The sequence below is a fragment of the Collinsella sp. AM17-1 genome (assembly GCF_003470665.1).
Lineage (GTDB): Bacteria > Actinomycetota > Coriobacteriia > Coriobacteriales > Coriobacteriaceae > Collinsella.
Genome location: NZ_QRJZ01000014.1, coordinates 1 through 53,602 on the forward strand (window position 1 = coordinate 1; position 53,602 = coordinate 53,602).

The 53,602-nt window shown below is 54.4% G+C and carries 47 protein-coding genes and 3 tRNA genes; 17 read left to right on the forward strand and 33 right to left on the reverse strand.

The window, feature by feature from the left end; translation table 11 throughout:
• Positions 1 to 75 precede the first annotated feature (75 nt).
• The 4 genes from rfbB to rfbA all read right to left on the reverse strand — a co-directional run bounded on the left by rfbB (position 76) and on the right by rfbA (position 3,220).
• Positions 76 to 1,095 (reverse strand): dTDP-glucose 4,6-dehydratase, encoded by a 1,020-nt coding sequence (gene rfbB, locus DW195_RS07145; protein WP_118206309.1) that lies wholly within the window; start codon positions 1,093 to 1,095, stop codon positions 76 to 78.
• Between the two features lie 185 nt (positions 1,096 to 1,280).
• Positions 1,281 to 1,778, reverse strand: coding sequence for a hypothetical protein (locus tag DW195_RS07150; protein ID WP_199576338.1), 498 nt, complete (start codon positions 1,776 to 1,778; stop codon positions 1,281 to 1,283).
• Positions 1,779 to 1,787: 9 nt separating this feature from the next.
• On the reverse strand, positions 1,788 to 2,225 hold the full coding sequence (locus DW195_RS07155; protein ID WP_117638162.1) for a DUF4869 domain-containing protein: 438 nt from the start codon (positions 2,223 to 2,225) through the stop codon (positions 1,788 to 1,790).
• A gap of 95 nt (positions 2,226 to 2,320) precedes the next feature.
• The gene (gene rfbA, locus DW195_RS07160) at positions 2,321 to 3,220 is read right to left on the reverse strand and encodes a glucose-1-phosphate thymidylyltransferase RfbA (RefSeq protein ID WP_118206310.1); all 900 of its coding nucleotides are present in this window, start codon (positions 3,218 to 3,220) and stop codon (positions 2,321 to 2,323) included.
• A 139-nt stretch (positions 3,221 to 3,359) separates the two neighbouring features.
• Here rfbA and DW195_RS07165 point away from each other — a divergent pair, with 139 nt between their 5' ends.
• Together DW195_RS07165 and DW195_RS07170 are read left to right on the forward strand one after the other, a co-directional pair.
• The gene (locus DW195_RS07165; protein ID WP_158559596.1) at positions 3,360 to 4,553 is read left to right on the forward strand and encodes a DUF4422 domain-containing protein; all 1,194 of its coding nucleotides are present in this window, start codon (positions 3,360 to 3,362) and stop codon (positions 4,551 to 4,553) included.
• A gap of 75 nt (positions 4,554 to 4,628) precedes the next feature.
• A complete protein-coding gene (locus tag DW195_RS07170) occupies positions 4,629 to 7,028 on the forward strand; it encodes a glycosyltransferase (RefSeq protein WP_117563880.1) in 2,400 nt (799 codons plus the stop codon).
• A gap of 76 nt (positions 7,029 to 7,104) precedes the next feature.
• Here the strand turns inward: DW195_RS07170 and DW195_RS07175 are convergent, their stop codons facing one another.
• The 15 genes from DW195_RS07175 to DW195_RS07240 all read right to left on the reverse strand — a co-directional run bounded on the left by DW195_RS07175 (position 7,105) and on the right by DW195_RS07240 (position 24,122).
• Positions 7,105 to 9,288 carry a hypothetical protein gene (locus tag DW195_RS07175; protein ID WP_118206311.1) on the reverse strand — a complete coding sequence of 728 codons (2,184 nt, stop codon included), beginning with the start codon at positions 9,286 to 9,288 and terminating at the stop codon, positions 7,105 to 7,107.
• 26 nt (positions 9,289 to 9,314) lie between these two features.
• Complete coding sequence (locus DW195_RS10765) at positions 9,315 to 9,671, reverse strand: DUF2304 domain-containing protein (protein ID WP_117563882.1); 357 nt, start codon at positions 9,669 to 9,671, stop codon at positions 9,315 to 9,317.
• Positions 9,671 to 10,381, reverse strand: coding sequence for a glycosyltransferase family 2 protein (locus DW195_RS07185; protein ID WP_233540837.1), 711 nt, complete (start codon positions 10,379 to 10,381; stop codon positions 9,671 to 9,673). The genes DW195_RS10765 and DW195_RS07185 overlap by 1 nt, the downstream gene beginning before the upstream one ends.
• Positions 10,382 to 10,407: 26 nt before the next feature.
• Positions 10,408 to 11,667, reverse strand: coding sequence for a glycosyltransferase family 4 protein (locus DW195_RS07190; protein ID WP_147324133.1), 1,260 nt, complete (start codon positions 11,665 to 11,667; stop codon positions 10,408 to 10,410).
• Positions 11,649 to 12,824 (reverse strand): non-hydrolyzing UDP-N-acetylglucosamine 2-epimerase, encoded by a 1,176-nt coding sequence (wecB, locus tag DW195_RS07195; protein ID WP_117563884.1) that lies wholly within the window; start codon positions 12,822 to 12,824, stop codon positions 11,649 to 11,651. The genes DW195_RS07190 and wecB overlap by 19 nt, the downstream gene beginning before the upstream one ends.
• Before the next feature lie 21 nt (positions 12,825 to 12,845).
• Entirely contained in the window at positions 12,846 to 13,910 is a 1,065-nt protein-coding gene (locus DW195_RS07200) for a glycosyltransferase (protein ID WP_118206312.1), read from the reverse strand.
• Between the two features lie 59 nt (positions 13,911 to 13,969).
• The gene (locus tag DW195_RS07205) at positions 13,970 to 15,187 is read right to left on the reverse strand and encodes an NAD-dependent epimerase/dehydratase family protein (RefSeq protein WP_118206313.1); all 1,218 of its coding nucleotides are present in this window, start codon (positions 15,185 to 15,187) and stop codon (positions 13,970 to 13,972) included.
• A gap of 1 nt (position 15,188) precedes the next feature.
• Positions 15,189 to 16,244 (reverse strand): polysaccharide biosynthesis protein, encoded by a 1,056-nt coding sequence (locus DW195_RS07210; protein WP_118206314.1) that lies wholly within the window; start codon positions 16,242 to 16,244, stop codon positions 15,189 to 15,191.
• Between the two features lie 248 nt (positions 16,245 to 16,492).
• Positions 16,493 to 17,695, reverse strand: a complete 1,203-nt coding sequence (locus tag DW195_RS07215) for a lipopolysaccharide biosynthesis protein (protein ID WP_147356497.1) — start codon at positions 17,693 to 17,695, stop codon at positions 16,493 to 16,495.
• Positions 17,696 to 17,730: 35 nt separating this feature from the next.
• The gene (locus tag DW195_RS07220; protein ID WP_118206316.1) at positions 17,731 to 20,511 is read right to left on the reverse strand and encodes an N-acetylmuramoyl-L-alanine amidase; all 2,781 of its coding nucleotides are present in this window, start codon (positions 20,509 to 20,511) and stop codon (positions 17,731 to 17,733) included.
• A gap of 174 nt (positions 20,512 to 20,685) precedes the next feature.
• A complete protein-coding gene (locus DW195_RS10340) occupies positions 20,686 to 20,907 on the reverse strand; it encodes a hypothetical protein (protein WP_147324135.1) in 222 nt (73 codons plus the stop codon).
• A gap of 83 nt (positions 20,908 to 20,990) precedes the next feature.
• Positions 20,991 to 21,377, reverse strand: a complete 387-nt coding sequence (locus tag DW195_RS07225) for a glycosyltransferase family 2 protein (protein ID WP_118206317.1) — start codon at positions 21,375 to 21,377, stop codon at positions 20,991 to 20,993.
• 102 nt (positions 21,378 to 21,479) lie between these two features.
• On the reverse strand, positions 21,480 to 21,671 hold the full coding sequence (locus DW195_RS07230) for a hypothetical protein (RefSeq protein ID WP_118206318.1): 192 nt from the start codon (positions 21,669 to 21,671) through the stop codon (positions 21,480 to 21,482).
• A gap of 370 nt (positions 21,672 to 22,041) precedes the next feature.
• Positions 22,042 to 22,917 carry an acyltransferase family protein gene (locus tag DW195_RS07235; RefSeq protein ID WP_118206319.1) on the reverse strand — a complete coding sequence of 292 codons (876 nt, stop codon included), beginning with the start codon at positions 22,915 to 22,917 and terminating at the stop codon, positions 22,042 to 22,044.
• Between the two features lie 452 nt (positions 22,918 to 23,369).
• Positions 23,370 to 24,122, reverse strand: coding sequence for a hypothetical protein (locus DW195_RS07240; RefSeq protein WP_147356498.1), 753 nt, complete (start codon positions 24,120 to 24,122; stop codon positions 23,370 to 23,372).
• Between the two features lie 410 nt (positions 24,123 to 24,532).
• Between DW195_RS07240 and DW195_RS07245 the strand changes: the two genes are divergently transcribed.
• Both DW195_RS07245 and DW195_RS07250 read left to right on the forward strand, forming a co-directional pair.
• Positions 24,533 to 24,985: a DUF4869 domain-containing protein gene (locus DW195_RS07245; protein WP_118206321.1), complete on the forward strand. Its 453-nt coding sequence runs from the start codon at positions 24,533 to 24,535 to the stop codon at positions 24,983 to 24,985.
• Positions 24,982 to 25,959 carry a translation initiation factor 2 gene (locus DW195_RS07250; RefSeq protein ID WP_118206322.1) on the forward strand — a complete coding sequence of 326 codons (978 nt, stop codon included), beginning with the start codon at positions 24,982 to 24,984 and terminating at the stop codon, positions 25,957 to 25,959. The genes DW195_RS07245 and DW195_RS07250 overlap by 4 nt, the downstream gene beginning before the upstream one ends.
• On the opposite strand, the gene DW195_RS07255 is transcribed toward DW195_RS07250, so the two are convergent.
• The 5 genes from DW195_RS07255 to DW195_RS07275 form a co-directional block, all read right to left on the reverse strand.
• On the reverse strand, positions 25,956 to 28,442 hold the full coding sequence (locus DW195_RS07255) for a glycosyltransferase family 2 protein (protein ID WP_118206323.1): 2,487 nt from the start codon (positions 28,440 to 28,442) through the stop codon (positions 25,956 to 25,958). The two genes, DW195_RS07250 and DW195_RS07255, sit on opposite strands and share 4 nt — an antisense overlap.
• Positions 28,443 to 29,510 carry a glycosyltransferase gene (locus tag DW195_RS07260; protein ID WP_118206324.1) on the reverse strand — a complete coding sequence of 356 codons (1,068 nt, stop codon included), beginning with the start codon at positions 29,508 to 29,510 and terminating at the stop codon, positions 28,443 to 28,445.
• Between the two features lie 12 nt (positions 29,511 to 29,522).
• Positions 29,523 to 30,641: a glycosyltransferase family 2 protein gene (locus DW195_RS07265; protein ID WP_158567918.1), complete on the reverse strand. Its 1,119-nt coding sequence runs from the start codon at positions 30,639 to 30,641 to the stop codon at positions 29,523 to 29,525.
• A gap of 74 nt (positions 30,642 to 30,715) precedes the next feature.
• Positions 30,716 to 31,756: a glycosyltransferase gene (locus DW195_RS07270; protein WP_117638105.1), complete on the reverse strand. Its 1,041-nt coding sequence runs from the start codon at positions 31,754 to 31,756 to the stop codon at positions 30,716 to 30,718.
• 6 nt (positions 31,757 to 31,762) lie between these two features.
• Complete coding sequence (locus DW195_RS07275; RefSeq protein ID WP_118206326.1) at positions 31,763 to 32,866, reverse strand: glycosyltransferase; 1,104 nt, start codon at positions 32,864 to 32,866, stop codon at positions 31,763 to 31,765.
• Positions 32,867 to 32,978: 112 nt separating this feature from the next.
• Here DW195_RS07275 and DW195_RS10415 point away from each other — a divergent pair, with 112 nt between their 5' ends.
• The 3 genes from DW195_RS10415 to DW195_RS07285 all read left to right on the forward strand — a co-directional run bounded on the left by DW195_RS10415 (position 32,979) and on the right by DW195_RS07285 (position 35,300).
• Complete coding sequence (locus DW195_RS10415; RefSeq protein WP_158567919.1) at positions 32,979 to 33,152, forward strand: hypothetical protein; 174 nt, start codon at positions 32,979 to 32,981, stop codon at positions 33,150 to 33,152.
• Positions 33,112 to 33,945, forward strand: a complete 834-nt coding sequence (locus DW195_RS07280) for an acyltransferase family protein (protein ID WP_158567920.1) — start codon at positions 33,112 to 33,114, stop codon at positions 33,943 to 33,945. The genes DW195_RS10415 and DW195_RS07280 overlap by 41 nt, the downstream gene beginning before the upstream one ends.
• 335 nt (positions 33,946 to 34,280) lie before the next feature.
• A complete protein-coding gene (locus DW195_RS07285) occupies positions 34,281 to 35,300 on the forward strand; it encodes a glycosyltransferase (protein WP_118206328.1) in 1,020 nt (339 codons plus the stop codon).
• A gap of 20 nt (positions 35,301 to 35,320) precedes the next feature.
• On the opposite strand, the gene DW195_RS07290 is transcribed toward DW195_RS07285, so the two are convergent.
• From DW195_RS07290 to DW195_RS07310, 5 genes are all read right to left on the reverse strand, one after another.
• Positions 35,321 to 37,120, reverse strand: coding sequence for an AAA family ATPase (locus tag DW195_RS07290; RefSeq protein WP_158567049.1), 1,800 nt, complete (start codon positions 37,118 to 37,120; stop codon positions 35,321 to 35,323).
• Between the two features lie 200 nt (positions 37,121 to 37,320).
• A complete protein-coding gene (locus DW195_RS07295) occupies positions 37,321 to 39,093 on the reverse strand; it encodes a hypothetical protein (RefSeq protein WP_117638110.1) in 1,773 nt (590 codons plus the stop codon).
• Between the two features lie 137 nt (positions 39,094 to 39,230).
• Positions 39,231 to 39,650, reverse strand: coding sequence for an HI0074 family nucleotidyltransferase substrate-binding subunit (locus tag DW195_RS07300; RefSeq protein WP_117638111.1), 420 nt, complete (start codon positions 39,648 to 39,650; stop codon positions 39,231 to 39,233).
• A complete protein-coding gene (locus DW195_RS07305; protein ID WP_006235563.1) occupies positions 39,637 to 39,924 on the reverse strand; it encodes a nucleotidyltransferase family protein in 288 nt (95 codons plus the stop codon). The genes DW195_RS07300 and DW195_RS07305 overlap by 14 nt, the downstream gene beginning before the upstream one ends.
• An 8-nt stretch (positions 39,925 to 39,932) precedes the next feature.
• The gene (locus DW195_RS07310) at positions 39,933 to 40,364 is read right to left on the reverse strand and encodes an Rrf2 family transcriptional regulator (RefSeq protein WP_055310594.1); all 432 of its coding nucleotides are present in this window, start codon (positions 40,362 to 40,364) and stop codon (positions 39,933 to 39,935) included.
• Positions 40,365 to 40,584: 220 nt separating this feature from the next.
• Here DW195_RS07310 and sufC point away from each other — a divergent pair, with 220 nt between their 5' ends.
• The 5 genes from sufC to sufU are packed head-to-tail and all read left to right on the forward strand — an operon-like array spanning position 40,585 to position 45,830.
• Entirely contained in the window at positions 40,585 to 41,385 is an 801-nt protein-coding gene (sufC, locus tag DW195_RS07315; RefSeq protein WP_118206329.1) for a Fe-S cluster assembly ATPase SufC, read from the forward strand.
• 12 nt (positions 41,386 to 41,397) lie between these two features.
• A complete protein-coding gene (gene sufB / locus DW195_RS07320; RefSeq protein WP_118206330.1) occupies positions 41,398 to 42,810 on the forward strand; it encodes a Fe-S cluster assembly protein SufB in 1,413 nt (470 codons plus the stop codon).
• Positions 42,810 to 44,081, forward strand: coding sequence for a SufD family Fe-S cluster assembly protein (locus DW195_RS07325; RefSeq protein WP_118206331.1), 1,272 nt, complete (start codon positions 42,810 to 42,812; stop codon positions 44,079 to 44,081). The genes sufB and DW195_RS07325 overlap by 1 nt, the downstream gene beginning before the upstream one ends.
• On the forward strand, positions 44,078 to 45,403 hold the full coding sequence (locus DW195_RS07330) for an aminotransferase class V-fold PLP-dependent enzyme (RefSeq protein WP_199576340.1): 1,326 nt from the start codon (positions 44,078 to 44,080) through the stop codon (positions 45,401 to 45,403). Before DW195_RS07325 ends, DW195_RS07330 begins: the two co-directional genes overlap by 4 nt.
• On the forward strand, positions 45,396 to 45,830 hold the full coding sequence (sufU, locus tag DW195_RS07335) for a Fe-S cluster assembly sulfur transfer protein SufU (RefSeq protein WP_117821356.1): 435 nt from the start codon (positions 45,396 to 45,398) through the stop codon (positions 45,828 to 45,830). Before DW195_RS07330 ends, sufU begins: the two co-directional genes overlap by 8 nt.
• Before the next feature lie 65 nt (positions 45,831 to 45,895).
• Here the strand turns inward: sufU and DW195_RS07340 are convergent, their stop codons facing one another.
• Positions 45,896 to 46,705 carry a transposase gene (locus tag DW195_RS07340; RefSeq protein WP_118206332.1) on the reverse strand — a complete coding sequence of 270 codons (810 nt, stop codon included), beginning with the start codon at positions 46,703 to 46,705 and terminating at the stop codon, positions 45,896 to 45,898.
• A gap of 403 nt (positions 46,706 to 47,108) precedes the next feature.
• Here DW195_RS07340 and DW195_RS07345 point away from each other — a divergent pair, with 403 nt between their 5' ends.
• From DW195_RS07345 to dinD, 4 genes are all read left to right on the forward strand, one after another.
• Positions 47,109 to 47,843: an iron-sulfur cluster assembly scaffold protein gene (locus DW195_RS07345; RefSeq protein WP_006235554.1), complete on the forward strand. Its 735-nt coding sequence runs from the start codon at positions 47,109 to 47,111 to the stop codon at positions 47,841 to 47,843.
• 18 nt (positions 47,844 to 47,861) lie between these two features.
• Positions 47,862 to 48,866, forward strand: coding sequence for a GGGtGRT protein (locus tag DW195_RS07350; RefSeq protein WP_117640944.1), 1,005 nt, complete (start codon positions 47,862 to 47,864; stop codon positions 48,864 to 48,866).
• A gap of 254 nt (positions 48,867 to 49,120) precedes the next feature.
• On the forward strand, positions 49,121 to 50,647 hold the full coding sequence (locus DW195_RS07355) for an FAD-binding protein (protein WP_118206333.1): 1,527 nt from the start codon (positions 49,121 to 49,123) through the stop codon (positions 50,645 to 50,647).
• A gap of 161 nt (positions 50,648 to 50,808) precedes the next feature.
• Positions 50,809 to 51,669 (forward strand): DNA damage-inducible protein D, encoded by an 861-nt coding sequence (gene dinD, locus DW195_RS07360; protein ID WP_117778426.1) that lies wholly within the window; start codon positions 50,809 to 50,811, stop codon positions 51,667 to 51,669.
• 194 nt (positions 51,670 to 51,863) lie between these two features.
• Here dinD and DW195_RS07365 read toward each other — a convergent pair.
• The 3 genes from DW195_RS07365 to DW195_RS07375 all read right to left on the reverse strand — a co-directional run bounded on the left by DW195_RS07365 (position 51,864) and on the right by DW195_RS07375 (position 52,157).
• Positions 51,864 to 51,939, reverse strand: a tRNA-Lys gene (locus DW195_RS07365).
• 43 nt (positions 51,940 to 51,982) lie between these two features.
• Positions 51,983 to 52,058 (reverse strand) — tRNA-Lys (locus tag DW195_RS07370).
• Between the two features lie 22 nt (positions 52,059 to 52,080).
• Positions 52,081 to 52,157 (reverse strand) — tRNA-His (locus tag DW195_RS07375).
• Positions 52,158 to 52,323: 166 nt separating this feature from the next.
• Here DW195_RS07375 and DW195_RS07380 point away from each other — a divergent pair.
• Positions 52,324 to 53,505: a pyridoxal phosphate-dependent aminotransferase gene (locus tag DW195_RS07380; RefSeq protein ID WP_118206334.1), complete on the forward strand. Its 1,182-nt coding sequence runs from the start codon at positions 52,324 to 52,326 to the stop codon at positions 53,503 to 53,505.
• The last annotated feature ends 97 nt before the right edge of the window (positions 53,506 to 53,602 follow it).

Consider the following 53,602-nt stretch of genomic DNA (forward strand, 5'->3'; position numbering starts at 1 on the left):
GCGGGGACGCAGGATCATCCCCATGCCCTGCGGCCCCGCGCGGGCGCCCCGCGGTGCGGTTCGCCGGGGTTCGGCCTACTGCCCCTGTGCGCGGTAGCGGGCCTCGGTGGCCTCCTTGGCCGGGCGCCACCAGGACTCGTTGGCCACGTACCAGTCGATGGTGGCCTTGAGCCCCTCGGCGAAGTCGGTGTGGGCCGGCCTCCAGCCCAGCTCGCGCTGGAGCTTCGTGCTGTCGATGGCGTAGCGGCGGTCGTGGCCGGGGCGGTCGGCGACCCAGTCGAAGTCCTCGGGGTCGCGGCCCATGGCCGTAAGGATCATGCGCAGGACCGTGATGTTGTTCCTCTCGCCGTCGGCGCCGATAAGGTAGGTCTCCCCCATGCGGCCCTTGGTGAGGATGTCCCAGACGGCGCTGGAGTGGTCCTCGGTGTGGATCCAGTCGCGGACGTTCTCGCCCTTCCCGTAGAGCTTGGGGCGGACGCCGTCGATGATGTTCGTGATCTGCCTGGGGATGAACTTCTCCACGTGCTGGTAGGGTCCGTAGTTGTTGGAGCAGTTGGAGATCGTGGCGCGAAGGCCGTAGGTACGGGTCCATGCGCGCACGAGCATGTCGGAGGAAGCCTTGGTCGAGCTGTACGGCGAGCTCGGGTGGTACGGCGTCTCCTCGGTGAACTTCGCGGGGTCGTCGAGCGCCAGGTCGCCGTAGACCTCGTCGGTGGAGACGTGGTGGTAGCGGACGCCGTATTTGCGGACGGCCTCCAGCAGGCGGAAGGTGCCCTCCACGTTGGTGCGTAGGAACGGCTCCGGGTCGGCGATGGAGTTGTCGTTGTGGCTCTCGGCGGCGTAGTGCACGATCGCGTCGTGGCCGGGGACCAGCCTGTCCAGCAGCCCGGCGTCGCAGATGTCGCCGACGACGAGCTCGACCCTATCCTCGGGCAGCCCGGCGATGTTCTCGGGGTTGCCGGCGTAGGTCAGCTTGTCCAGGACGGTGACGTGGACGCCCGGGTGGCTGTTCACGACATAGTGGACAAAGTTGCTGCCGATGAAGCCGCAGCCGCCCGTGACGATGATGTTCTTCGGTTCGAAAAACCCAGACATAAAATTCCAATCTGAAGCAAGTACAGCTTTTTTAGTATGCCGCAGGAAGTGACGCCGCGACACTATTCAACAAAACTATCGGACATTTCGGCATGCGATAAGAGCCATAACCTTCGCAGAATTACCTCCTGTACAAAACGCCTCCGGAATGCAGTCTTTGTCGTAGTGAAAAACCGAATCCCCAGTTATTTCACGTAAGTAATGTCCTGTTTTGGCGCCGACCGGGAAATAGCATAACGATGATTCCCGCGATCTTGATAAACAGGGACGAAAGAATGGTATTTTCCGCTCGTCTTAATCTTGTAAATCTCATCCACGCTATACGGAAGATTGGGGAAATCAGCCCTTGAGATCAGCACAAAATAATTAGAGGAATACAGCACATGATGGGCAAACTCATCGGAATGAATCTCTTTTAAGCCCTCATCCACAAATACGATCGAGTCATGGACGGACGAAAGCTGGTTTCGCCAATCATAATCGGTCAGGGCGACACAGGGACAATCGCATTGCAAGGAAACACCCGACTGCTCGCCCGTTCGCATGTAGTCTGCGACCATGTCAAACAGTGTCGTCTTACCCGTGCCGCTATCGCCACGCACAATAGTGATGTTCCGCTTGATGGTAAATGTGTACTTGGTTCCCCTGCGGCGGGAAATCTTAATGAGATGCGAACCGTTCATAAGCAGCACCTACAGATACGGAATCGACTCGTGAATCAATTCGGCCATGTTGTGAACGATTCGGCCGCTATTCACGACTTTAATTTTAAAATCCTCGCGACCAAAGTCCATCACATGATAGAGATTCACAACGAGCTTGCGGTCTTTCGCCATGTCGAGAATCCACTTGGCACAGTTATCACCACAGGTGGAAGCGTTAAAAATATGCTTACGATCAAATCTCATAAGCAGCAGCGTTTTCACGCCACCAGAAAGCTGAAGTGGGGAAATGGACCCAAGCACAGGGCTTTCGATGACGTTTTCGGAGACAACATCCGATCGATCGACATCTTTAATTATCGAGACTGCATAGGGATCCGTAATCCAAGAAGACCGGTAAGAGTTTTTGAAATATGTCGCTGTGTTGTAAATCGCTTCTGGCATATCGCCAAAGTAGACGCTTAACACATCCACTCCCAATCATATTGTCTTTATGGTCAACGTAATCATAACGAAAAGGGCCACCAGATAAACGGTGGCCCCTAAAAGAAAACAAGCCGGCGCTAATACTCGCGCGGGCTGTTGACGATCTCGCCGGCGGCGACCTTCTTCAGGTGCTGCCCGTAGACCGACTTGCCGTAGGCCTTGGCCGCCTCCTCCAGCTCGGCGGTCGTGATCCAGCCGTTCTCCCAGGCGATCTCCTCGGGGACCGAGACCGGCAGGTCCTGGGAGTGCTCCACAGCGCGGACGAACTCCGCGGCCTCGTGCAGGCTCTCCATGGTGCCGGTGTCCAGCCACGCGTAGCCGCGGCCGAGGGTCACCACGGAGAGCGTCCCCTCCTCCAGATACATCTGGTTGAGCGTGGTGATCTCCAGCTCGCCGCGTGCGGAGGGCTTCACCTCGGCGGCGCGGGAGGACACGTCGCCCGGGTAGAAGTACAGGCCGGTGACGGCGTAGGAGCTCTTGGGCTCGGCGGGCTTCTCCTCGATGGAGACGGCCCTCCCCTCGCCGTCGAACTCCACGACGCCGAAGCGCTCGGGGTCGTCCACGTGGTAGCCGAAGACCGTGGCGCGGCCCGACTCGGCGTTCTGGACGGCGCACGTCAGGTGGCGGCTGAGGCCGTTGCCGTAGAAGATGTTGTCGCCGAGCACGAGCGCGCACGGCTCGCCATCAATGAAGTCCTCGCCGATGGTGAAGGCCTGCGCCAGGCCGTCCGGGCTCGGCTGCTCGGCGTAGGACAGGTTCACGCCGTAGCGCGAGCCGTCCCCGAGCAGGCGCTCGAAGTTGGGCAGGTCGGTCGGCGTGGAGATGACCAGGATGTCCCGGATGCCAGCCAGCATGAGGGTGGACAGCGGGTAGTAGATCATGGGCTTGTCGTAGACCGGCAGCAGCTGCTTGGAGGTCACGAGCGTGAGCGGGTACAGGCGCGTGCCGGACCCGCCGGCGAGGATGATGCCTTTCATGTAGTCCTCCGTGTCATATAACTCATTTTGTTACGACTTATATAATAAACTCTATCGGTCATATCAATTAAAAATATATGAGCGATACCCATTGAACAGGGCATCTAATTGCCTCGGCACGGAAAGAGCGTCAGGAACAGTGAAGATTTACATCGCAGCCCATAAGCACTTTGACATTGATGCACAGGCGCCTTACCAGCCGCTCTTCGTCGGGGCAAGCTCCATTCCAACGAAAAATCGACAAGCTGGATGGCTGTACGACGATCAAGGCGATAATATTTCCCAGAAAAACAAGCACTACTGTGAGCTTACCGGCCTCTATTGGATATGGAAGAATTCTCCTGAGTCGATAGTTGGGCTCACGCATTATCGAAGGGCATTTGAGTCCCCCAACGACTCGAAGCAGATGCTCAGAGACTATGAAATTGAGAACATTCTTACCAAGCATGACTGCATTGTTGCAGCCAAAGAACCCTGCACAAGCTCAATCGGGTGCAACTTAATCACTGTTGCTGAGCAGTATAGAATGATCCACTCTTCGACAGATCTGCTACAGGCAAGGGAAATCATCAGGACGAAATGCCCTGGCTACTTGGATGCTTTTGATGAAGCAATTTGTGAGGAGTGCTCTTTTTCGCCATGCAATATGTTTATTTGTAAAAAGGAACTGATGGACAGATATTGTAAGTGGCTTTTCAAAATTGAAAAACAACTTGATAAGCGAATTGACTATATAAGTGGTCGCGATAGCTATCAACAAAGGATGCCTGGCTTTATCTCAGAACGACTATTCAATGTCTTCCTTAAAAAGGAAGACATAAGATGCTATGAATGCCGCATCTTTAACCCAATAAATAAAGAGGCCCTCACGATCGATCAAAGCGCGTGGCCTCAAAGGAGACCGCAACTTACGTGCGCTTGCTCTACGAATGCAATATTTAACGGAGCAGACTATTCATCTGTATTTGATTATTCCTTTTATGTAAATCATTACGAGGATCTATTCGATAGATATAAAGACGACCCCCATGGAGCGCTGGAACATTTCATTGCAATCGGCATTAACGAACATCGAGTTGCGCATCCTCATTTTTCTATTGGCTCTCTTCTGAATGGAAATCCCGATTTAAGAAGTAAGTGCAGTGGAAATCTCGAAGCAACGCAAATGTATATAGCGAATCCTAAAGAGTATATGCATCCAATTGGGTATGAAAACATTCATCCGCTAGACGAGCAAAGCAATTCGACTACGGCCACATGGCATGAACGTCGAATTACAGCAGCGCGCATCCGATACCAAGAAAGAATAGAGAGGCTACCCGTACTGGGCTAATTCAATGTAAGAATAAACCCTAGATCAAAGTGAAATAGCACAGACATCTTCAGTGCAACGGAAAGGTAAATTGAAATGAAAATTAACATGGATTGCATTTGCCGCGGAAGCGGGAAGGTGTACGTTCTTCTAAAGAATGTTGAGACAGATGCATCAAATATTCAGGTGACAGCAGCAAAGAGCGACGGAACGACAATACCAAGCTCAATCTATCCATACGAGTCAAATAACAATCAATACGTCATAGTTCTTCCCGACCTCGGAACTGGTGATTGCGATATTCAGATTAATGATTTGAATGCGCAATATGCCTACGATGCCATTAAAATCAGCTTTGGCACGGCAAAATGGGCGTCAAGATTAAACTACAAAATTAAGAATGATTTGTCCCATTCCATTAGGAACTATGACGATAAGCATGACTTGGATGTAGCAAGCATGCGTTTTCACGAGTTTATCGAAGATGGAGATGAGGCCATTCTTCGCTGCTCAGTAAAACTTCCTCAGCGCAACGACAACAAAATAGCCATCAGCTGCTTCGATACTTCGATGAATCGAATTGAGATCGAGCCGATCACCACCGATGACATTACGATTCCCTTGTGGTTTGCCCCCAATAAAAAACGGCGCGAGATTCAATACTCGGTCCGAATCCCAAATAGCACAAATAGGCTAATCTTCACAATCGAAGATGACAATCACCCGAGCTTTAACAGCTTCGCTGTTGTGGACAACGAAGAGCTCGAAAGGCTGCGCATTTTAACCACATCGAAGATGCAACCTATTTCGATTGATCCATCTGCATATCCAAAATGGCTCGAACAACACAAGGCAAGCTCGGCGATGCTCGAAAAACAATCGATGGTTACCTTCAAGAAAATGCCTTTGTTTAGCATCGTCGTTCCCCTATTCAACACACCCGATAATTTGTTCAGGGAAATGGTGGAATCAGTTCTTAAACAGAGTTATGCGAACTGGGAGCTTGTGCTGGTCAATGCAAGCCCAGATAACAGTGCGCTTGTGGATATGATCGAAACCGCTAAGAATAATGACGCTCGCATTAAGGTGATAGAGCTAGCGAGCAATTCCGGCATTTCCAAAAATACTCTTGCCGGAACAAAAGAAGCGAATGGAGATTTCATTTGCTTCTTGGACCACGACGATACTCTTGAGCCCGCGGCGCTTTATGAATATGCGCATGCAATTAATGCTGAAAACAATACTGATCTCATTTACTGCGACGAAGACAAACTGTTTGCCAATGGCAGCTATGGTGACCCATTCTTTAAGCCAGATTTAAGCATCGATTTACTACGAAGCGTTAATTATATTTGCCATTTTCTTGCAATCAGAAAGACACTATTCGATTCTCTGGAGTACGGCGACGAGCAGTACGATGGAGCCCAAGACCATGACCTGACGCTTAAGGCGATAGAAAACGCACGAAATGTGGTACACGTGGCTAAAATTCTGTACCACTGGAGAATGACCGAAAACTCAACTGCAGGTGACCCGAACTCAAAGCTATATGCATGGGATGCTGGCGTCAAAGCCGTACAGGCCCATTTGGACAGACTTGATGTTTCCGCAAAGGTTTACCGTGGAAACGACCCCTTCACTTATAAAGTTACCTATGCAGTTCCAGATAGTCATCCACTTGTATCAATCATTATTCCGACAAAGGACCATCCCTCTGTTCTCGATACGTGCATTAAGTCGATCATTGAACGCTCAACGTACGATAACTACGAAATCGTCATCATTGAAAACAACAGCGAGAACCCAGAAACATTCGAGTACTACTCTGAATTAGAAAAATGCTATCCCGATATGATCCGCATCGAATATTGGGGTGCAGAATTCAATTTTTCAAAACTGATGAACTTTGGCGCTAGCAAAGCAAAGGGCGATTACCTTCTCTTGTTAAACAACGATACAGAAGTTCTAACCCCAAACTGGATTGAAAACATGCTGGGCATTTGTTCACGAAAAGAAGTTGGCATTGTTGGCGCAAGACTTTTCTACAGCGACAATACTTTGCAACATGCGGGCGTCGGTATCGGAGGAATTGGAGCCGGCCACCTTGGAAAAGACTACCCCAGAGGTAATTGGGGCTACTTCAATCTATGTGACCGCACGCAAGATCTAAGCGCAGTAACTGCAGCATGCCTCATGACTAAGAGAGCTGTATTCGACGAAGTCGGTGGCTTTAGAGAAGAGCTGGCTGTTGCTTTTAATGATGTTGACTATTGCCTCAAAGTGAGAAGTCACAACTATCTTGTTGTATATACACCCGACACCGAGCTGTATCATTATGAGTCGCTATCGCGAGGCTATGAAATCAGCGACGAAAAGAAAATGAGGTTCCATAGGGAATACTCATTGCTCAACTACCTATGGCCAGAATATTACGTGAAAGGCGATCCGTATATAAACAGCAACATCATCAGCGGGAATTTGTATTATCAAATTTAAAAGCGCTATGATGCTTATATCATAAACACGTAAAAAAGAAGAAGGGGCTGCCGGTTTAACCAGCAGCCCCTTCTTCCTAATAGGTCAATTCATATAGAACAAACCCGTTTGCTGAACCTAATTGCCTAATTTGTAATTTATCAGATGAAAACTCCGTCAAATCCCTACTAGACATAACGTACTTCACATTAAGCTGCCTCAAATCATCTTCAGTCAAATTCACTGTGAAGAGATCATCCTGAGTGGAATTAAATGACGTAGACGGGGCGAATACATTAGCAATGACATGAGCATACCTGTTGTATGCGCACTCGTTCTCGTTATTTTCATCGATAGAATTCCAACGCGCTAGATCAGGATAAGCATTGGTAGAGTTAATTACAGGCGCTCCATACGCAGCGCAAAGATTGGCAACTGTCCAAGAACCATCGACAACCCATTTATCTGAATAATCACTCTCTTCGACAAACTGATTAACGAGAGCCTCTAAATTCGTATCTGTAATTGGAGCCGCACCGATTTGAACTGGATTGATACAGAGCCCTGGAATTACGCCGAAGCAAATCGCAAAAGCAACAAATAAACCGGTACATTTTTTACCAAGAATATAGGAGCGAAACGAAAGGCACGAAAAAAGACAGAACAATATAAACATCAACAAATACAGCATCCTTGCAACAAGATATTTCGCAGAAAGAAGGATGAAAATCTGGAATGCTGAACTCAGAATAAGACCGATTATTAAGATAATTGACAAATAACCAATGGAGCTATTATTCCCTTGGGATTCTTTAGCCTTTTCGACAGAAATCAAAAATAGGAGAAGTTCCAGGTAACCAATAGGAAACAACAGTCGCAGAACGGGGACGTTATACATTAAGGTCATTCGAGATAGAAATGACGGAAAACCAATAAATGCAAAGGCCAGGAAAAACAATTGAAGTGCCGTAAGCAAAAATAGCTGCCAATCCCGCCTTTTAATAAAACAGAGCAGAGATGCAAGCGTTCCAAGAGGGAAGAAGCAAAGAATGGTTGCAATTTCGCATTCATTTGAAACCAGTGGTGAATCAAAGGCGTAAAAGAGTGAAATTGCATAAGAAAAAAGTTCAGGAAGTCCGCTTCCACCTGTTTCAAAGCGCGCACCAGGATAAACGGTATTCATAACAGATGTCATTGCTTCGGAGGACTGGAAGAAGGAAAGGAATATTAGTCCCGCTGAAATCAACAGGCAGGATACTAAAACAAAAGTATCAATTAGTGACCATGCAAGAACTGAATGTTGATTGTTAGATTTTAAAGTTTGACAATACTCTGTTGTTCTAAATACACCCATCAAGGCAAAAATGAAGAAAAATGGGACCATCCAAGCAGGGTACATGAGCATTATGTAACAACCACATAGCCATGCTATAGCAGCTAGCGCAATAATCCTGATATTTCTTTTTTGAGTAAAGAGCGCCCTATCCAACAACAAGACAAGGGCTTGGCCATAAAGAATCACCTCGCCCGTGCCCCACCATTGAATTAATGGCGAAAAACAAAGCAAGCATGAAAAGAGAAAGCTGAGCGGCTTTGACTTAATAATGAGAAAGGCACAATCAAAAGAGACAAGAACCATTAGACATAGTTTCGCGGACCAGGCAAACGCTAGGCCGAATTCAAAACCAAATAGCAAATAACCCCAAAGCACTGGTCTAAATAACGTGATTACGCTCCAGCAGGCAGCGCCATAAACCATCCGGACATCCGTTAAATCTCCTCTCAGGATTTCCGAAATTGGAGCATAGCCATTATGGGATTGAGATAATTGAAACAGGGTTCCAACTGAGAACTCATCACTTCGAAGGGACCTCGGTATACCCCAAAACGGAGTATCAGCGTTTTCAGGGAGCATAATGCTCCACATGCCAAGCGATGAACCGCTGATTTTAAAAGCAACGGCAAGCAACGCTACAGTCATACCGATTAACCATCGATATTTATACAAAAACTCGCTTTTATACTCAACCAATTTGATTACAGAAATGACAAATATAATAGTCAATCCAGCAACAAATAGAACTGCCCTACCGTCATTAAGCATCGGGTTGGCAATTGTAAAGCCAACCGTGCCATAGAAAGCATCAATGTAATTAACAAACAAAGACAGATATATCAGTGCAAAAGATAACGGCAGGACAAAAATACCGACATGGTAAAGGCGATACAAGCCGCCGCAAACGCGATGGTTTCGAGCTTCCGCTGCTAAATAGTTGTTCATACAGTTAATCTAAACTCCGTCTTTAATTAACTCTGCTGATTCCGCAAAACATCATTCTCATTTTCAAGTATCGCAATACGTTGAGTTAAGTTCTTGCAAGCCGTAACGAGTCTGCTGATCGCAATACTGAGAGATAGAGAAATCATCAATAAAAGTACCACGGCGACGAGAAACGCAAAATTCGAAGGACTAATAAACCCGATACAGCCTGAGATTCGATAAATCAACTCCGGAAAGCAAACGCTTAATAGCGCCACCACGCACAGGCAGAGCCATAGTAACGAGTACTTTAAAAGTAGCTTTCCTTTGCCGACTAAGGAGACGACATAAAAGAAAAGGCCACTAAAAATTACGCCAGCGCCCACACGAATTATCATACTCATTAGTGAGCCGCCTTTCTATAAACAAAACAGGCCATGGAAATTGCAAGCGAAACTTTAATCATGTAATAAATTGAAGAAAAGCCAGAAATTGATGACACTCCGCCCTGTCTCTCGCGCATAAGTACGGGAACCTCAACCACTGAAAGACCAGTTTTTAATGCTGCGGCAATAGATTCAGGCTCAGGGTAATCGTCTGGGTAGTCCCTACAGAACAGGTCTATAGCCTTTTTTCCGCACGCGCGAAATCCAGAAGTAGGATCTTTAATCGTCTTTCCGGTAAATAACCTCAACCAACCAGAAAGCCATCGGATACCCACTCTCCTTAAAAATGTAGACTGAAAGCCTTCCGTGGGCACGGCAAATCTGGAACCGATGGTTAAATCGGCACCATCAATAATCGGCTCGATTAAATTCCCGATATAAGAAGGATCATGCTGACCGTCACCATCAACCTGGACATCAATGTCATAGTCATGTCTGAGCGCATATTTATGACCGGCCTGAACGGCACCACCGATGCCTAAATTCTGCGGAAGGTCGAGGACATTAAATCCATGCTGACGACAGATAGATAGAGTTTTATCGGTTGAACCATCATTTACAACAACATAATCATAACCAGCTTCAACAACCGACGAAACAGTCTGAACAATATTGGCTTGCTCATTATAGGCAGGAATGATTACCAACACCCGCAACATGTCATCCATTAAAACCCCAACGATCCACATCGGACCTATATTGAAAATAGAACTTGCTTAATTTTATCCAAACAAACCAATCTCGAGAAATGCTCACGATAATAATTGAAGCCATTGGATCCCAAAGCTTCAATGGCGTCTTTATTCATTGAAGCAATTTTCACCATGTTGCTAGCAAGTGCGCTAGCATCTGAGGGATTGGAAACGAATCCGCACCTAGCAGAACGAACCGCATTGGCGCCTTCGCCGCGCATTACAGCAAGTATTGGTTTCGAAGACGCCATGCAACTTGAAATTTTCGCCGGAATAGTAAGCTCTAACTCAGGATTGTCGGCAAATGGTGCAATCATTGCCGTTGCAATATCTGAATACGTGGGCACAACTTCAGGATCTACGCGCCCTATAAACAAAATGGACTCGCTTAGTCCCTTATTTGCAACGGTCTTCTGCAATTCCGCTCTGGACATGCCATCGCCAAGAATTAGCAGCTTCATCTCAACAGAACTATTTTTGATTGCATACGAGAATGCCTCAACAACTGTGTCAAGACCCTGTGCGGGAGTTATTGATCCGGCAAAAAGGAAAACGCACTGACTTCCAAATTGCGATCTCAGCTCCTGTGAAATACTCTTTTGTTCGTAAACCTCCTCACAGTGCTGAGGTATTACACTTATCGAAACATCCGGATTCAAAGGTTTAATCCTATGAAATAAGTTGTCGGCCAAAGAGTCACTCAAGGCAATCAGCTTATTACAGGCAGCATACTGCTTGTCGCAAAACGATTTGGCAAAAGCTCTCAGAAAGCTATTTTGGACATTTAAAACGGTGTACAAATTTTCAGGCCAAATATCCAAGACATAGGTGACAAGAGGACATTTACTTCGCAATGCAGCAAACCTTGCTGGAATTATCATCAAAATAGGACTTGTATTATAGCAAAATACAACGTCGTAATTGTTTTTGAGCCTTAACGCCTTGAAAGATGCAGTAATCGGCCAGCTAATATAGTTCAGGAAAATGCGGGCCGAAGTATTACCCTTTCGGCGTATTTCACCAGACCGAAAGACAGACGCACCATGGTAATCATCGCAACGATGGCCACAATAACCATATCCTTCAGCCCATTCACCTGAAGGATAATTTGGAATACCGCAAAGGACATCAACGCTTGCACCGTCTTCAATAAAGCCTTCGACGATGTCGTTGACTCGAAAAGTCTCCGGATAAAAATGCTGCGTTACGACAAGTATTTTTTTACCAGCGCATGAGCTAGTCATTAAATGCTCTTCCTCCACACCATCTTGTCCACGACGCCGGTGTAGCTCTGGATGATCTTGACAACCTTGGTGGACACGGTCTCGTCGGCGTAGTCGGGAACGGGCGCCTCGGGCAGCGACCCCTCCGCATCGAGCTCGACGGCAGTGTGGACGGCCTGCAGAAGACCCTTCTCGGAGATGCCGGCGAGCGTGAAGCACGCCTTGTCCAGCGCCTCGGGGCGCTCGGTGGAGGTACGGATGCACACCGCCGGGAACGGGCGGCCGACGCTCGCGAAGAAGCTGGACTCCTCGGGCAGGGTGCCGGAGTCCGACACCACCGCAAAGGCGTTCATCTGCAGGCAGTTGTAGTCGTGGAAGCCCATGGGCTCGTGCATGCGCACGCGCGGGTCCAGCTTGAAGCCGGTGGCCTCCAGGCGCTTGCGGGAGCGCGGGTGGCAGGAGTACAGGATCGGCATGTCGTATTTCTCCGCAAGCGCGTTGATGGCGGTGAACAGGCTCGCGAAGTTCGCCTCGGTGTCGATGTTCTCCTCGCGGTGGGCGGACAGCAGCATGTAGTGCTTGGGCTCCAGGCCGAGCTCGGTGAGGATGTCGGAGGTCTTGATCTTATCCAGATTTGCGCGCAGAACCTCCGCCATGGGCGAGCCCGTGACGTAGGTGCGCTCGGGGGCGCAGCCGGTGTCCTTGAGGTAGCGGCGGGCGTGCTCGGAGTAGGCCAGGTTGACGTCGGAGATCACGTCGACGATGCGGCGGTTGGTCTCCTCGGGCAGGCACTCGTCCTTGCAGCGGTTGCCCGCCTCCATGTGGAAGATGGGGATGTGGAGCCTCTTGGCCGCGATTGCCGACAGGCAGCTGTTGGTGTCGCCCAGGATCAGCAGCGCGTCGGGCTTCACCTCAACCATGAGCTTATAGCTCGCGGCGATGATGTTGCCCACGGTCTCGCCCAAGTCGGCGCCCACGGCGTCCAGGTAGACGTCGGGGTCTTCCAACGACAAGTCGCGGAAGAAGATGCCGTTGAGCGTGTAGTCGTAGTTCTGCCCGGTGTGCGCCAGCAGGCAGTCGAAGTGGCGGCGGCACTTCTTGATGACCTCGGACAGGCGGATGACCTCGGGGCGGGTGCCCACGATGATCAACAGCTTTAGGCGGCCGTCGTTATTAAAAGAAATATTGGAAGTCATAGTTTTCCCTAAAAGCCGAGTCTAGTATTTAGCCAACAATAATGAGGCGGACAACACGTCACCACATTCAACAAGTTTTGAATCGTCCCTATGCAAGGTCTCGGAGCATCCACCGACATCGTAACAAACGACCGGAACCCCACAAGCCTCAGCCTCAAGATTGACCGTAGGATAATTATCTTCGTATGTTGGATTGAATAAAACGGAGGCAGAACTATATAGTGAGGCCAACTCTATCTGAGAGTCGGTTCGCGGAATACCAACCACCCCCGGAGGTAGTTGCCTCATCTGCTTAGCACTCAGTCCAACCAAAACAATAGAATACTCGGACTTGTCAAGCTTATCCGCAAGGGCAAAAAAGTCTGAAAGACCCTTACGCTTGGACCATGGAGAGACAACCCCTAAAATAATTTTCCTCGAATCGAGGCCGTATTTCTCCTTAACGCTAAAAACCTCACTATTGGATCGTGGCTTAAAAACGTTGAGATCAATCGTATTGTGTACAACCTCAATCGGATACTTTGATAAATAGCTACAAGCAACCAGTCCAGCCAGCCATTTAGAAGGGGTAATGATAGTCATTCGATTGGAAGGCAGCGAAGTGAAAATCGAACGTTTGGCCTCGTAGCTCCATTTACATGATGCAGAATTAATAGTTGGAGGATATCCCATAAGTTGAGGGCACCTCTTGGCGCCACATCCAGTTCTCCATTGATTGCAGCAAGAATAGGTGAAATAAGGGCAATGGCCGGTAAAAGCCCAGCAGTCGTGCAAAGTCCATACAACACGACAATCAGATCTAATCAACCATTTAAACAGTTTATCAATATTCAAATAGTAACCATGGAGGTTGTGCAAGTGAACCACGTCAGGACCGAACTCATCAAGACGATGAATCAACGCGTCGGTTTGCCTCACCGAATGAAAGCCCGCCTTACCGTCAAGGAGAGTAAGACCAACGTCAAGTATAAAATTAGCCGGTGACCCAAAACAGTATTCACTGACACTGCTCGCAGGCCTTCTTCTGCCCCAGCAAGCAAGCGATTCGTGTCCCTGATCAATAAGAGCAAGATGCTCCTTCATCATAATGCGCCCAGTGGATCCATTTGGAACGCTATTAATATGAGCGTATCTGGTCAAAACCTCTAGACTTCCTCGTAGTAAGTGTCGGGGTCCTCGGGGTCGAAGGGCTCGTTGGCCCACATGACCGTCACGAGGTCCTCGGTGCCGGACAGGTTGGTGATGGAGTGCGTGTAGCCGGGGACCATCTCCACGGCGCGCATGTCCGAACCCGAGACGATGTACTCGTCGACGGGGAACGGGTTGCCGCCGGCATCCTCGCCCACCTTCCTCAGCTTGATGGAGGCGGTGCCGGAGACCACCAGGAACCTCTCCCACTTGCTCATGTGCCAGTGGTTGCCCTTGGTGATGCCGGGCTTCGAGACGTTGATGGAGACCTGGCCGCGCTCCGGCGTGCGCAGGAACTCGGTGAACGAGCCTCGTTCATCCATGTTGGGCTTAAGGCCGTAGGCGAAGCGGCCCGGCTCGTAGTAGGAAAGGAACGTGCTCCAGAGTTTCTTGGAGAAGGAGCCCTCGGAAAGGTCCGGCACCGAAAGCGTCTCGCGGCTGTCGCGGAAGCTGCCCAGCAGGTAGACGATCTCGCCCAGGGTCCTCACGTCAGTTTCCGGGACGTAGCAGAACCCGTCGCCCTCGACGCGCTCCAGCCCCTCGTAGCCGCAGCGATGCTCGTTTCCGAGCAGGGCGCCCAGCATCTCGTCCACCAGGTCGTCGATGTAGAGGAGCTCGAGCTCGACATTGGGGTCGTTCACGGTGTAGGGGCGGCCGTTGGCGATGGCGTCGCAGAAGGTCGCGACGGCGGAGTTGTAGCGCGGGCGGCACCACTTGCCGTAGAGGTTGGGGAAGCGGTAGATGAGCACCGGGGCGCCCGTGCGCTTCGAGTACTCCCGGAACAGGCCCTCCCCAGCGAGCTTCGACTCACCGTAGGCCGAGCCCTCGAAGCGGCCCGAGAGGCTCGCCTGCGCGGAGCTGGAGAGCATGACGGGGCACGTGTTGCCGTGTCGCTCGAGGGCGTCCAGCAGCGTGGAGGCGAACCCGAAGTTGCCCTCCATGAACTCGGACTGGTCCTTGGGGCGGTTGACGCCGGCCAGGTTGAAGACGAAGTCGGCTCGTGAGCAGTAGCCGTCCAGCTCCCCGGGCGTCGAGTCGACGTCGTACTCCATGACCTCGAGCGGGAGCAGGCCCGCGTATTTCTCGCGGCGGTCCTTGCCGTCGCGGATGCTCTTCAGCGCGCAGCAGAGGTTCTTCCCGACGAAGCCCTTCGCGCCGGTGACGAGGACGCGCACCCTACTGCACCGCCTCGTGCTCGCGGCCCTCGAGCGCAAGCTGCACGTACTCGGCGGTCTTGATCTTGGCGATGGTGCCCTCCACGTCGAGCCTCTCGGTGTTGTGGGAGGTGTAGGACTCGTCGGCCTGGGTCTCCACCTCGCCGTCGACGACGAACTTGTCGTAGTTCAGGTCGCGCGAGTCGCAGGCCACGCGGTAGTAGCCGCCCATGTCCTCGGCGCGCAGGCGCTCCTCGCGGGTCATGAGGGTCTCGAAGAGTTTCTCGCCGTGGCGGGTGCCGATCACCTGGGTGCCCACGCGGCCGAAGACCTCCTGGACCGCCTCGGCGAGGTCGCCGATGGTCGACGCCGGCGCCTTCTGGATGAACAGGTCGCCGGGGTTGGCGTGCTCGAAGGCGAACTGCACCAGGTCGACCGCCTCGTCCAGGTTCATGAGGAAGCGGGTCATGTTGGGGTCGGTGACCGTGAGCGGCTCGCCCTTGCGGATGCGGTCGATGAACAGCGGGATGACCGAGCCGCGCGAGCACATGACGTTGCCGTAGCGGGTGCAGCAGATGGTGGTGCGGCCGGCGCCGTTGCGGGCGTTGGCGTAGATGATGGACTCCATCATGGCCTTGGACTTGCCCATGGCGTTGATGGGGTATGCCGCCTTGTCGGTGGACAGGCACACGACGCGGTCCACGCCCTCGTCGATGGCGGCGTGGAGCACGTTGTCCGTGCCGATGACGTTGGTGCGCACGGCCTCCATGGGGAAGAACTCGCAGGAGGGCACCTGCTTCAAGGCGGCGGCGTGGAAGATGTAGTCCACGCCGTGCATGGCATCGCGCACGCTCTGGGCGTTGCGGACGTCGCCGATGAAGAAGCGCACCTTGGAGGCGAGCTCGGGCGACTTCTCCTGCAGGCGGTGGCGCATGTCGTCCTGCTTCTTCTCGTCGCGGGAGAAGATGCGGATCTCGGCCAGCTCGGTGTTCATGAAGTGCTTGAGCACGGTGTTGCCGAACGAGCCGGTGCCGCCCGTGATCATCAGGGTCTTGTCCTTGAATACGCTATCGCACATTTCAAGCTCCAATTAAATAAACTAAAGGTGAATGAATCTTAAAAACCTTAGTCGATGCTTAACCTACTAATACGTTTCTTATCCTAAACGAAAAGACGACTGCTGCACATAAATTAGAATTAAAAAGCTTTTATACCTGCGCTAAAACTGATAACTCCCCCAATTAGCGTTGAAGAAGTCATTACGGGTGGATATATAGTCTCAGCCAAACACTTTTGTATCTAAGTATTTAACGAATCTCTGATGCACTATTTCCGAATAATGCAAGGAAGCATCGCGACACATCCGACAAGATAAGCAAGCGAAATTGCGGCACTCGTTCCGTTAGGTCCAAATAGCCGAATCAATAAGCTAGAAAGGGGGACGGCAACGATTAAAGCAACTAAATTACCAACAAGATTACCAGCCATCTTTCTCTTAACAATCGTCAGGTCGGAAAAGAAGCCGATAAACGCCGTAAGCAGCGAGCTAATAACCGCACCGTATAGCAAAAAAGAGTACTGATGAATTTGGTCACCAAAAATTAGTCCCAACAAGTAGTCGCCGCAGATAAAACAAGCGAACAGAATAACAATGGACAAAACTAGAGCACCAAGAACGACCTTCATCAACATAGCATTAAATGTTTTATTATCCCCCGACTCACTAGCGCTCGCAAAAACGCCGAGCAAAGGGGCATAGGCATTAGCAGCACCCGCCTGAACGATTGCCGCAGGAGAACACACCGAGGAATAAACACCCAACATTGAGGCACCCAGTACGGTAGCAAGTTCTTGACGCGAAACGGATGTAACCGCAGCACAACAAAAAACCCCAACCGTAGCGGGAAGACACTTATAAAACAGTTCAGACATCGCCTTGAACCTGAAAGAAGGAACGATCGTGTCGAAATTAGAAGCCCAAAGTGCATCAACAATCATCACGGGGAGAGACACCGCGATCATCAGAACAATACTCAATACAAGAGAATGTGAGATATACATTCCGGCGCAAAACACCAGAAGAGACAAAATACCTCTCAGTAGCATCGACATGCCACAATAAAACATATTTCCCGCTTTTTGATCAATGCCATGGAACACATCAACCATAACTTCAATTGACTTATATATGCAATAGAGGTACACGGGGAGAAGGGAAGACTGCTGACAGGTAAAGAATGCATAAGGTAATACGAAAACAAATCCCAACACTATTGTGCTTAAACGAAAACCAATGTATTCCCCTGAAGAATACTCACATGAAAGATCGGATACTTGAAAGGATCGAATCTTATATAAACCGATCGGAACAAATAGATTGCTGATTGTCATTGCCAAAGATAAATCACCAGCATAGGTAAAATCCGACGATAGTCGAACTACAGCAACTGTCGTTAACCACTGGCAAGCAAGGTATGCAATAGAGCCAACGGTATTCCATGTAATGTTTTTCTTTAAATTATCAGTCAAATTAACCCAATCGGTTTTAGATTTTATTAAATAGCCTAACCAATTACCTCTTTAGCGATTGCATCAATGCTTTCACCATATCCAACGCCAGGAACAGCCCATTTACCATTTAAATCAATGGTTCTCGGAGCGCAACCACGACTGACATATTTAAAGCGAGCGTCAATACACGGATTGACCAAGGGCTTCGTAGAACCATACGCCTTTAGATGTTGGACCTGCGCCCGCAGTCCCTCACGAACAGATCCAAAGCTATAGCCTGGGTTACCAGCCCCCGTGGCACCAAGGCCTCCAAAATTACACTGATCAGGCTGAACCAAATTGCCAAACTTTAGATACCCAGTTTCTTTCATCACCTGTCCATATAAAACCTCAGGTGAGACGCCTTCCGACTGAGCCTCTTCATATAGAATTCTGCAGAAATCTCTAATGTTCGACGCTCCCCTATCCGTATACACGGCTGAAGGGAATCCTTTAGCACCCACAGTCTTTGTGAACTGATTGGCAGCATCTAGATAGGTTGAATAGGCGGGCGACATAATAAGGCCTTCATATCCAGTCATACTTACGCCATTACGCCCCTCCTTAATGCCGCAATTTAAATAGTGAACGTAATAGCTCTTCAGGTTCAGCCCGAAAGCCTTCCTCAGGTCCGTATAACGATTTCGATAGCCGTAGACGTCGAAGGACTCGCTCCCGCGCCGGCCCTCAGCCATGCCGCAGCTGACGAAATGGCGCAGCACGGCAGCATCGTCAACGAACCTCAAACCGCCCTTGACGGCTGTAAAGGCGTTCAGGACGTCACCGTTGTTGGAGGTATAGAAGTGGAAATCGTAAACGGGGGAATAATCGGTACCGCCCAGCGAAACGACAGCGCCCGCGAGGGAATCACATCCAGTCGCGATCCTCCCCTCAGTGCGACCGCTGCTGAGGTAATGGCCATAAAGAGCGGTGAGGTTGGCACCGAACGCGCGACGCAGGTCGGGGTATCTGTTGTAATAGCTCAGCACGTCGAAGGACTCGATCCCGCGCCGGCCCTCAGCCATGCCGCAGCTGACGAAATGGCGCAGCACGGCAGCATCGTCAATCATTACAACGCCAGCGGGGCTTCGTTTAGAAAAAGCGTTGCGAATATCTTTGTTATTCGATAGATAAAATGAGGGATCATAGACGGATGAATAATCAACACCATTGATAGTCGTAGCGTATCCCTCGATCTTTGAGCATCCGGTCCCATGCCTTCCTTCTGCTTTTCCTGCCGTAACGTAATGCTCATAGTACTTAACTAAATCAAAGCCAAAGGCAGCTCTTAAATCTGGATACTCATTAAAATAACTCTGTACATCAAAAGTGGCAGAGCCGCGCCTACCTTCGCTCATGCCATAGTTAATAAAATGGTCTAGAGCTAAATCGCTATTTCCAGCCGTAGCTTTGGCAACGTCGGGATAATGCGACAAATAGTAATTAGCATCGAATACGGAAGAATAGTCGAGCCAAGTTGACTTAGGAAATTGCGCAATGATCGCATCGGCATCGGCTTCGCCAAGACGCCTACAGCCCTCATCGCTAAAATAATTCAACACGTCCCCCGCATTAGAAATAAAGCCATGCTCGATTAGGATGCCGGGAATACCTTGTTCGCGGGCACAACGGATGACCGCGAACTCATCTCCGACTTCCATCTGGAATACACCGCGATAGCTGAGCCCCATAGAAGCGAGGTTGTTCATAACTTTATTCGCGAGCTCGACGGAAACTTGCGTGTAATCATATTCATTGGCAGTGGGGGCATATACCTCAGCGCCATGGGCAACAGGCGAACCGGAATTAATATGGAAGCTAACAAAGGCCTGCGCACCTTGACTCACGCATCGTTGGACACGATAAAGGTAATCATTTCCGGAGTAGCCACCGCTTTGCTCGCGCGCAAGAACGACTTTAAAACCATACGCCTCAAGCTTATTCTTGCAAGCAGCAACAATCTTCCAAGTTAGATCCGCTTCACTCTTTCCATTTCCTTGCGCACCGGGATCAGTGCCGCCATGGCCAGCATCAAGGGCAATTACCCGTACGTTTTTTCGAGCCGAGCGCGCAGCATAAGTAGAAATGCCGTCCGGTGAATCGGCACACTCCAACGCCTGTTTGATGGATTGAGCCTCAACAGCATTGCCTTCGCCGTCTGCATAGTAAACGGAAGTGCCCTCGGAATTAGCAGAGCTCTCAACAACCGCAAAAGAATAATCCCTGTCAGAGAGATCAATCTCATGTTCAGCATCGTCGCCCTGCAGAACATAGGTTATTGAAGTAAGAAAGTATGTATTGAGATCTAGCTTCGAGCCAAATGTAAATGCGGCAGAATTTACAGCCTGCGCGGAAGCATTAACAGCTCCCTGAACTCCGTTGGCGCTCACATAGTTTAGCGTTGCGGAGGCGATGGTATCGCTGTCATTAGGAGTTGCAAACGCGACGACTTGGTCAGCCCCACTGATAAGGTTCGGGTAGCCAATATATATATATTGGAAGGAAGAATCAGTCGATTCGGCTTGCGGTTCAACCAAAGAAGCATCTGCACCGAAATCCTCATCAGCCGCCTCGTCAACATCCACCGGCAACGACTGCTCGACAGTCATGTCTCCGTCGGCAGGGCCCTCGTCACGTGAAGCTACGCCACCGTCTGCGGACGCCGCATCTGATGTAATATTCACTGATCGTACGCTATTCACAGCATAAGCAGCGGCTACAGGACTCATCAAGGGCGAAATCGTCAAGAGAGCAGCTAAAGAAAACGCTGCTGAGGCACGCAATGCCTTTTTCATATCGTATCCCCCATCACAAATAATGATACTAATGTTGCATTATCTTACAATCTCTTCCGCATCGGAAGTCCAGTTATAAAAGAGAATTGTTATAAAAGCAGATGGGAGACTGCTCCTATAAAAGATAGCAGGCGTACTCAGCGGGCTTTATTTCGTTCTTCCATTGACGCAGCGTTAAACTTTAGCTTTTAAATCAATAAGCAGCGCCCCAAACAACGCAAGCACCTGTGACACGAAAAATTCCTGAAGCAGGCAATTCGTCGTAATTCGCCTAAGCTCACGGCCGCGAAATACAGCAAAATGCCCCAATGTTTCGCTTGCATCAGAGGCGGCTGGGGCTTCATCGTCAGAATAATCTCGCCAGTTGCTTTTGGCAAAGCAAGACGCGATCTCCACGAATCAAACACCAGCAGTGTAGCAAAGCCCAACGCCTCCACAGCTCTTGAGCACCTTATACCGAACCTTGGCACCACTCCTCTCTAAAGCGAGAAGTACTCACTGTCGGAAGATGGGTTTGGTCCGAGCCAGGAGTCGCCATCGAGGAAGAACTCCGCCCAGCGCTGGATGAACAGGGCCTGTTCGCGCTTCCAGCGGCGCAGCTTTTCTTCGTTGGCCTCTTCCCTGCCGCGCGAGGTGAACTCGTAGTGATACAGCTCGGCATAGGGCGTAAAGATGGTGCGGTAGCTCGCCTCCCATACGCGCAAGCAAAAGTCTGCGCCGTTAAAACCAACCGCGAATTCCTCGTTATAGCCGCCGACCCGCTCAAATACGTTGCGTCGGACCATCTGGCAGGTGCCCGTCACGGCGCTAAAGTTACCCGGACGCACGGCGCGGGCAAGATAGCCCTTTCGCTTTGCAAAAGGCATCTTTGTGGCCGCAAATTAAAAAACGCAATACCATGCCCATATCGATACGTCATATGCGGTCAGCGCATTCTATTGATGTGGAAACCGGTTCGATTCCTTGATTTAAACCGAAGCCTCTACAGTAATTAAAAGCGCCTCCAACAACACCAGCACCAGAGGCATGCCAACCGAGTCATCATCGACGGTCTCAGAAAACTTCGCAACGGTTACCGCGTCAGTCTTCGGCTCGATCGGCTTCTTAACAGCAGCCTCGGTGATATTCGTCTTAGTTGCAACAACCGTGGGCGTTACCATGCCTATAACAGGCTTTGCGTGCCCACGACGCGCTTTCCTAGATGGTTGTCGACCAATCCGCTACAACCAGAGAACGCTGGTTCGAAATCCCAATCGTTCCATCACCTGTATAGAGGGATCGTCGTCAAATCACGTATGCGGAAGAAAATGTCAATAGTCTTGGTTCTACGACAAATCTTTATTAAACAAATCGCAAGGCCCGACAAGACGCATGAAGAAACCAGCCAAGAGCTTCCTGAGACCTTCCAGCATTAAGCAGATCGCGAACACAACTGTTGGAACAAGAAGTACCTGCAATATTCCCAATCCAACGCCGACACGCGTAAAGGGAAACAGCGAGCTCCAAAGCCAACTTTGAATGGGCCCATAGTCAGAAATGAGGGTAAGTAGCGAAACAAAGTTTTGCGATAGCGTTAACGAAACGGGAGGAAAAATGCGGCATCTTGAAATCGATCAACAAGACCGAAATTGCTATAACTAACGAAAAAATAGACGCCGGTGAACCAAAAAAGCCGTTATACAAATTCGCAAAGGTCGAGCCCGGCAAACCATCAAAATGGAATTGACCATAAAACGAGATTGCAACTCCAGCAAAAGAAGCAATGCAGTAAGCAACCAAGAGCCTTATATTCACTGTTGACAAATCTACATACCAGCGAATATAGCAAACAAGAACGCAAATTATAATAAAATCCACTAGTAGCCCGTCGATGGGAATCCAAAAGAGTGGCACATAGCGCAGAAATCCAAAGGCGCAGACCAGAAAGATTGATAGATAAAGATGTAGTTTTTGGTCCAACGCATGCAAAGCCGGAATTAAAAAGGGCAGCAAAAATACAAGCCAAGCATAGACGGTTATAAACCACCAACTAGAACCAGTAAGAATTGGTGCAAAAATATCTATCAAATTGGTTGGACTTACTTGAATATCGCCGCGAAGCATGAAGAAAAAACCCAGCGCAATACTATAAAAGAGAACCGTGCCCTCGATTGAAGCTATCTGTTTGACAGCTTGTTTAATGGAGTATCCAGCTTTCCCCGCAACAAACCAGATTGTTATTGCAACAAAACAGCCGACCGCAGTTCTTCCAATTGGATAAAAAAAGATATTATAGAAAAATCTAGTAAACGAACCAGGAAATACGGAAACAGAATCAGCGTTATGAACAACAAAATGATGAGCCATTACCGTCCACATAAGGACAATGCGAAGTAATTCGATACGTGAATCTCGCATTTTTGCCATAATGCCCCCAAGTAAAATCAAAACCTAATTATGCTTCGCCCTAAAACCGTTCGAGAATCTCCTCGGCATTCTCTCGCAAATAGATATCTAGGTCCGGCACGGCAAACTGCACATAGCCCCCTGCGGTGTCTGAATAACCTCCCTCTGAGAAGTTTGACTCTGATGGGGCTACGGATAGAAAGTTGGACTGCGGGATGGTCAGGACTGGAGGCTAGCATGCGCTATTAGCGCCGGGCGATCTAGCCACTAATAGTCAAACGATTTTGACCAATCCCGGTCACCGAACAATGGTCGCCGTGCCTCCCCGCCGCCGCTACTCCAGTGGTGCCGACACGCCGGTGTTAGGAGGGCCATTGAGGCGAACGAGAGGCAAGATGACCTACAGGAGATTATAGACGCGACGCTCCGGGAGATGGCCGCGGAGGGGGCAACGGGTTCGACCCATTGGCAGTTTATTCCCCGCTGCAAATGGACCATTTCTGCTGGCTGCATTCTATTTTTCCTTCTTTTTTAAGCACTTGACTATATATACACCAATCCTTGTCCGTAATACCAAGTTCGCCTTTTATTTTTCGCCTTGTATTAACGCCTTCACTAATTGCTGCGAGGATTTTCTCTTCTATATCAACCGTTTTTCCAGGCCCCTTTTGTATGGTATCAATCGCCAGGATCAAAGAATTAAGCCTAATCACGCCTCGCGCTGTCAAATTAAACTTCTTACAATCGGATGCAACGGTTCCGTCCTCAAAAATAAACACAAAACGCTCTAATGAGTCGGTTTTAAATGCAAAACGACCATGCGCGAGAGCATTCCTTATGTGATAAAACAAACTCATATATTTGCTCGTATTACCCTTTGAATTAACTTTCACAAACACCATACGCTGATCATCAACATTTTCGTAAAAAAGCTCATCCAAGTTTAGCTTTTTGCAGGCGCCCTCTAATTCTTTCTTGCTCCCTACCGAAAGCATCACATCAACATCTCTGCGACTAAATATGGCTTGATTTAGAGAAGTCTTTAAGCTTCGAGTCCCCACCCAAGGGGCGGGCGCCCATTTATCAATGTCGTTATTCTTACGGTTACTCTGACCCGGGCAGGGAGACTCAATCAGGAAAAAATGAACTATACGCATCCAACTAGAGTCTTCCAGAATCTGAGGCGGCAGGGGCTCATTTAGCCAAGAAGTCCGAAGTGTTGCCATGTCTACCTCCTGCAACAGCTTTACAATCAACATCACAAGGCAATTCTCGACATTTGCCGAAATACCCCCGTACGAGAGACTTCTTAAGAGCCTCAAACGTTTCAATCTGTCGTTTCGCGTCAAATCGTAATTCCATGTTCCCATCGTAAGTTATATCGCGATTTATCGGTTTATATAAGTTTGTATAAACCTATATAGTCTTGTATAAGTTTATCGCGGAATATCGTTGTTCTCGATCTGCTGCATCCAACATATTGAGACGGGCAATTACCGCAGAATAGAAAGTCTGTACACCTTTAAAAGCCATCGGCTCGCTCTAACAGGTGTGCTGATTGACCCGTTATCCACGGCCTGAGGGAAATCGACCCCAACATGGTAAAGTAGTCGCAACAAGCAACCATGAAGGAACAATGCTCAGCATTCACTACGGCGACAGAGACGATGTGATTTATGACACATCAACATTCTTTGATTACAGCTATTCTCCCTCTTGGCTGCAAGATCCCCTGTCACAGCGTATCATCAAATCTATTGACAATGGGGCGGTTCTTGGCGCAAACGCAATCGACACCAAGGTGCTCGGAGTTATTCCACCCGAGAAATTATCAACGGGCACCAAAACACTTCTGCTGATGCTCTTTATGCCTGAAAACCTCTACAACGCCTCTACCTGCGGAGATAATTGCGCCTACTGGATTTTGCGCATCGCTTCTAAACATGACATAACCATTAACCTCTACCACATGATGGATTTTGGTAAAGGGCGTTTTACAGTCCGCGTCACCAATACCGGACAGATTGTTCACACCATGGATGAACTTATCCTTATCTCGGCAAAATGTCTGAGGGAGGCTCGAGCATGAGAGGGGAATACCAGCTGACCGTAAGAACCAATAAAGTTCAAGTCAAACTCACCATTCGTCGAAACCTGACCATCATCCAAGGCAAAAGCGCCACAGGCAAAACCACGCTGCTGGACAGCCTTCGTGCATACGAAAACCTAGGAGCCCAAAGCGGGATAACCGTTAATTGCGCAGCCCCCTGCCGAATCATCGGCGGCATTAATTGGGAAGCGCAACTCAGTCGCATCGACAACAGTATTGGTTTTGTGGACGATACACAAAAATTCGTAAAGAGCCATGCCTTCCAACATGCGGCTCGGCACAGCTCTAACTACTACGTCATAGTTGCCAGGGACGAATTGCCCCAGCTCCCCTATAGCGTTGATGAGATCTACAGCCTCAAAAACACCAACAGGGCCACAACAAAATATCCCGTCTACACACGCACGTACACTTCTACATACCGCATTTACGGAGACGAGCTCTACGATGGAGATCTACCAGAAGAAGTCATCGTCGAAGACAGCAACGCCGGCTATGAATTCTTTAAAGTCCTGTGTGCCAAAAGCGGAATTCGCTGCGTAAGTGCCGGTGGCAAATCAAACATATACGAAACCGCTCTGAGCTCCCCAGCCCAAAAGTTGCTCGTAATTGCAGATGGGGCCGCTTTTGGGCCCGAGATGCCCTATGTCTATTCGCTCAGGAGATTTAAGGAGATCGAGCTCTTTTTGCCGGAATCGTTTGAATGGCTTGTGCTGAGATCGGGACTCTTCAACGATGTCGAAACGCAAGACATGCTCCTTCATCCTGCCGATTTCATCGACTGCGAGAAGTTCTTCAGTTGGGAACAGTTCTTTACTAAACAGCTTAGGGAACTGACCAGAGACAGCTACCTAGCCTATAGAAAAGAAGCTCTCAATCCCGCCTACCTACAGCAACATGAGCTCAACACGATTTCTGAATCGCTACCCAAACTCGGAATCACTTCGCGCTAGATCGAGAAATACTCGCTCTCGCTGCTAAGATTCGGCCCCAACCACGGGTCGCCATCGAGGAAGAACTCCGGCCAGCGCTGCATGAACAGGGCCTGTTCGCGCTTCCAGCGGCGCAGCTTTTCTTCGTTGGCCTCTTCCCTGCCGCGCGAGGTGAACTCGTAGTGGTACAGCTCGGCATAGGGCGTAAAGATGGTTCGATAGCCGGCCTCCCACACGCGCAGGCAAAAGTCTGCATCGTTAAAGCCAACGGCGAATTCCTCGTTATAGCCCCTGACCTGCTCAAATACGTCGCGTCGCACCATCTGGCAGGCACCCGTCACGGCGCTAAAATTGCTCGGGCGAACTGCGCGCTCATAGTAGCCCTCACGCCTTGCCGAGAAGTCCTGGTTGGCATGGGCAAGTGCGCCACGCACGCCAACCAAAATGCCGGCATGCTGCACCAGATGATCGGCAAAGTAGAGCTTGGCGCCCACCACGCCCGCATCGGGACGCTGCAGATAGCCCATCATCTCTTCGATAAAGTCGGGGCTTATGACCTCGGTATCGTTGTTGAGCAGCAGCAGGTAATCGCCCTTGGCATGCTCAACACCAAAGTTGATGATCTTGGAGTAATTGAACTCGCCCGGCCAGTACACAACGCGCGCGATGCCCTTACCGTCAGATGCAACGGCTACGCGCTCCGGCAGCGATTCGTAATACGCAAACGTCTCCGGGGCTTCGCTGTTGTTCTCCACCAAGACAATCTCGTAGTTGGTATACGTGGCCTTCTGGGCGATCGACATCACGCAGGCGTCGAGCGTCTTAACGTGGTCTTTGGTCGGAATCACAATGCTCACCAGCGGCGCAAGCTCCGGCAGCGCATGGCGCATGCGGTAGACAAACGGCGTCTCGGTCTCCTCGACCGTTCCGCGAACGCCCAGCGCGTTAAAGTGGCGCTGGAGCGCAAGGCGCCCGGCTTCAATAGCATACGGCTTGCTATCGGCAGAGCCATCGGCGGTCGATCCCGGATGAACGCGCCAGTGATACAGCACGTGCGCGACATGCTCAAACCGCGCGCCCGCCGCAAGGCAGCGAAGCGTAAGGTCGTAATCCTGGGCGCCCGCGACGTCTTCTGGGGACGTACCAATGTGATCGATGAGCGCCTTCTCCACCATCAGGAAATGCGTCGCGCAGTTATGGCTATAGAGCAGGTCGACGTTGAGCCGCGTCTTAAAGACCGGCTGGCCCCACTCCCCCGTTTTCTGGAACATGTCCTCGTCGCAGAACAGGACCTGGGGACGCTCGTCCTCGGCAGCCTTGTTCAGCGCGGCAACATAGCGGAATAACGCGTCCGGTTCCAGAATGTCGTCATGGTCCAAGAACGCGATGTAGTCGCCAGTCGCCTGCTCGATACCTGCGTTGGTGTTGACCACAATGCCGCCGTTGCCGGGAAGCTCGATGCGACGGATGCGCTCGTCGTTGGCACCTGCCGCAAGGGCGGCCACCGCATCCCATTCAGGCGAGGCATCCATAAGGAGCAGTTCCCAGTTGTCATAGCTCTGGGCTAGCACCGAGTCCAGCAGCTCGCGCAGGTAGACCCGATCGGTCTTGTAGCACGGCACCACAATGCTCACGAGCGGCCTATAGGCAAAGGCCGCCGAAGCGACACGTTGGCACGCCAAATCGCCCGGCTTTGCGCGATGCTGCTCAAACCAACGTCGATAAGCTGCGTCGTCTGCACGCGCGTCCTTCATACGGTTCCAGCTGTCGTCGACCATGCCGTTGTACAGGCGACCATCCATGGCGCAAAAACCGCTCTGGATCCGCTCTGTGGGATCGCTCGCAATCGCGACAAAATCCCGTATATCCTGAGGCATCTCAACGCTCAGATACGTTTTATTGACACGGCATCCGTTCTGCTGCGGCACATCGACCTGCGATTCAAACACATGCACGGTGGCAGAGATGACATTCATATGCGTATCGAAGATCTGGAGCTCAGGTGCGCACCGGGGGTCTCCCGCCCAGGTAACCTCATAGCGCCACACCGCGCCGACGTCGGCCGGCAAATAGCGAATGGCATCGATCTCGTAGCGACCGCAGCGCTCGCCGCGCTGCGCATCGCGAATCAGTGCGCACAACGCAGACTTTGCTTTGTAGTTAATCTTGGATTCCAGCTTGGCCACGCGGCTATCGAGGCGAATGGAGCCCAACCTTTGGTCACCGGATGCAAATGTAACATCAATCGTAGAGCCGTCCAAAAACGGAAGCACCAAGACGGCGAGCTCGCGTTCGTAATCGGAAACGGAGGGGCAAAGCGCCAACACACGGCCATGATCGACCGGGAGCACCAGCGACGGCACACAAGAACCGCTCGTCGTCGCATGGGCAAACGCTTGAGAAGCCTCCCGCTCAATAAGCGCGGCGACATCCTGACCGCCAAAACGAAGCAGTACAAACAGACGGCCCTGACTGCGGCAAAGTGCCAAACGCTTGATACTCATCTACACTTCTCGCTTTCCCAGGGCGTTCGCTGCCATGCGCTTGCAGGCACCCAGGCGCCCAAACCTCAAGACGTCGTAATCGAACATGAGCTTTTTGCATGCACGGGCATTGGGGGCCTTGCTGGCAAGCGCCGCGCGCACCATAGCGGCAACAGAAGGAGCGCATTGTGCGAGCGCAGCATCGCCGCCCACGGCAGAACCGTCAAGCGCCGCGGCAACGGCAGCGAACACCTTGCCGCAGCCCGAGCTCAGCAGCCTGAGCGCATCGTACAGTACCAGATCACACAGGAAGTATGCCAGGTCATCGGCATGCTGGGCATCGAGCCCATCACGGCGCCAATCGGCCAGCACCGCTGAGTAAATCTTCACGTGCTCCAGCAAACGTGTCTCGTCGTCATAGCGCATGGTGTCCATGAGCGAGCCTTTGCGTGCCACGCGATAGTCGTACAGCTTGTTCGAGATAAGCGCAGTCTTGCGCGAGCGACCGTACACGGCAAAATCGAAAACCTGGTCCTCGCCATATTTAACGGTTTCATCGAACACAATCCCGTTGGCCAGCAAAAAAGCGCGCTTACAAGCGGTGCGCCATGCAAAGGGGCGAGACGCTTCCTTAAACAGTAGGTCAGAGCTATAGCCTTCAAACGACACATCGTGCGGACTCAGCACATAGTTAAGCCACGGATACCCCGCTTCCAGCGGATACGGGTTCGCTCCAAACGTCAAAACGTCGCAGTCCTCGCGCTCAAAGGCATCGACGATCACGCGGCATGCATCGGGCGTAAACCGGTCATCGGAATCCAAGAACGCAACGATGGACGCCGTGGACGCGGCGATGCCTGCATTACGCGCACTCGACAGGCCGCCGTTCTCCTTATCGACCAGCGTAAAGCGCGCGTCCTTTTCGCAATAGGTAGCCGCAATATCGCGCGAGCCGTCCGGCGAGCCGTCGTTGACCAGCACGCCTTCCCAATCGGGCATGTCCTGCGCAAGCAGGGAGTCCAGGCACCAGGCCAGGCACTCCTCCACGTTATAGATGGGAACGACAACAGAAATCTTGGAGGTAGTCATAGTCAAGTGCTCCTACTGTGCGACCGGAACGTCATCGGGGTGCGGATTATCACCGTAGGTGCGCTGATACGTCAGCACGCGCCAGACCAGCGGCAGCCCGCCAATCTTAAAGTAGTGCTTAAACGTATTGATCTTGCCCGGCTTTTTAAAGCCAAAGCGCGAATCGATATAGGCGCGGGGCGACTTGACCATCAGGCGCAAGTCGGTCTCGCCACGCGGATCGAACAGCGACAGGTCAAAGCGACCGGCATCCCAATCGGACTTGAGCTCGGGAGAGGCCTTCTCCCAAAACTGCTCGCGCAACTCATCGACCAGGCGCTCATCATTCCAACGGTACGTATCGACCTTCATGCGCATTAAAATGCCCTGGAGCTGAACCTTGAGCTCGGGACGTTCATCCAAAAAGCGCTGCATCTCGGCGTATTCGTCGCACACGCAAAATACCTTGTTGGGCGAATTAACTGAGCTCTTCTCGTTGTCTTGGCGATAGCACAAAATGGGGTCCGCGATAAACGCTGCACGCTCGGCGCATGCCCAAACCTTAAAGTTAAAGCCTGCGTCCTGATACGAGGCGCCCGGCGTGGGAAGGAACCGAATCTGATTGTCGTTGAGGAACTCGCGCCGATAGATGGCCGACCAAATGGAAGGTTTGCGGTAGAAGATGCCCGGGCGATCGACGGGGCGATACGCGGCGCCCGTCATATACTCGCCGATGATCCCAAACAGCTCACGGCGCTCGCTGGGCGTGGACCAATACAGATAAAAGTCGCCCTTTACCACATCGGCATGCTCAGCATCGGCCTTGGCGACCAGCTTTTGGAGCGAATCCTCAAACATAAAGTCGTCGGACTCAAGAATGCCCACGTACTCACCGCGCGCCATCTCCAGACCGCGGTTCATCGAGTCGCCGTAGCCGCTGTTGGCTTTGTCGATCATCTTTACACGGGGGTCGCGCTCCATGTACTCGCGGATGATATCCGGCGAGCTATCGGTGGAACCGTCATTGATACAGATGATCTCGATGTCCTTGAGCGTCTGCGCCACGGCGGAATCGAGGCACTCGCGCAGGTAGCGCTCAACATTGCAGATGGGAACAAGCAGCGAAACTTTAGGGGTATCAGAGTTCTGCAAGAGAACCTCCTGTTGAATAGCGTGTAACAGGGTTATTTTAGCAGCCGAGTTGCGGCGGGCGGCAGCGCTTGGAATTAGAGAAAGCGCTCCAGGCAGGCTTTGAGACCGCGAGTCGAAAGATAGAACAGCGTGGCGTCTGCCATCGAAACGCCCGAGGTCGTCGCAACGAACTTGTGGGCAACACGGCAAACAGCGCCCTTGGCAGGCATATCTGCCCAGTCCGTTCCCAAAAACGTCGCGAGGTCCATGTTGACGCGAGCCGCCACGCGATGGAAGTCATCGGCATCCAAGCGCGCCAGGTCGAACACAATTAGGTCCAAAAACCAAGTTATCAGCTCGCCGGGACACAGGTCCAAAAGACCGTAGACCGCCCAGCCCTCCAAGACCTCCTCGAGCATCCTCATGTGGGCGTCAAGCTTTTTGGCACGAGCCTCGGCACTGTTGAACTCGTGCGTCGCCGATTCGCTCTCCATCACGTAGTGGTAGAACTTGTCCGGCATGACGACGGTCTTACGGGCAAGCGCATAAGCCGCAAATTGGAAGACGACGTCCTCGCCCAAAGCCAAACCGGGGGCGAAGCGAATGCCTTCGCGATTGAGCAGCTCGCACGAAAAAGCCGCACGGCAGGCATAGGGCTGCGCATTCGAATGGAACAGCAGTTGGGGATCACGGGCGCCGAAGGTACCAGCTTTGGGGCTCATGAGTTGCTGGACGCGCTTGGGGGCAGCATCGGCAGGTTCACAGACGCCGCCAAAAACGGCGGCCTCGGCATCTGCAGACTCCATGGAATGCAGCACGTGCTCGACCGTCCGGGCATCGATGTAATCGTCGGCGTCCACAAAAAAGACGGTCTCGCCCTCGGCGACATCGATACCGGCATTTCGAGCACACGAGACGCCCGCGTTTTCCTGGTCAATCACCAGTACGCGATCGTCGGCCTGCGCGATCTGGCGCAACACGTTCAACGAATCATCAGTCGAACCGTCGTTGACGCAGACAACCTGAATCGAGCGCTCGGACTGGGCCAACAGCGAATCGAGGCATCGCTGAATGGAGCGTGCAGAGTTGTAAACGGGGACGACAATGGTAGCTTTAGGACACGAGGCCTCTCCCATGTCGACCTACCCCCTCAGCGATTCGATGAGGAAGGCAGCGACCACGCCTGGGCCTCCAACCGAGGCGTAATACTTAGCACGCCCCAAGGCACCATCCGTCGCAAAACTCGGATGCTCGTCAACCCAGCCCTCGGGATCTTTGAGGATGGCAGCGAGATTTGCGCGCTTCCACGGCTTGAGGTCGTCAAGCGAAAAGTCCCCGGCGTCCAAGGCCGCTTGGAACTCCTTGGCCATCTGAACCAGGAACTCCTTATAGAACTTAGGCGCCAGGCGCACGTAGTTCCACATGTACGAATCGTACTTAATGAGCTGATTGAACTTGAGCATGCGCGCGACGTCATCACTTGCGTGGTCGCGGGCATAATCCTCTCGAATCCAACGCTCAATCTCGGCATACTCGGTATTGACGCAAAAGACCTTAGCCGAAGAATTGACCGAGGAATTCTCGTTGTCCTGGCGATACGACAACACGGCATCATGCAGGTAAACAGCCTTATCGGCGCACGCGATCACCTTAAAGGCGAATGACGTGTCCTGAAAGGATGCCCCCGGAGTCGGCAGGAACGTAATGCCGTTGCGCTCAAGAAAATCGCGACGGTACACGGCCGACCAAATCGACGGCTTTTGCTTAAAGAACTGCGTCGTATCGCTCGGGTGCACCGGCTTGTCACAGTCCTTGGCCTTAAACATCTCGTGCAGCGAACGGCGCTCCTCGGGCTTAGACCAGTAGAAATCAAAGTTCGCCTTCGCAAAGTCGGCATTATTGCTATCGGCGGCCGAGACAAGCATTTCGAGTGCATCGGGCGCCATAAAGTCATCGGACTCCAAGATGCCAACGTACTTGCCACGCGCCATCTCCAGGCCGTGGTTCATCGAGTCGCCGTAGCCGCTGTTGGCCTTGTCGATCATCTTGACGCGCCCATCGCGCTCCATATACTCGCGGATAATCGCCGGCGAGTTGTCGGTCGACCCGTCGTTAATGCAGATGATCTCAATATCCTTGAGCGTCTGCGCCAGGGCGGAATCGAGGCACTCGCGCAGGTAGCGCTGAACATTGTAAATGGGAATAAGCAGCGACAGAACAGGGCTGCCAGAGGCGTTAGTAGACAAATGTGCTCCTTAGGAAATACCTGTCGTTTCATGGTATCAAAGGGTCAGCGCGCCAGCGGGCGTTTATATAATCTATGGAGCTCGCAGAGGCAAACCGATACGAAAGGACGTCATGCAGCCCAAAGCCGCACGCAACATATCCATCGAGGCCTTGCGCTTGGTCGCAGTCGCCGGCATCGCGGTGTTTCACACCTTTCAGTGGACCTTCCAAGCGACCTGCGTCGGCTTGCCGGAATACGCGCCGCTTGCCGCCTTCCCCCATTCCGGCGTGCTCGGTTTTATTTAACCTGCTGGGCTGCTGGGCCAACGAGGTCTTCTTTATGATCTCGGGCTATTTTCTCATCGCCTCAGCCGCGCGTGCTTGGGACGGTGGGGCAACGTGGAAGTCGCAAATGCAACGGACGGCGCAGCGCCTAGGCAAGGTTGTTATGCCCGCTGCGTTTTATTGTGTCGTGGCGCTCTCGTGGTCCACGGTCGTCTCCCCCATTCCCGATGTTACCCTCAGCACGCACTACTGGTACACGCTAGGCCTTGAGTTTATCTGGGTCTATGCCGCCACGGTCTTCATGGCGCCATGGTTTGGACTGGCTAAGAGTCGACTCTCCCAGAAGAGCTACACGACGACGGTCATCGCCGTTGGCATCCTCGCATTTGTTGTTAACGGGTATATAGCCGCCATGAGTACGACAAGCGCCGGCGAGTTTTCTTGGCTCCAGAAGCTCATGAGCGCTGCCACGTACGTAATCGCGTTTTTGATCGGCGGTCTGCTCCGCGACGTTACCGATGTCATGGATTCGGACAGGGCAGGCACCTTGGGCATGCGGTCGCTCGCTGCGATTTTGGCACTCGCCACCATCCTGGAAGGAGCACTCTCCTTCACCGGCAACCTCACGGCGATGGCAGTCCTCTCCTACAAATCGACCTCGTTGATCTCGTTTGCCCTCGCTGCAGCCTCCCTGCTCTTTGCGGCTACCCGACGCAGGGCCTTAGGCAATCCGCGGAATGCAGGTGTCATCGTCACCTTATCGACCGCCACGCTCGGTTTCTATGTGATGCAGTCGCTCACCAGTAGCCTGTGACGTCCCGTCTTCAATACGTTGCTCGCAAACATGCTGGTCAGCCAAAACAGCCCGGCAGCTATATGTATCATCACGGGTACCGTCATTAGCATCGTCTTTGCTCTGGCGCTCCTCATCATCGATGCAGCTAGAAGCCTTATCGTTCGCAAGCTCAAGCGGCAATAGACACGCTGCCGTCAGACGTCAAAGCCGCTACACCCGTGGCAGGTTCCTGCGTTTTATTCAAAGCTTGCCGTCAAGGTGCGGCGAGCCTTTACAATAGGACAGTCCCAAGGACGTATTCGATAGCTTCCGCGCAGCGCTCGCCCGCCGCGCGTGAAAGGATATATTGCCCCATGACTTCAACCCTTCCCGCTCCCATCGATAAGCTCGCCATTGTCGTCGTTACGTACAAGCGCCAGGAACTCCTGGCCAACTTGTTCGACTCCATGACCGATCTCACGGCAACGCCCTGGCGCATCGTGATTGTCGATAACGAGAATTCGCGCGAGACCGAGGCCATGTGCGCCGCATTCAACGAGCGTCTGGCCAACCTGTGGGGTATCGACACCGAGCAGCCCGACGCGCAGGGCGACACCGGCCGCGTCATCTACGCCCCGCAGCTCGAAAACGGCGGCGGTGCGGGCGGCTTCTCCGCCGGCACTAAATGCGCCTACGACTTGGGGGCCCAGTGGTTCTGGGTCATGGACGACGATGTGCTCGTCATCCCCGAAGGCATCGAGCGCTTGGCCAAGTGGACCGACCGTTACGACGTCATTCAGGGTTCGCGCCTGGACTTTGACGGCGGCGCCTTCTTTTGGCAGTACCAGCTCATCCTTTCGCTCGGCATCCCTAACCCCATCGCCAAGTGGGATTTGGGACCCGAGGGCTACCGCACCATGAACCAACTGTGCTTTGAGGGCGGCATGTTCTCGCGCCGCGTGGTCGACAAGATTGGCCTGCCCGACGCGCGCTTCTTTATCTACGGCGACGATGCCTGCTACGGCTACGTGGCCAGCCAGCACTTCCCCGCCGCCGTGGTTGCCGACGTGGTGCTCAAGCGCGCCCGCGCCGTCTCTAACTGGGATATCGCCGGCAAGCGCCAGCTCAACTCCACGAGCGACACCAACCGCTACTACATCATGCGCAACCGCGGTTATCTGGCACGCTACATGCAGATCTACGGCGACTACCACCCCGTGCTGTTCCGTCTGGGCAATGCCGCGACCTTCTGCAAGGAGTTCATTCGTCTGGCAGCAGTCGACAAATGCTTTAAGACCGGTATTCCGGCGCTGCGCCGTGGCATGAAGGACGCACGCAAGATCGTTAAGGATCCCAACTGGAAGCCCATGCCGCCCCTGAAGGACGCCGAGTAGTAAAGGGCTTTCGCCCGCCGCTACAGTCGTTGACACACCACGGACACACGCTGACCGTCAAAACCAAAGCCCCAACGCATGCGCCCGACGGCGGGGCGCGGCACGCGGATATCATCGATGCCGTCGCGCTCTATGTCGAGCAGCGCCTGAACCGCTAACAGTTCCAGGCCCAGGGCATCGACGCCAGGGTCATACAACATGTTGATCGTAATGAGCGGTCGCTCATCGAGCATGCCGAGCGTGTCGGCCACGTCAAACACCCGACCGGTGGGAATCACCTGGATATCCCAGCGATCCGAGACGCCACTTCGCTTGGAGCTGGGATTGCAATAGCCGGACAGTCCAAAGCAAAGCCCCTGCAGCGCCAGATGATAGGCTGTCGGCATATCTGATTTGTCCACATCGATGCCCAGATCGCCGATAGCACAGCTCAAAGCTTGCTTTACAGCGTCCTCGTCTCCTCGACACAACCCGTCATGGAACGAGTCGATAACTCCAACGTCCTCAACGGCGCACTCAAACCATTCCAGAATTACAAGACGGAGCGCCTGACGCACTTCGTTGTTAGGCAGGCGCAGGGAACGAAGGCACGCGCCGTCCTCCGAATGCCCTGTCATGTCCGTCGTAAGAAATCCAGACAGATACAGCGCAGTCCAGATATCTTCGGGCTTGGCGGCATCGACCTCCTCGGCATGCACATGCACTGGCGCCTCAATAAACCCATGCGGCTCAACCAAATCGAACAATGCGGACAGGCGCATGAGATTCCAGTCACCGACGCATGCGCTCAGACGGTCGGCGTAACCATACAGATCCGCCCGAACGGGCGCGACGCAATCGCGCTGTGCGTAGTCCACCACGCGCTCCGGGCTCGAGCAATAAAAACCACCAAACAGATAGCCCTCGAGCCACTCACGCGCGTCATCCAGACAGCCGTTGCGACCGATGCAATCCAACAGCACTTGGACTTCGTCGTCCGAAAAACCGAACCATCGATCACACCAACTCGACAACGCTGTCGCCGACCGATAGGAAACCCCACGTTGGGACAACGCAAACTCGGCATGACCGGGGCGCTCGCCCATCAGACACGTCAATCGCAACGAGTCGCCGGCATCGGCAATGGTGTCAAACAACATCCGGCTGAGCGACTCTAGGAAATCCACGCCACCGTCGTCCTTAGCGTCCAAACCATTTGGACACACCACGTCGTAGTCGTCTATCAGAAGAACAACCTGCTCATCGAAAGCTGTCTGGAGCAGCTTAATAAGCACGCCAAGCGCCGCATCGATCTCCCTATCGCTGGCCACCCCACGCGCCGCCCTCTCGATAAGACGAACCTCACGTCTTGACAGATCAGGCGCGGCAAGCAGCGGCAGCAATCGGGCGCACTCGTTCGCGACAGCGCTGCGAATAGCCGCCGCAGCATCGGCGTCGCGCCTCGCAGCGGCAGCAGAAAAATCGAGCAAGATGACGGGATAGCACGCGTACTCATCACGAAAGCGACCACCGCCCGCCTGCCAAATCTGGGTGCCGACGAACGGGCTTCGATCCGGCCGTCGGTGATCAGATCGTTCCAAATAGCATTTGAGCATCGATAGATTCATGCTCTTGCCAAAACCCTTGGGCCGACAACAAAGCGCAACAGGTGCTTCGCTGTCCAATATATCGGCAATAAACATAGTCTTATCGACGAGTAAACACCAATTGATTGCATCAGAAAAGTCGTGTACATCAACCGGCAGAGCTGCGTTACCCGCATGATTGAGCAACCGTGCACCAAACGCATGAGCAACACCATAATTCGCCTGTTCAGACACCGTAAGTTCTCCCTCTAACGCAGCACGATGCCCATTGTAACGAGCGGGTAGAGCGCAACAATATCGACATGTAAACGTTTCGGGCAACGGTAGCAACATGCCCCCGAGGGGGCATAACAAATCGTTGCACAACAAAAACGGGGTCCGATGCCGCCGCACTGGACCCCGTCCCAAACTCTTATAGAAAACGATCTGGAAGATTACTCCTCCGAACCGTCCTCCCCAGAAGTTTTCTTCTGCTGATCGAGCTTATGCTTACCACTTACGATAGACGTGGCACCCAGCGTGGCCAAGCTTGCACTGGCAAGGCTCGCCATCACAATCTGATCGCCCGTCTTGGGCATGTTGCCGCCCGAGGACTTGGTCGTTGTAGTCGTCGTGGTCGTGGTGGTCACCGTTTTGGAGTCATTTTGCTCCTGGACCTGGTTGTCGGTGCTGCCCTTACCGCTGTCCTCGCCCTGCTGCTTTCCGTCCTCGGTCTTGTCCTTGTTCTCGTCCTTCGCCTCAGATTCAGACTTCTTGCCATCGTCCTTCTCCTGAGCGGACTTGTCGCCCTTCTCATCAGAGCTAGAACCCTTATCGGACTCGGTCTTTTCCGTGGAAACCTGATCAGAGTTGTCCTTGTTCTGGGTCGAGCCGTTATTGACACCAGCCATCAGCGAGGAGCCCAGCGTAGAACCAAGCTGCACGGAGAAAGAAGGCTTCTTGTCCGGCGAAGCAACGGGAGCGTCCGGTGCCTTATTCGGGTTGTCCTTGGAAACATCGGAATCAGGGGTTGCGGCAGAGCCAGAGCCTTTGTTAGAGCCGGTGTCAGCGGACGAATCGCTCGAGCCGGTGGATGAGTTAGAGGTGTCAGCGTCGGTCGAACCAGAAGCGGCGCTGTCCGTATTGCCGGCAGAGCTTGAAGACGAATCGCCCGCAGCAGAGCCGTTCGAATCGGAGCCGTTCGAGGTAGAGCCGTCGTTGGTAGTGCCACCAGCAGAGCCATTACCGTCAGCATCGGTCGAGGGCGCATCCATCCTGTCATCATTGGCATCGTCACTCGAGTCGTCATTCGAATCAGGCGTCGGCGAGGGCGCCGGCGAGGGCTCGGGCTGCACGGGCGTCGCGGCGGCAGCCTCGTCCTCAGCGATATAAACCAAGCAGTCCTTCAGCTCATTCTTATAACGATTCTTCCAGCCCTCATGATACTGGGGCTGGCTCGAATACTTGGTCGCCACGTTATTGACCACGCTGTTGGAGAGCGCCGTCACAAACTCGCGGTCGGTCATACTGTTAGAAAGGTTTGCCCAGCGGAAGAAGTCCCTGCAACCACCGGTGCCGCACATGTTGGTGATACTCCACACCATGCCCTTAACGCAATCGGCGCGGCCCGAAACATCAATGCCCAAGCCACTCTTGAGCCACGCCTCGGTCACCGCATAGTACGAGTTGTACGCATAGGCATCTTGAAGTGCTGAGAACTCAACAGGATCGGTGTTGTACGCACCTTGGAAGGCATCTTGCGCGATATGGCCCAGCTCGGTGAGCTGGCCGTTCTCGTACATGGCATTGCTCGCGTTGGAGATCTCGCTGCCGCGATCAATCGCATCCTTGAGCATGCTGTATTTTTCGGGGTTGTAGTTGTAGGCCTGCTTCATAAACGGAATGAGCGACCATCGACGGTCGAACTGGTAATAGCCCAGCGCGTTATAGCCGTCGCCATACGAAAAGCCCTGGTTATAGTTGCCATGGCTCTCGTACTTGGTAAAGTACTTCATCTCGGTGGTCACGTTAACAAACGAAACGCCCTGGACCGACCTCAGCACGCCCGAGAAGGACTGCTGGGTATAGAGACCCTTATCGATATCGGTCGCATTCGAGGCAACGCCCGGCGTGGGCTCCTCGGCAGCGGCGGGTGCCGGCGCGGAAACGGCGCCAAACGAAAGCGCCAGCGTCAGGCCCGCGACAATAGCAGAATGCTTGGGCTGCATAAGATCCTCCCTGCATTGGTGTAGTTAAAGTGCAGTTTGCAAAGATAAGAGTAAGTATTGCAGCTCGCCCGTTGTTGCACAACAACCCCTCGGTAAACGGCAACAACCCTCCGCGAAATCCGCGAAATCTAAAGGAATTAAACAAACTGGTCGTCGGGCACCAGAAGAAGATCGCCGTAGCGTCCCATCAGCCCGTCTCTCAACTGACAGAAAGCGGGGATATAGACGTTCAGGATACGCTGAATCAAATCTTGAGCGAGCTTGTTGTCATAGATATGGACGTTCGTATTGCGGTCTCTGAGCATGTCTAGCCAGGCTGCCTCATCAATAAAGTCGTAGAATCGGTACGACTCCTTCAAGATGGCACGAGGAGACCCCGACGCGGCAAGCGTGGCGCCCTCATACTCGAGCAGACGCTTAAGGAGCTTCCAGCTCAGTTCAAATTGAAGATTGAACTTATTAATTAATCCACTCTGAACAAAATCATTGTTGAGATCCTGATTGGGCGCATCCTCAAGATTCGCCAAGGCGCTAACAAAGTTCTCATATTTTTTCATACAGAATCACACCATCCCTGGCAATCTCATCGAGCAATTGCTGCGATAGGGACTCGTCGAGATTGACGACATCTACATCTAAAAGAGTATCAAGATGTTCCTCGATCAAATATGAGAAACGGCCGAAATCCCGGCAACCTGCTACGGCGATGTCAATATCGCTCTTGGGCAAGTTGTCGCCTCGAGCACGAGAACCAAACAATACGACCTTCTCGGCGTCACATTCCCGAGCAAAAACTTCGATTTGCTTGTACACCTTGTCGAGAGATGCCATTTGCACCCCTACAGCTTAATGTCAAAGTTGATTTCGGGGACGGCGGCCAGGTCGGCCAACGTCACGCCGTCGACGTACTTTTCGATCACGTCGTCCAGGCCGCGCCAGAACTTGACGGTCGAGCACAAATCGCTGCGGGTGCAGCTGTTGTCGATGCCGTCGCACGCCACGGGCGCCGTGCTGCCCTCGACAGCGCGCAGGATGTCGCCAGCACGCACCTCGGCGGGGTCCTTGGCCATCATGTAGCCACCGCCTTTGCCGCGCACGCTCTTAAGCAGGCCCGCCTTCATAAGCGGACGAACCAGCTGCTCCAAATACTTTTGCGAGATATGTTCACGGTCGGCAACCTCGCGCAAAGCAATCTTGCCCTCGGCGTCACCCAGCGCCGCGATATAGATCATTAACCGGAGGGCATAGCGGCCCTTAGAAGAAATGAGCATACCTACCCTCCCGTTGATCCTGGGACAAAATCAGGCTTGTTTGTCCCAAATCCCATGCACGCGGGGCAAACAAACCTGATTATTATGTCCCACATCTAAAAAGTCGAGTGGATTAGTCGGGTTTTCCCTTGACTAACGCCGAACCCATAGTAACTTTATTCCGAGAAGATTCCTAGGGTTTAGTACACCTATGAGTACACCATATACAGAGAGGGACAGCATGAGCGCAAATCCGCTGCTTTCCATCGAAGGTCTGACCGCCTCCGTGGACGAGAAGACCATCCTCCACAACGTCAACCTTAACGTCGCCGCCGGCGAGACCCACGTGCTGATGGGGCCCAACGGCGCCGGCAAGTCCACCCTCGGCCACCTGGTCATGGGCGACCCCGTCTACACGGTCAACGACGGCCACATCGTCTTTGAAGGCGAGGACATCACCGAGCTCAGCACCGACAAGCGTTCGCGCGCCGGCCTGTTCCTGAGCTTCCAGGCCCCGGTCGAGATCCCTGGCGTGCCGCTGTCGAGCTTCCTGCGCGCCAGCATTGCCGGCCGCCCCGGCCTGGAGATGAAGGGCAAGGAGTTCCGCCGTCGCGTCAAGGAGCTCGCGGCCGAACTCAACATGGATACCGCCTATCTCAACCGCGAGCTGGGCGTGGGCTTCTCGGGCGGTGAGAAGAAGAAGGTCGAGATGCTCCAGCTCCTGCTGCTGCAGCCCAAGCTCGCCATCCTCGACGAGACCGACTCAGGTCTGGACGTCGACGCACTTTCCACCGTCAGCCACGGCATGGACGCCTACCGCAAGAGCTGCGACGGTTCCATGCTCATCATCACGCACAATACGCGCATCCTGGAACACCTGGATGTCGATCGCGTCCACGTTATGGTCAAGGGCCACATCGTGCGCGAGGACGATGCCTCGCTCATCCCCTGGATCGACAAGAACGGCTTTGAAACCTTCGAGCGCGAGGCAGCCGAGCAGCGCGCCCAGGCCGAGGCCGCCGCTGCCGAGCAGCAGGCGTAAAGGGGCGACGCAATGACCAAGAACCGCACCGAGGTCGCGGACATCGACCGCAGCCTCTACGACTTCACCTACGGCGAGGAGGGATTCGAGCGCCTCGACGCCGGCATCACGCCCGACATCGTGCGCGAGATCAGCGCCAAGAAGGACGAGCCGCAGTGGATGCTCGACCTGCGCCTCAAGTCCCTCGAGATCTTCAACCGCTTCCCGGATCCGACGTGGGGCCCCTCCATCGAGGGCCTGGACATGGACAACATCGTCACCTACGTCAAGCCCAACACCGACCAAAAGCACGACTGGGAGTCGGTGCCCGACGACATCAAGAACACCTTTGAGCGCCTGGGCATCCCCGAGGCCGAGCGCAGCTACCTGGCAGGCGTCGGCGCGCAGTACGACTCCGAGCTGGTCTACCACAACATGCAGGACACGGCGTCCAAGATGGGCATCGTGTACTCCGGCATCGAGGAGGCTCTGCACGACCCGCAGTGGGAGCCGCTCATCCACGAGAAGTTTATGACGCTCATCCCGCCCACCGACCACAAATTTGCGGCCCTGCACGGCGCCGTATGGTCGGGCGGCTCGTTTGTCTACGTGCCCAAGGGCACCAAGCTCGACTTCCCGCTGCAGAGCTACTTCCGCCTCAATGCCAAAGGTGCCGGCCAGTTTGAGCACACGCTCATCATTGTCGAGGACGATGCCGACCTGCACTTTATCGAGGGCTGCTCCGCGCCCAAGTACAACGTGGCCAACCTCCACGCCGGCGCCGTCGAGCTCTTTGTGGGCAAGCGTGCGCACCTGCGCTACTCGACCATCGAGAACTGGTCCAAGAACATGTACAACCTCAACACCAAGCGTGCGCGCGTGGACGAGGACGGCGACATCGAGTGGATCAGCGGCTCCTTCGGCAGCCACGTGGGCTACCTCTACCCCATGAGCGTGCTCAACGGCCGCCGCGCCCGGTCGAGCTTTACCGGCATCACCTTTGCCGGCGCCGGTCAGAACCTCGATACCGGCTGCAAGGTCGTGCTCAACGCGCCCGAGACCTCGGCAACCTTCGAGACCAAGGGCATCTCCAAGAGCGGCGGCATTCAGACCTTCCGCAGCTCTATCGTTGCCACACCCAAGGCCGAGGGCTCCAAGGCAACCGTGAGCTGCCAGTCGCTGATGCTCGACGACCAAAGCCGCTCCGACACTATTCCGGCCATGGACATCCGCGCCAAGAACGTCGACATCGGCCACGAGGCCACCATCGGCCGCATCGGCGACGATAAGGTGTTCTACCTGATGAGCCGCGGTATCTCGGAGGAAGAGGCCCGCACCATGATCGTCAACGGCTTTGCCAACCCGGTCTCCAAGGAGCTGCCGCTGGAGTACGCCGTCGAAATGAACAACCTGATCAAGCTTGAGATGGAAGGAGCGATCGGATAATGAAACAGACCACCAACACCGCTGCTACCACCCTTGAGCAGGTTAATGCGATGCCAGCTGCCACTTGGGGCTGGCTGAAGATGAATCAGACCAAGCTCGAGCTCTCTGACGAGCTTGCCGCCGCTCCCACCGAGGCCGTTGAGGTCGAGGGCTTGGACGAACAGTTTACCGGCGTGGCAGGCGCGTTCGACGCCGCCATGAACGCCATGGCCGAGCGCTTCCCCGAGCGCCGCGCCTCCGCCCCCGGTGATGCCGCCGACCGCGCCCGCATCACGCCCGAGACCGAGCTCGACGTGCCCGCCACCTCCATCTACCAGGCCGGCGCCATCAAGCTCGAGGAGGAACTCTCCCCCGCTGAGGCCTTCGAAACCGGCATGGGCGAGGCTGCCTACGCCTACTTGGCCGAGCACGCTACCAAGCGCATCGTCATCGATGTGCCCGCATACCAGCACGCCACGGTTACCGTACGTGTGAGCGGTGCCGATGCCGCCGCGGCCATCGCCGCCATCGACGTCGTCGCCCGTCCCCAGTCGACGCTCGATCTGCATATTGCCCTAGACTCCCCCGTTACCGGCGAGGGTGTCGTGGGCTCCGCGCTACGCGTGTGCGCCCACGAGTACGCCACCGCCAACGTGACCTGCACGCAGACGCTCGACGATAGCTGGATCGCGCTCGACGACACCGGCCTGTTCCTGGACGAGGGCGCGCGCGTCAACGTGCAGCACACCGTCCTGGGTGCCGGCGCCAGCGCCGCCGGCCTTGCCGGCGACCTGCTGGGCGATACCGCCAAGGTGACCATCGATACCGATTACCTGGGCGCCCGAGAGCAGGTGCGCGACTTTAACTACCAGCTGCGCCACCGCGGTCGCAAGACCGAGTGCGAGATCGACGCCAACGGCGTGCTGACTGGCACGTCCAAGAAGGTCTACCGCGGCACCATCGACCTCGTGCACGGCTGCAAGGGTGCAACCGGCACCGAGCGCGAAACGGTGCTTTTGGCCAACAAGGGCGTCGACAACAAGACCGTTCCCGTCATCCTGTGCGACGAGGACGACGTCGCCGGCAACCACGGCGCCACCATCGGTCACGTCCGCGACGAGCAGCTGTTCTATCTCGCCTGCCGCGGTCTTGACCAAAACGCCGCCGAGGACCTGTTCATCCGCGCCAAGCTGGAGGACGCCGCGCTTTCCGCCACCGACGAGCGCACCCGCGCCGCCGTCGTCCGCCTGGGCAACAACCTGATCGACAACTTTGAAGAGGAGCTCGCATGATCGACACCGAGCACGTTAAATGCGATACCTGCACTGCCCCCGAGCCCATGGAGCTCGACGCCAGCGACGAGGCTTCGCGCGGCTGGCCCACCGTGGACATCGAGACCAACCCCTACAAGGGCCAGTTCCCGCTGTTCCAGCAGCACCCCGAGATCGCCTTTCTCGATAGCGCCGCCACCGCGCAGCGCCCTGCCTGTGTGCTTGACGCCGAGCGCGACTTCTATCAGCGCATGAACGCCAACCCCCTGCGCGGCCTGTACTCGCTGTCCGTCGAGGCCACCGACGCCATCGCGAAGGTGCGCCAGCAGATCGCCGACGTCATCGGCGCCGCCCAGGCCAACGAGGTCGTCTTCACCCGCAACACGAGCGAGTCGCTCAACCTGGTCGCCAAGAGCTTTGCGCCCACAGTGCTCGAACCGGGTGACGAGGTCGTCATCACCATCATGGAGCACCACTCCAATCTGATTCCGTGGCAGCAGGTCTGCCGCGAGACCGGCGCCAAGCTCGTCTACCTCTACCCCACCAAGACCGGCCAGCTCACCACCGAGGAGGTTCTTGCCAAGGTGGGTCCCAAGACCAAGATCCTGGCCGTGGGACAGGTCTCCAACGTGCTGGGCGTCGAGAACCCGGTCAAGAACCTTGGCAAGCTCGTGCACAAGTACGGCGGCTACCTGGTCGTCGACGGCGCGCAGTCGCTGCCGCACATGCCGGTCGATGTGACCGACCTGGGCGCCGACTTCTTTGCCTTTAGCGCGCACAAGGCCATGGGCCCCATGGGCATCGGCGTGCTGTGGGGCAAGATGGACCTGCTCAACGCCATGCCACCCATGCTCACCGGCGGCGAGATGATCGATTCGGTCACCGAGCAAGACGCCGTATGGGCGCCCGTCCCCGAGAAATTCGAGGCCGGCACGCAGGACGCCGCCGGCATCTTCGCCACGGGTGCGGCACTCGACTACCTAGTCAACACCGTGGGCTATGACAACATCCAGGCCCGCGAACAGGCACTCGTCCACTATCTGATGGGCGAACTCATGCAGCTCGACTTTGTCCAGATCATCGGCTCCATCTATTGGGACAACCACCACGGCGTCGTAAGCTTTAACGTCAAGGGCATCCATCCGCACGACGTCGCGAGCATCATGGACATGGACGGCGTCTGCATCCGCGCCGGCCACCACTGCGCGCAGCCGCTGCTCACCTGGCTGGGCGTCGAGAACCTTGCCTGCTGCCGCGCCAGCGTGGCCTTCTACAACGACAAGGCCGATATCGACAAGTTCATCGCCGGCCTGCATCACGTTTGGAGCACGTTCAATGGGTAACCTCTACACCTCCACCACGTTTATGGAGCACAACTCGCATCCCGACTACAAGTACGAGATGGATGCCCCCACGCACGAACACGACGGCATCAACCCCAGTTGCGGCGACGAGCTCACCTTGCAGCTGCGTGTCGAGAACGGCGTGATCGAGGAGGCCTCCTTTACCGGTCATGGCTGCGCCATCAGCCAGGCCAGCGCCGATATCATGGCCGACCTCATCACCGGCGAGACGGTCGAGGAAGCACGTCGCTTGGCAGGGCTCTTCCTCGCCATGATCCGCGGCGAGCAGCTCTCCGAGGAGGACCTGGAAGACCTAGACGAAGCCGCCCAGCTCCAGGACATCTCGCACATGCCCGCCCGCGTCAAATGCGCCGAGCTCGCCTGGCGCACCCTCGACGGCATGCTCACGGGACAAAATAATCAGTAGTATTTGTCCCAAATCTTAAGAATTTTGTTGGCCGAATCGCTTGACAAGAGCGGTTCGGCCATTTTCTATTTCGAGCCCTCAGCCTGAGCCTTCACCCGCGCATAAGCGCGCACGATACGAGAGACGGTACTCTTACTGATTCCCGTATACCGTTCGATCTCGCGCACCGTGTAGCCGCCATCGTGCAGGGCGAAAATGATTCTGTCTCGCCGCGAGGGCGCAACGGTCTTGAGTTCGTTGAGCGGCACGCCCAGGCTCTTCGCCAACTTGCCGGCAAAGGCGTGGCGTTCCCACTCCGTCTCTTTCATATCGCCCAGCGCTGGCTCGCCGCCGTCGTGCGTCGAAAGCGAATAGGCAATAAAGCCCTCGGCAGAACCAAAGAGCTCAAGCACGCAAGAAGGATCAGAAAATCCCCTCGCGACATCGGCCGCGTCACCGTCGTAAGCGCGCAAATGCTCCGCAAAGCTGCTCCAGGGATAACGCTCGATTAGGCCAACGCCCGCCTCCTGTGGATCGGCGTGTACGGAGCGAATAGCCTCCATCACCTGCCAGTCGGTATCGAGCGAGCGCCGGTCAAAACGGTTCTGGAACAGATGACCTGTGCGCCCCGTGCGTTTATTGAACCGCCGCGCGTACGTCAAAAGCAGCCGGTGCATCGCCGCGCTCATCGCGTCCTCGTAATCTGCAAGCACAAGATGCACGTGATTGCCCATAAGGCACCAGGCGATAACCGTCACGCCCGCCTCGCGGCAGCAGTCGCGCATCAGTTCCAAAAACTCCCACCGGTCTTCGTCGCCCTCAAAGATGAGCTGCTTGCCCGTACCGCGGGCACAGACATGGTAAAAGCCGGTAACCGTTCTCCAAACGCGCTGCATGGCGCTCCCTTCGCCGGGATCTGCTTGCCATCCAATACAGCACGATTGAAGCGTGCCATCAAAACATCCACGCAAAACAATAGACTCGCGCGGCCAAAGGCAGTAAATAGGCGGCGAACGGCACCGTTGCAACAGGTCAGCCCCTGCAACGCTTACAAGAGCTGACCAAAAGCTTGCCCAAGACGAACCCCCTCTACTGAAGTTCGCGACCACAGAACATAGAGTTAAACCGTTTCAATTAAAACTTCCGGACTTCTCGCTACGAAAACTGAGCCGTTCGCCGAATATTCCGTGCATTTCGCGGTATTATAGGGGCTGCATGTCATGTCCCTTTCGAAGGGTCGCCCGGCAATCGCCAGCCACGACCCCCAGACGGGACGCCAACACGATAGAGAGGAGAGGCATGCAGTACTCACAGGAAGTGGAGAACATGTGCCCCGTTGCCAAGGGTGCATACCACGGCCCCGCACCCATCCCCGAGGAGGGCAAGTGGGTCCAGGCTAAGGAGATTTCCGACATCTCCGGTCTTACGCACGGTGTGGGTTGGTGCGCACCTCAGCAGGGCGCCTGCAAGCTCACGCTGAACGTCAAGGACGGCATCATCGAGGAGGCCCTCGTTGAGACCATCGGCTGCTCGGGCATGACCCACTCTGCCGCCATGGCTTCCGAGATCCTTCCCGGTAAGACCATCCTCGAGGCCCTCAACACCGACCTCGTCTGCGACGCCATCAACGTTGCTATGCGCGAGATCTTCCTGCAGATCGTTTACGGCCGCAGCCAGACCGCGTTCTCCGAGGGCGGCCTGCCCGTGGGCGCCTCCCTCGACGACCTCGGCAAGGGCCTTCGCTCTCAGGTCGGCACCATGTTCGGCACCAAGGCCAAGGGCGCTCGTTACCTCGAGCTCGCTCAGGGCTACGTCACCCGCATGGCTCTCAACGACAAGAACGAGATCATCGCATTCGAGTTCCTGAACCTCGGCAAGTTCACCGACGCCGTCAAGGCCGGCAAGACCCCCGAGGAGGCCATCGCTGGCGCTATGGGCCACTATGGTCAGTGGGAGAACGCTGCCAAGTACATCGACCCGCGCACCGACGAGGAGACTCACTCCGTCGCCAGCGTGTTCCCGGTTCACGAGTAGAAAGGGAGGGAAATAACTATGACTGTTACGTTCGAAGGTTACGAGCGCCGCGCTGACAAGATCAACAAGTGCCTCGCCGACAACGGCATCGCCTCCCTCGAGGAAGCTCTGCAAATCTGCACCGACAAGGGCTTCAACCCGCGTGAGATCGTCAACAACACCCAGTCCATCGCCTTCCAGAACGCCGAGTGGGCCTACACCCTCGGTTGCGCTCTCGCTGTCAAGCGTGGCGCCAAGTCCGCTTCTGAGGCTGCCGCCATCATCGGCGAGGGCATCCAGGCCTTCACCGTTCCCGGCTCCGTCGCCGAGGACCGCAAGGTCGGTCTGGGCCACGGCAACCTGGGCGCTATGCTGCTCTCCGACGACACCGAGTGCTTCGCCTTCCTGGCCGGCCACGAGTCCTTCGCTGCCGCCGAGGGCGCTATCGGCCTGGCTCTGAACGCCAACAAGGCTCGCAAGAAACCGCTGCGCGTTATCCTCAATGGTCTGGGCAAGGACGCCGCCCAGATCATCGCCCGCATCAACGGCTTCACCTATGTGAAGACCCAGTTCGACTACTACACGGGCGAGCTCAAGGTCGTCGAGACCATCCCCTACTCCGATGGTCCCCGTGCTGCCGTTAACTGCTACGGCTCCGACGACGTCCGCGAGGGCGTTGCCATCATGTGGCACGAGAACGTCGACATCTCGATCACCGGTAACTCCACCAACCCCACGCGCTTCCAGCACCCCGTCGCTGGCACCTACAAGAAGGAGCGCATCGAGGCTGGCAAGAAGTACTTCTCCGTCGCTTCTGGTGGCGGCACTGGCCGTACCCTGCACCCGGACAACATGGGCGCCGGCCCTGCCTCTTACGGCATGACCGACACCATGGGCCGTATGCACTCCGACGCCCAGTTCGCCGGTTCTTCCTCCGTGCCTGCGCACGTTGACATGATGGGTCTCATCGGCATGGGCAACAACCCCATGGTCGGTGCCACCGTCGCCTGCGCTGTCGCCGTCGAGGAGGCCCTCAAGGCCTAATCGCGTCCGCGCGATGCTCATATAGTTGAGCTTTGGAGCCGCTATCTTTCGAGGTGGCGGCTCTTTTTTTACACTGACGCAGGGTAGCTAATGCCGATATGTCAGTTGCGGCGAAATACGAGATGTGATGAGATGGAGCGTCAGAGCGTCCATGACGCCCACCTGCCATATGTGCCCTTTACCGATTTGCCGAGTCTTTGCGACCCCATTGCCGATCACCCGTGCGACAATGCGCCGGACGAGAAAGGAATCCGATGGAATCGACTGATGTACTGGTAATTGGATCTGGCATTGCGGGCCTTTGCGCCACCATCGAAGCGGCACGCACGGGTGCAACCGTCACTGTGGCAAGCGCCGGCAAGACTATGAGTGGATCGAGCTTCTTCCCCGGAACCTGGGGCCTCGGCCTTATTGGCCCCGTCGACGAAGACGATGAGCAGGACCTCATCGACACCATTCAGACCGTTGGTGGCGGCGTCGCCGACCCTACGCTCGTCCAGACGTTTGTCCACGGCATTCCTCAGGCAATCCAATGGCTCGAGCAGGATCTGGGTGTTGAACTCCAGCGTCCGCAAAGCGCTGAGAGCGCTCAGCAAAAGCAGTTTATCCCCTGCTTTGACCACAAGACGCGCATGTGGCGCGGCCTAACCCGCAAGCCCCTTGAGGACGCTCTGACGACCCGGATCGAGTCGCTCGGCATTCGCCTGCTCCCCCGCCACGAGCTTATAGACCTTGTTGAGGATACAACCGGGAAGATTGCCGGCGCCGTACTCTACGACCGCGCAAGCGAGCATCTCGTGCCCATGGCAGCTAAGGCCACTATCATTGCTGCGGGCGGCACCGGCGGCCTATTCGAGCGCAGCCTCACTTCCGCCGACGTACTCAGCTCATCACAGGGAATCGCGCTGGCGCACGGTGCGTCCCTTTCTAATATAGAGTTCATGCAGATGATGACCGGCTTCATCGAGCCTAAGCGAAACCTTGTCTTTAACGAAAAGACCTGGCGTTACGTACATGTAGACCAGCCGGTCGATATCGCCGACGACATGCTGGACGATCTGCTTGAGCAACGCTCCGGATATGGTCCCTTCACTTCGCGCCTAGCTTCCCGCGCCATCGATCTTGCCATCGATCAAGCAGGCGCCGAAGGCCTGGCGCTCCACTACGACTTCCCCCGCGAGGACGTCCCCGAGTTTGTGCAGACCTTTGCCACCTGGCTGCAAGACGAGCACGGCATCGCACCGACCGACGAGATGCGTGTGGCGATGTATGCCCACGCTGCCAATGGCGGCATCAAAATAGACAAGACTGCGTACACGGGCGTTGAAGGCCTGTATGCCTGCGGCGAGGCGACAGGCGGCATGCACGGCGCCGATCGCATCGGAGGCCTGTCGAGCGCCAACGGCATCGTATTTGGGCGCATCGCGGGCGCATCGGCAGCCCAGGCAGCACAGAATGCACCTGAGGCAGCCCTGAAGGCGGATATCGCCCTCCCCCAGTACGGCATTGCCACAACAGATGCCGAACGCCTGACACGCAGCCTTAAGCATACGATGAGTACCTATTGCATGATCAACCGCACCGAGACGGGCCTCTACACAGCGCTGCAGGAGATTGAGAGCCTGAAGGCGGAAGCAACGACTCTGAGAATGCGAAACGCTCATGACAGCCAAGTCGCAGCCCTTGCCCGCTTGGAATCGCAGATTCAGCTAGCACAGGAAATGGTCAAAGCCATGCGCAACCGAACCGAAAGTCTCGGTTCCCATTATCGAGCAGACTAAACTGAACACCTATCTAAAGCAGAACACAACTAATCGATATCTATGGCCCCCGTGAACTCGAAGTGGCACGGGGCCCATACGTGTCCGCACGGCAGCGTATCCTTACTCCGAATACAGAGCGGGCAAAGCCCGCATAGACAATAGATCAGCGAGGGGGAGATATGGACAGTAGAGATATCGAGAAGTGGCGTGTCAAACTTGACAGCTACGCCCATGTAGAAGACGGCGTTGAGTATTGGCTCGCACGCGATTTAATGGAGCCCCTCGGATACACCCAATGGCGTAATTTTGAGACTGCGGTTAAGAGATCCATGGCATCGTGTGACACCAATAAAATGCCTGTTGCCGCCCATTTTGCTGAGGCCAGCAAAATGGTAGATGCCGGCATCGCCAAACGAGCCGTAAAAGACTACAAGCTGACACGCTACGCATGCTATTTAATCGCCCAAAACGGAGACCCAAACAAGCCCGAAATCGCGCTCGCCCAGGCATATTTTGCCGTGCAGACGCGCCGCCAAGAGCTCATAGAGCAGCGCTTCGCAGAGATTCAGCGTTTGCAGGCGCGCCACTCGCTATCCGATTCAGAGAAACAGCTCTCGGGTATTGCGTTCAAACGCGGCGTGGACTCCAAAGGATTCGCGATCATCAAGTCGAAGGGCGATGAAGCATTATTCGGCGGCAGAAGCACGGCGGAAATGAAGCAGCAGCTCGGCGTACCCAAGAGCGCGGCATTGGCGGACAGGTTAGCCGATGTCCTCATCAAAGCAAAGGACCTTACGAACTCGATGACGGCCTTCAACGCCGAGGAACACGACCTGTACGGTCTGGACCAGATCAAGCAAGAGCACGTCGAGAACAACACAAGCGTGCGTGGCAGCCTCATCGACCGCGGAATTGTCCCCGAAAATCTACCACCTGCCGAGGACACAAAGAAGCTCGAGCGTCGCGTGAAGGCAGACGAGAAGAAACTCAAGGAGGGTACAGACGGCTTTACCGATCCACAGGGTAGACTCGATTTGTAAATATTCCGGGTTACTTTGGTGGGCCGTCAGGGGGGTCAGCCTGCTGCGCAGGCGTCCGCTGCGGCGCTTCGCGCCTTGCGCGCTGCGCTGGCAAACGATTACGCGTTTTCTCAGCTCCGCACCCCGACGGGTTCGACCCCATGAAAGGTCAACAAAAAAGACGGCCAACTTTCGCTGACCGTCTTAACATGCTTTGGTGGGCCGTCAGGGGGTCGAACCCTGGACCTTGGGATTAAGAGTCCCCTGCTCTACCAACTGAGCTAACGACCCAAAGCTAAAGTCCGTTGTGGCGGACTTTAGAAGAGATATCGTGTGGTGGGCCGTCAGGGGGTCGAACCCTGGACCTTGGGATTAAGAGTCCCCTGCTCTACCAACTGAGCTAACGACCCGATATCAACACGAAGCAAGAACTGGGGTGGGTAAAGGGACTCGAACCCTCGACCTACGGGACCACAACCCGTCGCTCTAGCCAACTGAGCTACACCCACCGTGTCCTGTGCGCTTCGCGCTCGACTATTATTGCAAGGAACGCCACACGATGCAAGCCCCAATTTTCAAGAATTTTGAAAAGAGTTTTTCGAGCCTGTTTCGAGCAAATCCCACCGGTTCCATAGGAGTAAACTTGCCCCACTGCAAATCCTCGAAAGGACCGGCATGAAAGAACTCTCCAACCGCACGGCAGCATTTACCGATTCCGTCATCCGTCGCATGACGCGCATCTCCAATAAGTACGGCGCCGTCAATCTCTCACAGGGCTTCCCCGACTTCGATCCCCCGGCGCAGCTGCTCGAGAGCCTCAGCACCATCGCCACCGACCCCAAGCCGCTTTACCACCAGTACTCCATCACCTGGGGCTCCCAGGCCATGCGTGAGGCGCTTGCCGCCAAGCAGGAGCATTTTATGGGCATGCCGGTTGACCCCAACCAGAACATCGTAGTCACCTGCGGCTCCACCGAGGCCATGATGGCCGCCATGATGACAGTCACGAACCCCGGCGACAAGGTCGTAATCTTCTCGCCATTCTACGAGAACTACGGCGCTGACACCATTCTCTCGGGGGCTGAGCCCATCTATGTGCCGCTCAACCCGCCCACCTTTGACTTCGACCGTGAAGTCCTCGAGGCGGCCTTCCGCGACAACGATCCCAAAGCAATCGTCCTGTGCAACCCGTCCAACCCCTGCGGCAAGGTCTTTACCCGCGAGGAGCTCACCTTTATCGCCGACCTCTGCAAAAAGTACGACGCCTACTGCATCACCGACGAAGTCTACGAGCACATCGTCTACGCGCCCCACGAGCACGTGTACATGGCCACGCTGCCCGGCATGTTTGAGCGCACCATCAGCTGCAGCTCACTGTCTAAGACCTACTCCATCACCGGCTGGCGTCTGGGCTACACCATTGCCCCAGCCCAGATCACCGAGCGCATCAAGAAGGTCCACGACTTCCTCACCGTGGGTGCCGCCGCTCCCCTGCAGGAAGCCGTCGTCACCGCCCTCAACTTCGACGACAGCTATTACGATGAGGTCCTTGATCTCTATACCGCCAAGCGCGACCTGTTCTGCCAGGGACTCGATAGCATCGGTCTTGAGCATAACGTGCCGCAGGGCGCCTACTACGTCATGATGGACATCTCTGAGTTTGGCTATGACAGCGACCTCGAATTCTGCGAGGACCTCGCGTCTAAGGTGGGTGTGGGCGCCGTGCCCGGCTCGAGCTTCTTCCGCGAGCCCGTCAACCATCTGATTCGTTTCCACTTTGCCAAGCGAGACGAGACGCTTAACGCGGCACTGGAGAACCTCAAGTCGCTACGTGATAAAATCAAGCCGCGCGGGTAAGAACGGCCCGGCAACTAAAGTAACTAAAGAAGCCCCGCACCGCCCGTGAACTGCCTCCCATTTCTTGGACACAAGAATGGGAGGCTTTTTTATGGCT

Bases quoted from the DNA above. Each gene is read 5' to 3' on its own strand.
- rfbB (WP_118206309.1), bottom strand. From the start codon at position 1,095: ATGTCTGGGTTTTTCGAACCGAAGAACATCATCGTCACGGGCGGCTGC.
- DW195_RS07150 (WP_199576338.1), bottom strand. From the start codon at position 1,778: ATGAACGGTTCGCATCTCATTAAGATTTCCCGCCGCAGGGGAACCAAG.
- rfbA (WP_118206310.1), bottom strand. From the start codon at position 3,220: ATGAAAGGCATCATCCTCGCCGGCGGGTCCGGCACGCGCCTGTACCCG.
- DW195_RS07170 (WP_117563880.1), top strand. From the start codon at position 4,629: ATGAAAATTAACATGGATTGCATTTGCCGCGGAAGCGGGAAGGTGTAC.
- DW195_RS07175 (WP_118206311.1), bottom strand. From the start codon at position 9,288: ATGAACAACTATTTAGCAGCGGAAGCTCGAAACCATCGCGTTTGCGGC.
- DW195_RS10765 (WP_117563882.1), bottom strand. From the start codon at position 9,671: ATGAGTATGATAATTCGTGTGGGCGCTGGCGTAATTTTTAGTGGCCTT.
- DW195_RS07185 (WP_233540837.1), bottom strand. From the start codon at position 10,381: ATGGATGACATGTTGCGGGTGTTGGTAATCATTCCTGCCTATAATGAG.
- wecB (WP_117563884.1), bottom strand. From the start codon at position 12,824: ATGACTTCCAATATTTCTTTTAATAACGACGGCCGCCTAAAGCTGTTG.
- DW195_RS07200 (WP_118206312.1), bottom strand. From the start codon at position 13,910: ATGATGAAGGAGCATCTTGCTCTTATTGATCAGGGACACGAATCGCTT.
- DW195_RS07210 (WP_118206314.1), bottom strand. From the start codon at position 16,244: ATGTGCGATAGCGTATTCAAGGACAAGACCCTGATGATCACGGGCGGC.
- DW195_RS07220 (WP_118206316.1), bottom strand. From the start codon at position 20,511: ATGAAAAAGGCATTGCGTGCCTCAGCAGCGTTTTCTTTAGCTGCTCTC.
- DW195_RS07225 (WP_118206317.1), bottom strand. From the start codon at position 21,377: ATGCCTTTTGCAAAGCGAAAGGGCTATCTTGCCCGCGCCGTGCGTCCG.
- DW195_RS07230 (WP_118206318.1), bottom strand. From the start codon at position 21,671: ATGGTAACGCCCACGGTTGTTGCAACTAAGACGAATATCACCGAGGCT.
- DW195_RS07235 (WP_118206319.1), bottom strand. From the start codon at position 22,917: ATGGCAAAAATGCGAGATTCACGTATCGAATTACTTCGCATTGTCCTT.
- DW195_RS07240 (WP_147356498.1), bottom strand. From the start codon at position 24,122: ATGGCAACACTTCGGACTTCTTGGCTAAATGAGCCCCTGCCGCCTCAG.
- DW195_RS07245 (WP_118206321.1), top strand. From the start codon at position 24,533: ATGCTCAGCATTCACTACGGCGACAGAGACGATGTGATTTATGACACA.
- DW195_RS07250 (WP_118206322.1), top strand. From the start codon at position 24,982: ATGAGAGGGGAATACCAGCTGACCGTAAGAACCAATAAAGTTCAAGTC.
- DW195_RS07255 (WP_118206323.1), bottom strand. From the start codon at position 28,442: ATGAGTATCAAGCGTTTGGCACTTTGCCGCAGTCAGGGCCGTCTGTTT.
- DW195_RS07260 (WP_118206324.1), bottom strand. From the start codon at position 29,510: ATGACTACCTCCAAGATTTCTGTTGTCGTTCCCATCTATAACGTGGAG.
- DW195_RS07270 (WP_117638105.1), bottom strand. From the start codon at position 31,756: ATGGGAGAGGCCTCGTGTCCTAAAGCTACCATTGTCGTCCCCGTTTAC.
- DW195_RS10415 (WP_158567919.1), top strand. From the start codon at position 32,979: ATGCAGCCCAAAGCCGCACGCAACATATCCATCGAGGCCTTGCGCTTG.
- DW195_RS07285 (WP_118206328.1), top strand. From the start codon at position 34,281: ATGACTTCAACCCTTCCCGCTCCCATCGATAAGCTCGCCATTGTCGTC.
- DW195_RS07295 (WP_117638110.1), bottom strand. From the start codon at position 39,093: ATGCAGCCCAAGCATTCTGCTATTGTCGCGGGCCTGACGCTGGCGCTT.
- DW195_RS07300 (WP_117638111.1), bottom strand. From the start codon at position 39,650: ATGAAAAAATATGAGAACTTTGTTAGCGCCTTGGCGAATCTTGAGGAT.
- DW195_RS07305 (WP_006235563.1), bottom strand. From the start codon at position 39,924: ATGGCATCTCTCGACAAGGTGTACAAGCAAATCGAAGTTTTTGCTCGG.
- DW195_RS07310 (WP_055310594.1), bottom strand. From the start codon at position 40,364: ATGCTCATTTCTTCTAAGGGCCGCTATGCCCTCCGGTTAATGATCTAT.
- sufC (WP_118206329.1), top strand. From the start codon at position 40,585: ATGAGCGCAAATCCGCTGCTTTCCATCGAAGGTCTGACCGCCTCCGTG.
- sufB (WP_118206330.1), top strand. From the start codon at position 41,398: ATGACCAAGAACCGCACCGAGGTCGCGGACATCGACCGCAGCCTCTAC.
- DW195_RS07325 (WP_118206331.1), top strand. From the start codon at position 42,810: ATGAAACAGACCACCAACACCGCTGCTACCACCCTTGAGCAGGTTAAT.
- DW195_RS07330 (WP_199576340.1), top strand. From the start codon at position 44,078: ATGATCGACACCGAGCACGTTAAATGCGATACCTGCACTGCCCCCGAG.
- sufU (WP_117821356.1), top strand. From the start codon at position 45,396: ATGGGTAACCTCTACACCTCCACCACGTTTATGGAGCACAACTCGCAT.
- DW195_RS07340 (WP_118206332.1), bottom strand. From the start codon at position 46,705: ATGCAGCGCGTTTGGAGAACGGTTACCGGCTTTTACCATGTCTGTGCC.
- DW195_RS07345 (WP_006235554.1), top strand. From the start codon at position 47,109: ATGCAGTACTCACAGGAAGTGGAGAACATGTGCCCCGTTGCCAAGGGT.
- DW195_RS07350 (WP_117640944.1), top strand. From the start codon at position 47,862: ATGACTGTTACGTTCGAAGGTTACGAGCGCCGCGCTGACAAGATCAAC.
- DW195_RS07355 (WP_118206333.1), top strand. From the start codon at position 49,121: ATGGAATCGACTGATGTACTGGTAATTGGATCTGGCATTGCGGGCCTT.
- dinD (WP_117778426.1), top strand. From the start codon at position 50,809: ATGGACAGTAGAGATATCGAGAAGTGGCGTGTCAAACTTGACAGCTAC.
- DW195_RS07380 (WP_118206334.1), top strand. From the start codon at position 52,324: ATGAAAGAACTCTCCAACCGCACGGCAGCATTTACCGATTCCGTCATC.